The sequence below is a fragment of the Rhodobacter sp. P1_C2 genome, from assembly GCF_056406375.1.
The window spans coordinates 55,644-97,841 of sequence record NZ_JBFUAG010000018.1; the positions used below are offsets into that span (position 1 = coordinate 55,644).

Annotated in this window: 42 protein-coding genes, 1 tRNA gene and 1 pseudogene (1 of these 44 cut by a window edge); 20 read left to right on the forward strand and 24 right to left on the reverse strand. The window is 66.6% G+C overall.

Annotated elements, in window-relative coordinates; all coding sequences use genetic code 11:
• The 3 genes from AC1DZT_RS22990 to AC1DZT_RS23000 all read right to left on the reverse strand — a co-directional run.
• Positions 1–687, reverse strand: the 5' portion of a protein-coding gene (locus AC1DZT_RS22990; protein WP_478008984.1) for a PAS domain-containing protein. The gene continues 600 nt to the left of window position 1, outside the view; the window shows 687 of its 1,287 coding nt (coding positions 1–687); the start codon lies at positions 685–687; its stop codon lies beyond the left edge, outside the window.
• 108 nt (positions 688–795) lie between these two features.
• A complete protein-coding gene (locus AC1DZT_RS22995) occupies positions 796–1,494 on the reverse strand; it encodes a response regulator (protein ID WP_478008985.1) in 699 nt (232 codons plus the stop codon).
• Positions 1,487–3,151 carry a DUF4118 domain-containing protein gene (locus tag AC1DZT_RS23000; RefSeq protein ID WP_478008986.1) on the reverse strand — a complete coding sequence of 555 codons (1,665 nt, stop codon included), beginning with the start codon at positions 3,149–3,151 and terminating at the stop codon, positions 1,487–1,489. Before AC1DZT_RS23000 ends, AC1DZT_RS22995 begins: the two co-directional genes overlap by 8 nt.
• A 192-nt stretch (positions 3,152–3,343) precedes the next feature.
• Here AC1DZT_RS23000 and AC1DZT_RS23005 point away from each other — a divergent pair, with 192 nt between their 5' ends.
• On the forward strand, positions 3,344–5,302 hold the full coding sequence (locus AC1DZT_RS23005) for a potassium transporter Kup (RefSeq protein ID WP_478008987.1): 1,959 nt from the start codon (positions 3,344–3,346) through the stop codon (positions 5,300–5,302).
• Positions 5,303–5,369: 67 nt separating this feature from the next.
• Here AC1DZT_RS23005 and AC1DZT_RS23010 read toward each other — a convergent pair whose 3' ends face one another.
• Complete coding sequence (locus AC1DZT_RS23010; RefSeq protein ID WP_478009026.1) at positions 5,370–5,831, reverse strand: hypothetical protein; 462 nt, start codon at positions 5,829–5,831, stop codon at positions 5,370–5,372.
• Between the two features lie 378 nt (positions 5,832–6,209).
• A tRNA-Gln gene (locus AC1DZT_RS23015) sits at positions 6,210–6,284 on the reverse strand.
• 112 nt (positions 6,285–6,396) lie between these two features.
• Here AC1DZT_RS23015 and AC1DZT_RS23020 point away from each other — a divergent pair.
• Positions 6,397–7,581 (forward strand): BaiN/RdsA family NAD(P)/FAD-dependent oxidoreductase, encoded by a 1,185-nt coding sequence (locus AC1DZT_RS23020; RefSeq protein ID WP_478008988.1) that lies wholly within the window; start codon positions 6,397–6,399, stop codon positions 7,579–7,581.
• Positions 7,582–7,823: 242 nt separating this feature from the next.
• Here AC1DZT_RS23020 and kdsA read toward each other — a convergent pair whose 3' ends face one another.
• From kdsA to AC1DZT_RS23040, 4 genes are all read right to left on the reverse strand, one after another.
• Positions 7,824–8,654 carry a 3-deoxy-8-phosphooctulonate synthase gene (kdsA, locus tag AC1DZT_RS23025; protein ID WP_478008989.1) on the reverse strand — a complete coding sequence of 277 codons (831 nt, stop codon included), beginning with the start codon at positions 8,652–8,654 and terminating at the stop codon, positions 7,824–7,826.
• Positions 8,655–8,689: 35 nt separating this feature from the next.
• Positions 8,690–10,390, reverse strand: a complete 1,701-nt coding sequence (locus tag AC1DZT_RS23030) for a KpsE/RkpR family capsule polysaccharide export protein (protein WP_478008990.1) — start codon at positions 10,388–10,390, stop codon at positions 8,690–8,692.
• Positions 10,368–11,027, reverse strand: coding sequence for an ABC transporter ATP-binding protein (locus AC1DZT_RS23035; protein ID WP_478009027.1), 660 nt, complete (start codon positions 11,025–11,027; stop codon positions 10,368–10,370). The genes AC1DZT_RS23030 and AC1DZT_RS23035 overlap by 23 nt, the downstream gene beginning before the upstream one ends.
• Positions 11,028–11,262: 235 nt before the next feature.
• A complete protein-coding gene (locus AC1DZT_RS23040; protein WP_478008991.1) occupies positions 11,263–12,543 on the reverse strand; it encodes a Na+/H+ antiporter NhaA in 1,281 nt (426 codons plus the stop codon).
• A gap of 288 nt (positions 12,544–12,831) precedes the next feature.
• Here AC1DZT_RS23040 and AC1DZT_RS23045 point away from each other — a divergent pair, with 288 nt between their 5' ends.
• The 3 genes from AC1DZT_RS23045 (at position 12,832) to rpsI (ending at position 14,716) form a co-directional block, all read left to right on the forward strand.
• Positions 12,832–13,602 (forward strand): SseB family protein, encoded by a 771-nt coding sequence (locus AC1DZT_RS23045; RefSeq protein ID WP_478008992.1) that lies wholly within the window; start codon positions 12,832–12,834, stop codon positions 13,600–13,602.
• A gap of 161 nt (positions 13,603–13,763) precedes the next feature.
• Positions 13,764–14,228 carry a 50S ribosomal protein L13 gene (gene rplM, locus AC1DZT_RS23050; RefSeq protein WP_478009028.1) on the forward strand — a complete coding sequence of 155 codons (465 nt, stop codon included), beginning with the start codon at positions 13,764–13,766 and terminating at the stop codon, positions 14,226–14,228.
• 2 nt (positions 14,229–14,230) lie between these two features.
• Entirely contained in the window at positions 14,231–14,716 is a 486-nt protein-coding gene (gene rpsI, locus AC1DZT_RS23055; protein ID WP_478008993.1) for a 30S ribosomal protein S9, read from the forward strand.
• 148 nt (positions 14,717–14,864) lie between these two features.
• Here rpsI and AC1DZT_RS23060 read toward each other — a convergent pair whose 3' ends face one another.
• Positions 14,865–15,074 (reverse strand): DUF1127 domain-containing protein, encoded by a 210-nt coding sequence (locus AC1DZT_RS23060; RefSeq protein WP_478008994.1) that lies wholly within the window; start codon positions 15,072–15,074, stop codon positions 14,865–14,867.
• Positions 15,075–15,163: 89 nt separating this feature from the next.
• Between AC1DZT_RS23060 and AC1DZT_RS23065 the strand changes: the two genes are divergently transcribed.
• The 5 genes and pseudogenes from AC1DZT_RS23065 to AC1DZT_RS23085 all read left to right on the forward strand — a co-directional run bounded on the left by AC1DZT_RS23065 (position 15,164) and on the right by AC1DZT_RS23085 (position 20,194).
• Positions 15,164–16,561, forward strand: a complete 1,398-nt coding sequence (locus tag AC1DZT_RS23065; protein WP_478008995.1) for an aminotransferase-like domain-containing protein — start codon at positions 15,164–15,166, stop codon at positions 16,559–16,561.
• A 158-nt stretch (positions 16,562–16,719) separates the two neighbouring features.
• Complete coding sequence (locus AC1DZT_RS23070; RefSeq protein ID WP_478008996.1) at positions 16,720–16,974, forward strand: hypothetical protein; 255 nt, start codon at positions 16,720–16,722, stop codon at positions 16,972–16,974.
• A 171-nt stretch (positions 16,975–17,145) separates the two neighbouring features.
• A pseudogene (locus AC1DZT_RS23075) lies at positions 17,146–18,060 on the forward strand (ABC transporter permease); the annotation flags it as partial.
• Between the two features lie 230 nt (positions 18,061–18,290).
• Complete coding sequence (locus AC1DZT_RS23080; RefSeq protein ID WP_478008997.1) at positions 18,291–19,097, forward strand: ABC transporter permease; 807 nt, start codon at positions 18,291–18,293, stop codon at positions 19,095–19,097.
• Positions 19,098–19,114: 17 nt separating this feature from the next.
• Complete coding sequence (locus AC1DZT_RS23085) at positions 19,115–20,194, forward strand: ABC transporter ATP-binding protein (protein WP_478009029.1); 1,080 nt, start codon at positions 19,115–19,117, stop codon at positions 20,192–20,194.
• 77 nt (positions 20,195–20,271) lie between these two features.
• Here the strand turns inward: AC1DZT_RS23085 and AC1DZT_RS23090 are convergent, their stop codons facing one another.
• From AC1DZT_RS23090 to AC1DZT_RS23125, 8 genes are all read right to left on the reverse strand, one after another.
• Positions 20,272–20,886 (reverse strand): TetR/AcrR family transcriptional regulator, encoded by a 615-nt coding sequence (locus AC1DZT_RS23090; RefSeq protein WP_478008998.1) that lies wholly within the window; start codon positions 20,884–20,886, stop codon positions 20,272–20,274.
• A gap of 91 nt (positions 20,887–20,977) precedes the next feature.
• Positions 20,978–21,847 carry a polyphosphate kinase 2 gene (gene ppk2, locus AC1DZT_RS23095; protein ID WP_478008999.1) on the reverse strand — a complete coding sequence of 290 codons (870 nt, stop codon included), beginning with the start codon at positions 21,845–21,847 and terminating at the stop codon, positions 20,978–20,980.
• 42 nt (positions 21,848–21,889) lie between these two features.
• Entirely contained in the window at positions 21,890–22,858 is a 969-nt protein-coding gene (locus AC1DZT_RS23100; RefSeq protein ID WP_478009000.1) for an alpha/beta fold hydrolase, read from the reverse strand.
• A complete protein-coding gene (locus tag AC1DZT_RS23105) occupies positions 22,848–23,768 on the reverse strand; it encodes a homoserine O-succinyltransferase (RefSeq protein WP_478009001.1) in 921 nt (306 codons plus the stop codon). Before AC1DZT_RS23105 ends, AC1DZT_RS23100 begins: the two co-directional genes overlap by 11 nt.
• 99 nt (positions 23,769–23,867) lie before the next feature.
• A complete protein-coding gene (locus AC1DZT_RS23110) occupies positions 23,868–24,752 on the reverse strand; it encodes a DEAD/DEAH box helicase family protein (RefSeq protein ID WP_478009002.1) in 885 nt (294 codons plus the stop codon).
• Between the two features lie 60 nt (positions 24,753–24,812).
• Positions 24,813–25,736 (reverse strand): DMT family transporter, encoded by a 924-nt coding sequence (locus AC1DZT_RS23115; protein ID WP_478009003.1) that lies wholly within the window; start codon positions 25,734–25,736, stop codon positions 24,813–24,815.
• A 57-nt stretch (positions 25,737–25,793) separates the two neighbouring features.
• On the reverse strand, positions 25,794–26,684 hold the full coding sequence (locus AC1DZT_RS23120; RefSeq protein WP_478009004.1) for a DMT family transporter: 891 nt from the start codon (positions 26,682–26,684) through the stop codon (positions 25,794–25,796).
• The gene (locus AC1DZT_RS23125) at positions 26,677–27,927 is read right to left on the reverse strand and encodes an MFS transporter (RefSeq protein WP_478009005.1); all 1,251 of its coding nucleotides are present in this window, start codon (positions 27,925–27,927) and stop codon (positions 26,677–26,679) included. Before AC1DZT_RS23125 ends, AC1DZT_RS23120 begins: the two co-directional genes overlap by 8 nt.
• Before the next feature lie 238 nt (positions 27,928–28,165).
• On the opposite strand from AC1DZT_RS23125, the gene AC1DZT_RS23130 reads away from it, so the two are divergent.
• The gene (locus AC1DZT_RS23130; RefSeq protein ID WP_478009006.1) at positions 28,166–28,756 is read left to right on the forward strand and encodes a nitroreductase family protein; all 591 of its coding nucleotides are present in this window, start codon (positions 28,166–28,168) and stop codon (positions 28,754–28,756) included.
• 85 nt (positions 28,757–28,841) lie between these two features.
• Here AC1DZT_RS23130 and AC1DZT_RS23135 read toward each other — a convergent pair whose 3' ends face one another.
• Positions 28,842–29,120 (reverse strand): putative quinol monooxygenase, encoded by a 279-nt coding sequence (locus tag AC1DZT_RS23135; RefSeq protein ID WP_478009007.1) that lies wholly within the window; start codon positions 29,118–29,120, stop codon positions 28,842–28,844.
• A 175-nt stretch (positions 29,121–29,295) separates the two neighbouring features.
• Here AC1DZT_RS23135 and AC1DZT_RS23140 point away from each other — a divergent pair, with 175 nt between their 5' ends.
• On the forward strand, positions 29,296–29,772 hold the full coding sequence (locus AC1DZT_RS23140) for a VOC family protein (RefSeq protein WP_478009008.1): 477 nt from the start codon (positions 29,296–29,298) through the stop codon (positions 29,770–29,772).
• 151 nt (positions 29,773–29,923) lie between these two features.
• On the opposite strand, the gene AC1DZT_RS23145 is transcribed toward AC1DZT_RS23140, so the two are convergent.
• Entirely contained in the window at positions 29,924–30,688 is a 765-nt protein-coding gene (locus tag AC1DZT_RS23145) for an SDR family oxidoreductase (RefSeq protein WP_478009009.1), read from the reverse strand.
• Positions 30,689–30,810: 122 nt separating this feature from the next.
• On the opposite strand from AC1DZT_RS23145, the gene AC1DZT_RS23150 reads away from it, so the two are divergent.
• From AC1DZT_RS23150 to AC1DZT_RS23165, 4 genes are all read left to right on the forward strand, one after another.
• Positions 30,811–31,716, forward strand: coding sequence for a LysR family transcriptional regulator (locus AC1DZT_RS23150; RefSeq protein WP_478009010.1), 906 nt, complete (start codon positions 30,811–30,813; stop codon positions 31,714–31,716).
• A gap of 105 nt (positions 31,717–31,821) precedes the next feature.
• Complete coding sequence (locus tag AC1DZT_RS23155) at positions 31,822–32,442, forward strand: hydrolase (RefSeq protein WP_478009011.1); 621 nt, start codon at positions 31,822–31,824, stop codon at positions 32,440–32,442.
• Entirely contained in the window at positions 32,439–33,050 is a 612-nt protein-coding gene (locus tag AC1DZT_RS23160; RefSeq protein WP_478009012.1) for a M17 family peptidase N-terminal domain-containing protein, read from the forward strand. Before AC1DZT_RS23155 ends, AC1DZT_RS23160 begins: the two co-directional genes overlap by 4 nt.
• Positions 33,051–33,072: 22 nt before the next feature.
• The gene (locus AC1DZT_RS23165; protein WP_478009013.1) at positions 33,073–33,393 is read left to right on the forward strand and encodes a hypothetical protein; all 321 of its coding nucleotides are present in this window, start codon (positions 33,073–33,075) and stop codon (positions 33,391–33,393) included.
• Between the two features lie 27 nt (positions 33,394–33,420).
• Here the strand turns inward: AC1DZT_RS23165 and AC1DZT_RS23170 are convergent, their stop codons facing one another.
• Positions 33,421–34,011, reverse strand: a complete 591-nt coding sequence (locus AC1DZT_RS23170) for a TetR/AcrR family transcriptional regulator (protein ID WP_478009014.1) — start codon at positions 34,009–34,011, stop codon at positions 33,421–33,423.
• A gap of 80 nt (positions 34,012–34,091) precedes the next feature.
• Between AC1DZT_RS23170 and AC1DZT_RS23175 the strand changes: the two genes are divergently transcribed.
• On the forward strand, positions 34,092–34,973 hold the full coding sequence (locus AC1DZT_RS23175; protein WP_478009015.1) for an NmrA family NAD(P)-binding protein: 882 nt from the start codon (positions 34,092–34,094) through the stop codon (positions 34,971–34,973).
• 34 nt (positions 34,974–35,007) lie between these two features.
• Here AC1DZT_RS23175 and guaA read toward each other — a convergent pair whose 3' ends face one another.
• Positions 35,008–36,588 carry a glutamine-hydrolyzing GMP synthase gene (gene guaA, locus AC1DZT_RS23180; RefSeq protein ID WP_478009016.1) on the reverse strand — a complete coding sequence of 527 codons (1,581 nt, stop codon included), beginning with the start codon at positions 36,586–36,588 and terminating at the stop codon, positions 35,008–35,010.
• Positions 36,589–36,600: 12 nt separating this feature from the next.
• Entirely contained in the window at positions 36,601–37,437 is an 837-nt protein-coding gene (locus tag AC1DZT_RS23185) for an arylamine N-acetyltransferase family protein (protein ID WP_478009017.1), read from the reverse strand.
• 156 nt (positions 37,438–37,593) lie between these two features.
• Between AC1DZT_RS23185 and AC1DZT_RS23190 the strand changes: the two genes are divergently transcribed.
• Positions 37,594–39,138 carry a trimethylamine methyltransferase family protein gene (locus tag AC1DZT_RS23190; protein ID WP_478009018.1) on the forward strand — a complete coding sequence of 515 codons (1,545 nt, stop codon included), beginning with the start codon at positions 37,594–37,596 and terminating at the stop codon, positions 39,136–39,138.
• A 172-nt stretch (positions 39,139–39,310) separates the two neighbouring features.
• Positions 39,311–40,276, forward strand: coding sequence for an arginase family protein (locus tag AC1DZT_RS23195; protein WP_478009019.1), 966 nt, complete (start codon positions 39,311–39,313; stop codon positions 40,274–40,276).
• Between the two features lie 32 nt (positions 40,277–40,308).
• Here the strand turns inward: AC1DZT_RS23195 and AC1DZT_RS23200 are convergent, their stop codons facing one another.
• Entirely contained in the window at positions 40,309–40,599 is a 291-nt protein-coding gene (locus AC1DZT_RS23200; protein WP_478009020.1) for a DUF6477 family protein, read from the reverse strand.
• 228 nt (positions 40,600–40,827) lie between these two features.
• On the opposite strand from AC1DZT_RS23200, the gene AC1DZT_RS23205 reads away from it, so the two are divergent.
• Complete coding sequence (locus AC1DZT_RS23205) at positions 40,828–41,943, forward strand: DUF6456 domain-containing protein (protein WP_478009021.1); 1,116 nt, start codon at positions 40,828–40,830, stop codon at positions 41,941–41,943.
• The last annotated feature ends 255 nt before the right edge of the window (positions 41,944–42,198 follow it).

A 42,198-nucleotide genomic window follows, 5' to 3' on the forward strand; every position in this document is an offset into this window, starting at 1 on the left:
CGAGGCGAGGATGCGCATGTTGGTGGGCAGGATGCGCAAGCCGTCGAATTCCTTCACCAGAACTTCCTGGGCGGCGATGATGGTGGCGATGTTCTTGCGCAGCTGGCCGACCTCCGCCATCGCGGTGCGCTGGTGCATCCGGGCGGCGCGGGCGGCATATTCCTCGGCCAGGGCCTGGCGCATGAAGGCGGTGTAGCTGGCAAAGCCCATCTGGGCGAGGGCCGCCGTCAGCCGCGCCAGCGACGCCTCGACCGTCAGCCCGGCGCGTTCGGCGGCGCTGAGTTCGGCATAAAGCGCCTGGACGCGGGCGAAGAGGGCTGAGCTTGGCTTGATGCGGACCGACAGATAGCCGGTGCCGAAGGGCAGGACGGTGGCCAGCACCCAATAGGGCTGACCCGCACGCGTCTTGTTGCAGACATAGGCCACGACGGGTTCGCCCTTCTGGACCCGCGACCAGAGCAGCGCGAAGACGGCGCGCGGTGTTATGGGATGGCGGACGATCCTGTGCGGCGCGCCGATCAACTCGCTCCAGTCAAAGCCCGCAACCCGTTGAAACACCGCATTTCCCGCCAGAATGACCCCGCGCGCATCGGTGCGGGAATAGAACATCTCCGCAATGTCATAGGCGGCTTCGGGCCCGAGGATCAGCGGGGCTGCGGCTTCGGCGGTGGCGGAGGAAGGACACATGCGGGAAGGGCCTTATGCAGGGCTTTCGCCTTGGTTCTAGGCCACAGTCGCTAAGAAAGTGTCACTGGCCTAAGCCTCGGCGCCGATTTTGTGCCGGCCCTGACGGGATCAGGCCACGCTGTCGGGGTCGGCGGCGCGGTAGCCGATGCCGGGCTCGGTCAGGATCAGGCTGGGCTGGGCGGGGTCGGCCTCGATCTTCTGGCGCAGCTGGCCGATGAAGACGCGCAGATAGGGCACATCCTCGACATGGGCGGGGCCCCAGATCCGGCCCAGAAGCTGGCGGTGGGTCAGCACCCGGCCCGGGGTTTCGACCAGCGCCACCAGAAGGTCGAACTCCTTCGGCGTCAGGCGCAGGGGCTGGTCGGCGCGGAAGGCCTGATGCGCGTCAAGGTCGATGTCGAGCGGCCCGAGCCGCAGCCGCGTGCTGGGCGCGCTGCGCGCCGGGCGCAGGCAGACGCGCAGCCGGGCCAGAAGCTCGCCGATGGCAAAGGGTTTGCCGACGAAATCATCGGCGCCAAGGTCCAGCGCCATGATCTTCTCCATCTCCTGGTCGCGCGCCGACAGCACGATGATCGGCAGGGCGGATTTCGCGCGCACCGCCTCGATCACCTCCTTGCCGTCGCGGTCGGGCAGGCCGAGGTCGAGGATCATCAGGTCGGGCTTGCGCGCGGCCAGTTGGGTCAGCGCCTCGGCGGCGGAGCCTGCGAGGCAGATGTCATAGCCGCTCGCCCCCAGGGCATGGGCAAGGAAGCGTTGGATCTGCGGTTCGTCATCGACGATCAGGATCAGGGCGCGCGTTTCAGGCATCGGAGGCTTTCGGCAGGGAACGGGGCACTTGGGTGTCGGGCGGGATCGGCAGGGCAAGACGGGCGGTGCTGGGGCTTTCGGTCATGGTCAGATCGCCGCCCAGCACCCGGGCGATGCCCTTGGCTACCGCCAGCCCCAGACCGTTCATCCCCAAGGGAGGGCGCGGATCGGAACTCGCCAGCCAGTCGCGCACCGGTGCCGGGGCGCCCGCGCCCTGATCGGCCACCGTCAGGATCAGCGCCTGCCCGTCCTGCGCTGCGTGGAGGGTGATCGGCGCCTTGCCGTGGCGCAGGGCATTCTCGATCAGGTTGAAGACGGCCTGTTCCAGAAGTCCGGCCTCGGCGCGCAGCATCGGCAGGTCCTGCAGGGCGGCGGGCTCGATCACCGCCTGTGGCCAGGCGCGGCGGGCGCGGGCGGCGGCGGCGCGGGCCACGTCGCCGGCATCGACCCAGGCCAGCGCCGGGCGCAGGCCGGCCTGCAGGCGAGTCATCTGCAGAAGGTTCGTCACATGGCGGTTGAGGCGCGCCGCTTCCTCTTCGATGGCGGTCAGAAGATCGGCCTGGGCCGCCGCCGAAAGGTCGGGGCCAAGATCCTTCAGCGCGGTCGCAGCCCCGAGGATCGTCGCCAGCGGCGTGCGCAGATCATGGCTCAGCGAGGCGAGGAGCGCCGAACGCGTCGCCTCCGCCTCGGCGCGCTGGCGTTCGCTTTGCGCGCGGGCGGCAAAGTCGAGCCGTTGCAGCGCGGCGCGGGTCTGGCGGCAGAGCACGTCGATGGCGGCGGTGCGCAAGCCCGCCTCGGGGCCGAAGAGCGGCACATGGCCGAGGGCCAGCGCGCCGGGGCTGGCCTCGGTCTGGCCGGGGTCGCCAGCAGAGACATCGAGCGGCAGGATGGTCAGATGCGCCCCGGGGCCGCCATCGGCGGGGGCGGGCTGACTGCGGCTTTGGCGCAGCGCGCGTTCGACGGCTTGCAGATCGGCATCGCTGGGCCGCGTGCCGGGGCTGGTGGTGACCACCACCGGACCGGTGGCATCGGCACGAAAGGCCGCGGCCCCGCCCCCGGAAAGCGCGGCAAGATGGCCCGTGGCGCTGGCCAGCACGCTCTCGGCATCCGCCGCGCTGCCGAGATCGGCGGAAAGGGCGGACAGGACGCCCAGCACCTCGGCCCGGCTCGATGCCGCGGCCGCCTGGTCATGCAGGCGCCCGGTCAGAAGCCCCGCCAGTCCCGCCACGAAGAGAAAGACCAGAAGCGTGATCAGATCCTGCGCATGCGAGATGTGGAGCGTGAACAAAGGCTCGGTGAAGAGGAAGTTCAGCACGAAGAAGGCCAGCGCCGCCGCAACCAGCCCCGACCAGAAGCCATAGGCGACCGAGGCCACCAGCACCGAGGTCAGGAAGATCAGCGGCATCACCGGGCCGGGCAGGGCGTCGCCCCCAAGCGTCGCAAGCCCGGCCGCGATGCCGACGAGGGCCAGGGTCGCGGCGAGTGCGGCCAGATCGGGCGGCTCGGGCAGGGCGGGCAGGTCGGGCAGCGCCGGGGCCGGGCGGGGGGCGGCGCCTTCGGCCGCGCCTGCGAGGGGAATCGGCACCGCCGCCGCCGCGGGGCGGCTGTCCGGTTCGGCCATTCGGGCGCTGTCAAAGGGGCTTTCGGGCGGGCTCATGGCCTTTCATCGCGCCCTTCGGCCCCCGCTGTCCACGCCCTTTCGCGGGTCTTTATGCAATCCTTATGCCGGCCCCCGCCTTTCCCATCGTTTCCTTACGCCGAAGGGCAGAGAAGGACCCCGCCGCCCCTAGGCGGTGCCACGTCCGGAGCTTTTATGTCCTCGCCTTCCGCGAACCCGCCGTCTCTACTCATGTCCACGGCCCTTCCCCCCGCAGCAAACCTTTCCTCCACCCCCGTCCCGGCAGCCTGCACCCCCGCCGCCGATCCGGCGCTGGACCATGGCGGCCATGGCAAACAGGGGCTTCTGACCTTGTCGCTGGCGGCGATCGGCGTGGTTTACGGCGATATCGGCACCTCGCCGCTTTACGCCTTCCGCGAGGCGATGCGGGCTGCCGGTGCCAGCCATGGCGGGGTGCAGGAATCGGATGTGCTGGGGGTTCTGTCGCTGATCACCTGGTCGCTGATGCTGATCGTGACCTTCAAATATGTGCTGATCCTGATGCGCGCAGACAACCAAGGCGAGGGTGGCACGCTGTCGCTCTTGGCGCTGGCGCAGCGCTCGCTCGGTGGCAAGCTGCCCTGGGTCCTGGCGCTGGGGCTGATCGGGGCCGCGCTCTTTTACGGGGATGCGGCGATCACGCCGGCGATCTCGGTCCTGTCGGCCGTCGAGGGCTTGAGCCTCGTCACCACCGCCTTTGACCCCTATATCCTGCCGATCTCGATCGTGGTCATCGTCGTCCTCTTCGCGGTGCAATACCGCGGCACGGCGACGATGGCGCGCTTCTTCGGTCCGATCACGCTGGTCTGGTTCGTGGCGCTGGCGGTTGGCGGCCTTATGCACATCAGCCAGCGGCCCGAGGTGCTGATGGCGCTGAGCCCGAGCTTTGCGGTCAGTTTCCTTGCCGAAAACGGCATGCTGGGGCTGGTGGTTCTGGGCGCGGTCTTTCTGGCCGTCACCGGGGCCGAGGCGCTTTACGCCGACATGGGCCATTTCGGGAGGTTGCCGATCCAGCTGGCCTGGCTGATCGTGGCCCTGCCGGCGCTCTTGCTCAACTACTTCGGGCAGGGGGCGCTGATCCTTGGCGATGCCACGGCGATGGAGAATCCCTTCTTCCGGCTTTACCCCGATGCGGCGCTGTTGCCGATCGTGGCACTGGCCACGGCGGCCACGATCATCGCGAGCCAAGCCGTGATCTCGGGCGCCTATTCGCTGACCCGGCAGGCGATCCAGCTGAAGCTTTTGCCCCGGATGCGGATTCGCCACACCTCGGACGCGCAGGAAGGTCAGATCTACATGTCGGCTGTCAATGGCGTGCTGCTGGTCGCGGTCCTCGTGCTGGTTCTGGTGTTCCGCGGCTCTTCGGCGTTGGCCTCGGCTTACGGCATCGCGGTCACCGGCACGATGGTGGTGACGGCGACGCTGGCGATGATCGTGGCGCACAAGCATTGGGGCCTGCCGAAATGGCTGGCCGTGGGCATGATGCTGCCCTTCCTTGCGCTGGATCTGACCTTCTTCGGCGCGAACCTGTTGAAACTCTTCGAGGGCGGCTGGCTGCCTCTGGGGCTGGCCACGCTGATGGTGATCCTGATGTCCAGCTGGATGCGGGGCACGGCGGTGGTTCTGGCCAAGGAAGCCAATGGCGACCTTGCCCTGGCCACGCTGCTGCGCCAGATCAATGCCAAGCATATCGCCAATGTGCCGGGGACGGCGGTCTTTCTGACCTCGGCGCCGGATTTCGCCCCGGCGGCGCTGCTGCACAGCCTCAAGCACTTCAAGGTGCTGCACGAGAACAACGTGATCCTGACCATCGTCACCGCCGCCGTGCCGCGGGTCGCCCCCGAGCAGCGGGTGGTCATGTCGGACCTTGCGCCGCATTTCCGCAAGGTGACGCTGACCTGGGGCTATGCCGAAGAGCCGGACGTGCCCGAGGGGCTGGCCTTGTGCCGCAAGCTCGGGTGGAAGTTCGACATCATGTCGACCTCCTTCATCCTGTCGCGGCGCAGCCTGCGCCTGTCGTCGCGGCGGCAGATGCCGGGCTGGATGGCGCGGCTCTTCATCCTGATGGCGCGCAACTCGGCCCCGGCCTCGGACTATTTCCACATCCCGGCGGGGCGCGTGGTGGAACTGGGCACCCAGGTCAACGTCTGACCCTGCCCGCAAGGAAACAGCCGCCCCGGAGGACCCGGGGCGGCTCTTTCATGGCGTGGCTGCGGTATCAGAACAGCAGCTTGTAGGTGTTGCCCAAGGTGTCGGTCACCCGACCGGTGCCGCTTTCGGTGCCCGAGCCGCTGATGAAATGGCCCTGAACCCGGGTGCCGTCGTTGCAGATCGCATAGACCTCGCCCGAGTTGATGCCGGCCACGTCCTTGGAGGAATTGGTATAGCTGCCGCCGGTGTCGCGCAGGCCAAGCTTCAGCCCGCGCTCGTGGCTGGCCACCTTGGGCGCGACCGAGGTCCAGGTGCCCTTGCAATAGACCTTGCTCGGCGGCGGCATCCTGAAGCCGATGTCGCCGGAAGTCTCGGTCCGGTAGGTCGTGGCAATCGAGATGACCTGCGACGGATGGGCGAGGGCGATCGGCCCCTCGATCGGATAAAGCCGCATGTCGACCGATTTGTCGCCACAACCGGCCAGACCGGCCAGCGCGGCCAGAAAACAGATCTTGCTCAGAACACGCATCGTCACGGATGTACCACCCAGGCCCCTGGGGGCGCATGACACGGCCCCCTTGTTTCGCCCCGGTTTATGTCATCGCAGGCCAGAAGGCCAGAGTCGCCGCCGCAGATGACGCCCCCCTGCCGCAGCCGTGATCGGCAGGAATTTGCCACGCGGCAGGATTTGGGGCCGCAAACGATTCCCCTGCTGTCCTGGAGGCGCATCGGCAAGGCCAAGCGCCTCTGACGCCCGTCAGACTCACCGGACGACAGGTTCCGGGAGGCAGAGAAACAGGCGGGTTCCGGGCAAACTTTGCTGACCGAACAACCCCTGAGGCCCGGCAGAAAAGACGCGACGACGCCCGGGTGAACCGGTGTCGTCTCGCGCGCTTTCAGGGGTAGTTGGCTGGGGCGCTAGGATTCGAACCTAGGTATGGCGGTACCAAAAACCGCTGCCTTACCGCTTGGCGACGCCCCAACTGCGGCGGTATTTAGCGGGGTCTTTCGGGGGCTGCAAGAGGGTTTGGCCGGAAAATGATGCAAAAAAATCCGGACGTTGAAAGCGGCCCTTTCGCAGTCTAACAGAGGCTATGGAACAGGTTGATGTCGTAATCCTCGGGGCTGGCGCTGCCGGCATGATGGCTGCCATCGAAGCCGGGCGGCGCGGGCGGCGGGTGCTGGTGATCGATCACGCGGCTGCGGCGGGCGAAAAGATCAGGATTTCCGGGGGCGGGCGCTGCAACTTCACCAACCTCGGCACCGGGGTCGGACAGTTCCTGTCGCGCAATCCGCGCTTTGCCCTGTCGGCGCTCAAACGCTTCACCGCGCAGGATTTCGTGGCGCGGGTCGATGCGGCGGGGATCGCCTGGCATGAGAAGACCCTCGGGCAATTGTTCTGCGACGGCTCGGCCAAGGAGATCGTCGCGATGCTTCTGGCCGATATGGGGCGGGCGCGGGTGGCCTTGTGGCTGAAGTGTTCGCTGGGAGAGGTGCGCCGCGCGGGGGCGGGATTCGTGGTGGAGACCGAGCGCGGGCCGGTGCAGGCGGGCAAGGTCGTGGTGGCGACCGGGGGCAAGTCGATTCCGAAGATGGGGGCCACGGGCTATGGCTATCGGGTGGCCGAGGCTTTCGGCCTGCCCCTGACCGAGACGCGGCCGGCGCTGGTGCCGCTGACCTTTGCCGAGCAGGAGCTGGCCTGGATGGCGCCCCTGGCCGGGGTTGCCCTGCCCGTGACGGCGCGGGCGGCGCAGGGGCCGGGGTTCGACGAGGCGGCGCTTTTCACCCATCGGGGGCTGTCGGGGCCGGCGATCCTGCAGATCTCGAGCTTTTGGCGCGAGGGGCAGGGGGTGCGGCTGGCGCTGTGCCCCGGGGTCGATGTGGCGGCGGCCCTGCGGGCGGCCAAGGCGGCCAATGGGCGGCAGGTCTTGCGGACGGCTTTGGCGGCTTTGCTGCCGGAGCGGCTGGCGCGGGTGGTGGCGGGGCAGCTCGGGCTTGGCGAGGCGATGCTGGCCACCCTCTCCGGCGCCGAGCTGGAGCGGATCGCGAAGGTCTTGCAGGACTGGAGCCTGATGCCGGTCGGGTCGGAGGGCTACCGGACGGCGGAGGTCACGCTGGGCGGGGTGGATACGGCGGCGCTGGATGGGCGGACGATGGAGGCGAAGGCGGTGCCGGGGCTCTATTTCGTGGGCGAGGTCGTCGATGTGACGGGATGGCTTGGTGGGTATAATTTCCAATGGGCCTGGTCCTCGGGCTGGGCGGCGGGGCAGGCGGTGTGAAAGGGGCGGGATTGCACGCGTGCAATCCTTGGCAAGGCCTTGTTATGGATGGGTTTTGCGAATTTTCTTAAGGTTTCGTTAGGATATGGCCGGGAGCCAGAGGCGCGCCTGCGGCGCAAGGTCTTGTCTCGCCTCTGGCCTTCGGCCAACCGGCTCGGGCGAAGGGCCTCCGGCGGGAGTATTTTGGCAAGGAGCAAGGAGGGGGAGGTCTGGCCGGGTTCTGGCCCCGGCCTTCTCTTGGCTTAAAGCCGCAGGGGGGCGGCCTTGGCGAGGCGGTCGAAGTCCATCAGGCTTTCGATCAGGCCTTTCATGTCTTTCAGGTAAACCATGTTCGGGCCGTCGGAGGGGGAATTGTCGGGGTCCTGGTGGGTTTCGAGGAAGACGCCGGCGATGCCGAGCGAGACGGCGGCGCGGGCCATGACCGGGGCGAAGCGGCGGTCGCCGCCCGACGAGCTGCCCTGGCCGCCGGGTTGCTGCACCGAATGGGTGGCATCCATGATCACCGGATAGCCGGTCTGCGCCATCACCGTCAGGCCGCGCATGTCGGTCACCAGGGTGTTGTAGCCGAAGGAGACGCCGCGCTCGGTCAGGAGGATCTTCTCGTTGCCGGTCGAGGCGACCTTGGCCGCGACATTGGCCATGTCCCAGGGGGCGAGGAACTGGCCCTTCTTGATGTTGATCACGGCCCCGGTTTCCCCGGCGGCCAGGAGAAGGTCGGTCTGGCGGCAGAGGAAGGCCGGGATCTGGATCACATCGACCACCGCGGCGGCGCGGCGCGCCTGTTCGGCGTCGTGGATGTCGGTCAGGACCGGCATGCCCATGGCGCGCACGGCGGCCAGCACCTTCAGACCCTCGTCGATGCCAAGGCCGCGGCGGCCCTTCAGGCTGGTGCGGTTGGCCTTGTCGTAGCTCGCCTTGAAGACATATTGCGCACCGGCCGCGGCGCAGACCTCGGCCATGTGGCCGGCGATCATCTGGGCATGGTCGAGGCTTTCCAGCTGGCAGGGGCCGGCGATCACCAGAAGCGGGCGGTCGTTGGAGGCCGTGAGGCCACCGATCTTGACGTCTTTCATCACAGTGTTCCTAAAGGGGCCACAAAGTTCGGGCCTTAGCCCGAAACCTGCTCGCGCAGGATGGCGATGGTCATCGAGATCATCAGGTAGATGCCGCCAAAGATCAACATGACGACCAGCGTATTCTCGAAAGCGCGCGGATAGCTGGGCGTGTCGGGCGGCAGGGGTTCGACGGCGAGTTCCAGGTAACGGGTCTGGCGCTGCGCCTCGATCCGTGAGGTTTCCATCGCATTGGTGGCCTGGGCCAGCATCATCTGCCGGGTTGCCACATCGGCGGTGGCCATGACCATCTGGCTTTGCACCGAGGCCAGCGAGGGGCCGGTGCTGTTGTCTTGCGTGAGGCCGGCGCGCAGCTGCTTGATCTGATCCTCCAGCGTGTTGATCCGGGTGATCACCGGGTCCATCCTCGCCTGGTTCGGGTTGGGATTGGACTGCATCTGCGCCAGCGAGAGCTTTTCGGTCATCACCTGGGCGTTCAAGGCGCCGATCTGGCTGGTGACCAGCCCGGCCTCGACATCGGCGCTGAGGGTCTTGTACTTTTCCTGCAGCTCGACCAGGTGGGTCTGGGCGGATTGCAGCTTGACCTGGGCATCGTCGAAATTGGCCTTGGCACTGTTTTCCTGGTCGCCGCGCAGGCGGGCGGTCATCTGGTCGACCTGGCCTTCGGCATAGCCGACGAGGGCCTTGGAAAACTCCACCGCCTTGGCCGGGGTCGCAGCCGAGACCTCCATGTTGATCAGCCCCTCGGTCGGGTCATAGCTGACCTTCACATAGCGCTGATAAAGGTTGTAGGTCTGGGCGATGCTGGCCTTTTCCGGCAGGCGCTGGATCGGGTCGATCTTCGGGTCGGAGAAATGGGCGCGAAAGCCGTTGTCGTCGTCGAGCCGTTCCATCGCGGCGATGGATTGGAGGTAGTTCTGCACCGTCACCGAATCCTGCGAGGTGGCAAAGGCCGTCCCGGTGAAGAGCGAGGAGAATTGCGAGGCGGCGGTGGCCTGCTGGATCACGAATTTCGTGGTCACCGAATACATCGGCGTGGCGACCATGAAGTAATACCAGCCCGCCATCAGCGTCGGCAGGAAGACGAAGACGGCGAGTTTCGACCACATCAGCGCCAGTTTGCGGCGTCGGCGCGAGAGGATGTCGCTTTGAATCCGCCGCACCTCGGCGATATGGGCCTCTTCGACGCGCACCTCGGTTGAGGGCAGCGGCACCGGCTTGACGGTCTGCGGCAGGCGGTCCTGGCCGCCCTTGGAGACGGTCAGCGCGCGCGAGGGTTCGAGGTCTTCTTCCGGCAATCCGTCGCTGTCGCCCTGCACCAGTTCGAGAACGGCCGAGCGGCCGAAAGGGTCGATGCCGGACCGGCGCAGCAGGCGGACGGCGTCGAAATCGGAGGTGGCGGGCAGGCCGTGTTTCTGCGCCAGCCGCCGCGCGACGCGAAGCTGGCGGCCGGTCAGACCCTCGCGCCGGATGGCGTCGATATCCTCGGGGGCCGAGGCACTGTCGCCAGCGGTCAGGGTGGCGGTCCCGGCGGAAGGTTCGGGGCGCAGAAAGCTTTGATTGCCAAAGCCGTCATCGGTTTCGGCGGGCATGAAGGCGTCATCGCCGAAGCGCTGCGGCGCCAGTGCGGTGTTGCCCTGCACGGAAGGGGTGACCGGGGACGCCATGACAGGGGCCACGGCGGCGGGGTCGGGCTTGCGGGTGCGAAAACGGCTAATTGTGAGCTTCGTAGTCATACAGCTGTTTCGCTTCTTGCAAAGTTTCGAACATGTAAAGCTGGCCGTTCTTCAGCACCGCGGCCGAGCGGCAGAATTTCTCCAGCGTCTTGGGCTGGTGGCTGACGATGATCACCGTGGCATTCTGCAGCCGCTGGCGCAGGATCGAGCCGGCCTTGCGGTTGAACTCCACATCCGTGGTCGAGGGCATGCCTTCGTCGATGAGGTAGATGTCGAACTCCAGCGCCAGCATCAGCGCGAAGTTGAAGCGCGAGCGCATGCCCGAGGAATAGGTGCCGACCGGGCGGTCGAAATATTCGTCGATGGCGCAGAGCCAGCGGCAGAAGCTTTCGACGTAATCGGGGTCGAGGCTGTAGAGCCGGGCGATGTAGCGGGCATTCTCGGTCGCGGAATGTTTCGAGACGAGGCCGCCCATGAAGCCCAAGGGAAAGGAGATGCGCGAGGTGCGGCGGATCACCCCTTCGTCGGGTTTTTCGAGGCCCGCCATCATGTTGATGATCGTGGTCTTGCCGGTGCCGTTCTTGGCCAGAATGCCGAGCGAATGGCCCAGCGTGACCTTGAACGAGGCCCGGTCGAGAATCACCTTGCGGCTTTTCCCGGTCCAGAAACTTTTGCTGACATTCTCGAATTCGATCATGTCGTTCTGCGTTCCGCTCCCATCCTGGGACATGGCCCAACCGGTGCCAGGGGCGACCGATGCGGCCGGCCTGCCCACCGGCCTAAGGGATTATCATTAACAGCAGGTGCATACCTGCCGGGTCGCTGCAATTTAAGACTGCGGTCTGGGGGAAACAATAGCGTGTAATCGGGCAGCAATATGTTCGCCCTGCGGAGAAGCTGGGGTGAAGGGCCCTGCGTTGGCGCTTGCCCGCTCAGGAGCTTTCCTTGGCCCGCGGCCGGGCGCGCAGGCCCTGGCGCAGCCGGGCCAGACCCAGGGCCAGCGGTCCGAAGCAGAGGCTGAGTGCCACGCCGGCCCGGGCCTGATCCTCGGGCACGCCGCCGGGCAGGGTGTAGTCCAGACCGAGGAGGGGCACGGTCAGGCCGATCCCCGACAGCACCGCGATCAACAAAAGGTCCGAGATGCGCAGCCCGGCGGGCAGCGCGCCGCGCCCCATCGCCACCACGGCCCCGGCGCCGATCAAGAGACCCAGGGGCTTGCCGAGCCAGAGGGTCGCCAGAACCCGCAAAGTCATCGGGCCGATGGCGGAAAGCTCGACCCCGCCGCGCGTCAGGCCGAAGAGGAACAGCACCAGCGGCAGCGGCCAGACGAGGTAATGCGCCAGACGGTTCAGGGGGTCGTGCAGCAACTCCTCCGCCTCGGCGAAGAGGCCGAAGCTGCGCCCGGCATGGGGCACCAGCGGAACCAGCGGCAAGAGACCCAGCGCGCCGGGCAGACCGGCCAGCACCATCCCGGCCCAGGACAGAACCCCGGCCAGAAGCCAGGGCCAGAGGGCGGCGGCGCGGCGGTGCTGCACCTCGCTCGCCTGCGGGCGGGAATAGCGCGCGCTCAGCGGCCAGACCGCGGCCAGCGCCAGGACCGGCACCAGCAGCCAGACCGGCCGCAGCGCGCCGAAGGGAAAGGCCAGGCCAAGCGCCAGCAAGCCGAGGATGTCGAAGGCAATCGCGATCAGCAGCAGAAGGTGCAGCGCCGGATGGTCGCGCCCGAAGACCCGCGCGCCGAAGACATAGCACAGCACCACATCCGAGCCGACCGGCAAGGGCCAACCGGTGCTGACGCTCAGGCCCGCATCGGCCACCGACCCGTCGCCCAGCTGGCTCGACAGGCCGACATCCAGCCCCGCGGTCGCAAGCCAGAGCACCACCGCCCCGATCACCCCGCCCAGCACTGCGCCCAGCGGCATGGCCCGGCGGCCCGGCCCCGAAAGGCTGCCATGTTCCAGCACCAGCGCCTCCCACAGCTCCTTGGCGATGAAGAAGATGAAGAGCGCCATCAGCCCTTCCGAGGTGATCAGCTGCAGGGTCAGCACCGGGTCGGGCACCGCCGTCCAGGCCGGCATCGCGGGCGACCAGAGCCGGTATTCCATCACGTCGAAATAGGTGTCGGGCGCCAGATTCACCCACAGGGTCGCGGCAAGGGCCCCGAAAAGGAGCGCCAGGGCAAAACGGGGCAGGTGCGAGGAGACGCGGTACATCGGGCGAATCGAGCCTTTCGAAAGCTTGGTCGCGGGGTCTTTTTCCCGGCATAGGCCCGGCGGCCTGCGCTGGCAACGGCGGGGTGCGGCCCATCGCCTCGGCAGGCTGCGAGTGATGCTGCAACGCACACATGACCCGGCGCCTGCCGCCGCAAAGGGCAGCTGCGGCCCGCGCCGTCGCCGGGATTTGAACGGGCGTGCCGCGCCCGGCCCCGCTTTTTCCTTGAAGAGCCACGCCGGGCGCAGTAGCGGCTGGCGCAAAGCCACCACAGGGATGGAAGAGCCATCATGACCCCCCTCGATCAGGCCCATGCGGCGATGGATGCAGGCGCCGAGGCCGAGGCGCTGGCCTTCTGGCGCTGCCTTGCCGATGCCGCGCTGTTCCTCGTGCTGGAGGAAGAGGCCGCGGGCGATGTGATGACGCCGCGGGTCTATGACCTGGCCGAGGGGCCGCTGCTTCTGGCCTTCGACAGCGAGGAGCGGCTCGCCACGATCAGCGACGATCCGATGCCCTATGCCGTGCTGCCGGGCCGGGTTCTGGCGGCGCAGCTGGCGGGGCAGGGGCTGGGCCTGGGGCTGAACCTCGGCACCGCCGCGGCAAGCGAGACGATCCTGCCCGCGGAAGCCATCGACTGGCTGGCCGAGATGCTGGCCCAGACCGATCCGGAGGAGGCCGAGGCCCGCATCGCGGCGCTGGCCGCCCCGCATCTGCCGCAGGGGCTTCTGACGGCGCTTGGCGCGCTGTTGCCGCCGGGCGCTTCGGCGGCGCTGGCGCAGGTGACCTATCAGGGCGGCGGACAGGGCCATATGCTGGCGCTGTCGGGCATCGCCCCCGAGGCCGAGGCGCGGATGGCCCGCGCCGTGGCCGAGGCGCTGGTCTTTTCCGGGCTGGAGGCCGCGGCGCTGGACCTTGCCTTTGCCGAGGCCGGAACCGCACTTTTCACAAGGATCAGTGCGGCAGGCCTGACCGTCAGCGCGGCAGAGCCCGTGCCGCCGCCCGCGGCCCCGGCCCCCAAGGCCCCCGGTTCAGACCCCGACAAACCGCCGCGTCTGCGCTAGGGCGCGGTGCCGATATGGGGTAGTATAATACCTCATATCATAACTCATTGATTTTGCACGTTTTAAACTTTGCAACGCCTCTTGACCCGCTGCAAGCCATCAGCGATAAGCCGCCATCCAAGATCACGGCGGCCTCTCCGCCCTCCAACTTAGGTTCCGATATGAAAACCTTTACCGCAACGCCCGCGGATATCGAGAAGAAGTGGGTCCTGATTGATGCCGAAGGCGTCGTTCTGGGCCGTCTCGCTACCCTCGCGGCTTCGATCCTGCGCGGCAAGACCAAGCCGACCTTCACGCCCCACATGGACATGGGGGATAATGTCATCATCATCAATGCTGACAAGATCCAGATGACCGGGACCAAGCGCAAGGACAAGAAATACTACTGGCACACCGGCCACCCGGGCGGCATCAAGATGCGCACCGCCGAACAGATCCTCGATGGCGCTCACCCCGAGCGGATCGTGGAAAAGGCTGTCGAGCGCATGATCTCGCGCAACCGTCTTGGCCGCGTGCAGATGACCAACCTGCGTGTCTACGCCGGTGCGGCCCATCCGCATGAAGCCCAGCAACCCACGGTCATCGACATCAAGGCGATGAACCCGAAGAACACCCGGAGCGCATGATCATGACCGATATCAAATCTCTCGACGATCTGAAGTCGGCAGTTGGTGCGGCGGCTCCGGCGGCTGCCTCGGCCCCGGCCCGTGTCGCGGTGCGCGACAAGCTCGGCCGCGCCTATGCCACCGGCAAGCGCAAGAACGCGGTCGCCCGCGTCTGGATCAAGCCGGGCTCCGGCAAGGTCGTCGTCAACGGCAAGGCCATGGCGGAATACTTCGCCCGCCCGGTGCTGCAGATGATCCTGGCCCAGCCCTTCACCGTGGCCAATGTCGAAGGCCAGTTCGACGTGATGGCGACCGTCGCTGGCGGCGGTCTCTCCGGTCAGGCCGGTGCGGTCAAGCACGGTGTCTCCAAGGCGCTGCAGCTTTATGAACCCGCGCTGCGCGGCGCCCTGAAGGCCGCCGGCTTCCTGACCCGCGACAGCCGCGTGGTGGAACGCAAGAAGTACGGCAAGCGCAAAGCCCGCCGCTCCTTCCAGTTCTCCAAGCGCTGATCCGCGTTACAGTTTTGGAAAGGCCCGTGCCCCTGGCGCGGGCCTTTTGCTTTGCGGTGGCCTTGTCTGGGGTTCGGGCATAAAAAAAGGGCCGCAACTGCGGCCCTAGTCGGGGAAAAATCGGGGGGAGGGCGATGCCTCGGGGCCTTCAGGCCTTCCAGAAGGGTTTCGCAGCCTCATGCGCCGCCGACATCGGGTCGAGGCCGATATCCTGCAGCATGTAATCGGTCAGGCCGCGAAGGTCCTTGCGGGTCCGGCGTCGCAAGTCCCATTGCACGACGACCAATGTGGCACGCAGCAGGGCGCGCGACAGGGGCGGCAGGGGCAGGCGGAGGACGTTCACGTCAAGGGCGGTCATTTTCCATCTCGATTGTGTTGATACAAGTTTGCATTTATCGTGAGTAATAGATACAATGTAGCAGCGCGAATCGCCAGAGGACAATTGTCATGGATACAATTTGGCAGCCAGAACTTGCCGAAGACGGCCCGAAGTATCTGGCGCTGGCACAGGCCCTGCGCGGGGCGATCCGCTCTGGTGCCTTGGCCGAGGGTGTCCGCCTGCCGCCGGTGCGCGATCTGGCCTGGCAGATCAAGGTCACCCCGGGCACCGTCGCGCGCGCCTATCAGATCGTCACCCAGGACGGGCTTTTGCAGGCCACCGTCGGGCGCGGCACTTTCGTTGCGGCGCAACGCCAGCCCCTCGGCCCGCCGGTCCCCACCCCGGCGGAGCGTGACACAAGGCCGGTCGACGGGCGGCTCGATCTGCGCTCGCCCAACCTGCCCGAGGTCGGCCAGCTTGCCGCCATCTCCGAGGCGCTGCGCCGGATCGCGGGGAAGATGGATGCCAACTGGCTGGACTATACCAGCCAAGCCGCTGAATATCCTTTGCGTTCTGCCGTCTGCGACTGGCTCGCCGCCCGCGACATGGGGCCGGTCAGCCCGCAGGATGTGGTCCTCAATCATGGCGGGCAGAACGGCGTCTCGCTGGTGCTCAATTGCTGCCTGCGCGGCGAAAAGCCGGTCGTGCTGGTCGAGGATCTTTGCTACCCCGGCTTCCGCTATGCCGCCCGGCTCGCGCGGGCCGAGGTCTACGGCGTCGAACTGGACGACGAGGGGATGCGCCCCGATGCGCTGGAGGCGGCCTGCCGGCGCTATGGGCCGCAGGTCCTGTGCCTGACGCCGGTGGCGCAGAACCCGACCGCCGCCCGGATGTCGGAGGCGCGGCGGGCCGAGATTGTATCGGTCGCCCGTAAGTACAATCTGCAGATCATCGAGGATGAATGCTATTCCGCCCGCCTCTCCGGCCTGCCCACCCTGCGGGCCCTGGCGCCGGAACGGGTCTGGTACATTGGCAGCCTGTCGAAATCGGTCTCGGCGGCGCTGCGCTTCGGCTTCGTGATCTGCCCGACCGGCATGGGCGACGCCGGGCGGCTGGCGGCGCAGCAAAGCTATTTCGCGCTGTCGCAGGCGGTCTCCTCGCTTTGCCTCGATCTGTTCCAGTCCGGCGCCGCCGACGAGATCCGCACCAAGGTCATGGCCGAGTTTGCCGCCCGCAGCCGGATGGCCTCCAACATCCTCGGCGGGTTCGACATCCGCTGGCAGCCGGGCCTGCCCTTCGTCTGGCTGAACCTGCCGCAGGGCTGGCGCGCCTCGACCTTCGCGCGGCGGGCCGAGGAGGCGGGCGTCCTCCTCCGCTCGGCCGATCAATATGCGATGGTGACCGGGCGGGCGCCCAATGCGGTGCGGATGGCGCTGGCCGGGGATTCCTCGCGCGCCAGGCTGGAACAGGGGCTGGAAAGCCTGTGCAGCCTGCTCGCCTGGCCGCCGAACGACATGGCGGTGTGACCTCTTCCCGCCATCTTACCTTGTAAGGCACTGTGTCCCGCAGGACTCATGCTGCACCTGCGGTATCGGCAAGGGATTGACGCAAAGGTAAAGCTTTGGGCACAGTTCCCCATCGGGCATAAGCGAGCAGTCAAAAAAGCGCCCGGCGAAGAGGTAACATGGGACTTCAATCCACATTCCACGCGCCGCAGGGCGCGGATTTTCTGGGTTGGCGCGTCAGCCGTGCCGGCCGTACCGAGATCGTCTACGAGGACGGCGCCGCCCACCGCCAGATCTGGCGCCTGACCGAAGCCGGCCCCGACGAGGCCCTGGTCGAGGCGATGCAGCTGGCCGTCGCCAGCCCGCATGTCGTGCCGCGCCTGATGGAAGAGTTGAAGAAGCGGGCGATCGCCGTGGAATCCGGCACATTTTAGCCCGGTTTTCCAGCATCAGCCTTGTCAGCTTCAGGGGGCAGGCGCAATCTTGCCATCAAATCGCTTGCGCGGCGCGTCGCAAGCTGCTTAATTTGATCAAACGTTGAGAGCGGGGCGCCGATCCTGCCGCCGCATGCCAAGATACAAAGAACTGAGCCAACAGGGTGATTGATGTCTGAACCGCAACAGCGGAGCCGCTTCTGGGGATCGGAGGCTGCAAGTGGGCTTGCCTTGATCAGCCCTCCGGCGCTCTACGCAATACTGCTCCTGGCCGCGCCTCTGGCCACGACGCTGCTTTATTCCTTCTTTACCGATGGTTACCTGACGATCGTCCCGCACTTCCAATGGTGCAACTATGTGGGCGAATGTCATTCCCATATGCCGGATGGCACGGTTTCGACCGAGACCTACCTGGGCGCCTGGACCGATCCGGTGGTGCAGACCCTGCTGATGCGCTCGATGGTCGTGTCGATCATGGTGACGGCGACCACGGTGCTTCTGGCCTATCCGGTGGCCTATTTCCTCAGCTTTTCGGTCTCGCCGGCGAAGAAGTCGCTCTGGCTGTTCCTGATCACCATCCCGTTCTGGACCTCTTACGTCATCCGCGTCTTCATGTGGAACGTGATGATCGGGCGGACCGGGGTGATCAACTCGGCCCTGATGCAGCTTGGGCTGATCTCCGAGCCTTTGCAGATGGCCTATACGATCCAGGCCATGGTGGTGACGCTGGCGCATTCCTATGCGCCCTTCGCGATCCTGCCGATCTATGTGGCGCTGGAGAAGATCGACCGCTCGCTGCTGGAGGCGGGGCAGGATCTGGGCGAGACGCGGTTCACCACCTTCCTGCGCGTGACCTTGCCCCTGTCGATGACCGGCGTGGTGGCGGCGGTGCTGATCGTCTTCATCCCGACCATCGGCGACTATGTGACGCCGAACCTGATTGGCGGCGGCAAGATCCCGATGATCGCCAACATGATCGAAAAGCAGATGCTGAAGGCGGACAACCGGCCGCTCGGCTCGGCGGCGGCGGTGTCCTCGATGGTGGCGGTGGTCCTGGTCCTGTTCTACGCCTTCGTACAAAGTAAGCTTTGCGCGATCCTGATGAAATATGTGTCCGAACGGGTGACGATCCGTGGCGCGGGCGTGCCGTGGGTCCTTGGCGCTGCGGCCTGCATCGCGGCGGTCGGGGCGCAGTTCCTGGTGTTCAGCGCGCTGGGAGAGGCCCTGGGCAGCCCGGTGATGGCGATCCTTCTCGCGGTGATCTGGCACGCGGCGCTTTATCTGGTGCTGGTCGGCGGCAAGCTGAGGAGTGCAGCATGAAATTCCCGACCCTGCGGATCTATACGATCCTCTACCTTGCCTTCCTTTACACGCCGATCGTGATCCTGCCGATCTTTGCCTTCAACGATGCGACGGCGGTGGCTTTCCCGCTGCACGGCTTCACGACGCAATGGTTCCAGAACGTATTTCACGACGCGCAACTGGGCATCGCCTTGAAGAACAGCCTGATCGTTGCGGTCTGCACCTCGGTTCTGGCGACCACGCTGGGCATCTTCGCGGCACGGGCCAGCACGCGCTATTCCTTCAAGGGCGCGGGGCCGCTGATGGGGCTGATCCTGCTGCCGATGGTGCTGCCCGACATGATCATGGCCATGGCGATCCTCGTCGTGCTGCTGTCGCTTGGGGTGCAATTGTCGCTTTTCACCATCATCCTTGGCGATGTGCTGATCTGCACGCCCTTCGCGGTGGCGATCCTGACCTCGGCCTTCCAGAGCCTCGACAAATCGCTGGAGGAAGCGGCGCAGGATCTTGGCGAAGGGCCGATCTCGACCTTCTACCTGATCATCCTGCCGCTCGTCATGCCGGGGATCATCTCGGCCCTCTTGATCTGCTTCACCATCTCGATCGACGAGTTCATCCTGGCCAACTTCCTCGGCTCGGGCGAGCCGCTTTTGTCGACCTATATCTACGGGCAGCTGCGTTTTCCGAAAAACGTGCCCAATATCATGGCCTTGGGGACCATTCTCGTGGGGGTCTCGATCCTCCTTCTCGCCCTGGCCGAGTTTTTCCGCCGTCGTGGCCTTGCCAAGACCGGCGCCAAGGATACCGGAGGCTTCCTGTGACGTCTGACAAACCCACCATGATCGAATTCAAGGACGTCCATAAATATTATGGCGATTACCACGCGCTGCGCGGCATCAATGCCACGATCAAGGCGGGGGAGTTCTTCTCGCTTCTCGGGCCTTCGGGCTGTGGCAAGACCACGCTTCTGCGCACGATTGCCGGGTTCGAGGGCATCTCCTCGGGTGTCGTGCTGATCGATGGCAAGGACATGGCCAATGTGGCGGCCAACCAGCGCCCGACCAATATGGTGTTCCAGAGCTATGCGATCTTCCCGCATCTCTCGGTCGAACAGAACGTCGGCTTCGGGTTGCGCAAGGACCCGCGGTCGAAGGAAGACAAGGCCAAGGCGGTGGACGAGGCCCTGGCGATGGTCGGCCTCGCCGGCTATGGCAAGCGGGCGGCCAATGCCCTGTCGGGCGGCCAGCGCCAGCGCGTGGCCTTGGCCCGCGCCCTGATCCTGAAGCCGAAGGTGCTTCTGCTCGACGAACCCTTGTCGGCGCTGGACAAGAAACTGCGTGAGAACATGCAGGTCGAACTGATCAAGCTGCAACGCCAGGTCGGCATCACCTTCATCCTGGTGACCCATGACCAGGAAGAGGCGCTGGTCATGTCCGACCGGATCGCCGTGATGTTCGAAGGCCAGATCGCCCAGTTGGACGATCCTGAAACCCTCTACCGCCTGCCGAAAACCCGCGCCGTCGCCAATTTCATCGGCACGATGAACTTCCTGCCCGCCAAGCTGATCTCCGAATCCGGCGGCAAGGTCGAGGTCGAGGCCCAGGGTTTCGGCCGCATCACCCTCGACGCCGAAAAGCAGGTGACCGGCCAGCCTTCGCCCGGCGGTTGCACCGTCGGCTTCCGGCCTGAGACGGCGACCCTGCTCTTCGACGGCCAGGCCGCCACCGACCGCGAGACCATGGCGACGATCCAGGAGGTCGTCTATTACGGCGACATGACCTATTACGACGTGGTCCTGGATGGCACGAGCGAGCCGATGCGCCTGTCGATGCGCAATGTCTTCGGCCGCCCGGTGCTCGACATCGGCACCCGCACCCGCGTCGGCTGGAGCCCGGGCGCCCTCGTCATGTTCCGCTGACATCCGCTGCAAGTCCAAATCCTACGCCGTAAGTCCTCCGGGCTTACGGCGTAAGTTTTTCGCCCTGCAGTGTAAGGTCAGGAATCCGGCTTCAAAAGCCCCAAGCCGCGCAGATAGATGCCGATCCCGCTCTCCAAGAGATCCTCGGGCGAGAAGGGCGATTTCGCCCCGGGATTGCCGCGCATGTACAATTCGACCACGCCATGGCTCATCGCCAGGATATGCGCCGAAAACATCGAGGCCGGCGGTCGCCGCCCGGCAGGCATGTGCTGGCTCAAGCTCTCCGCCGCCTTCTCCAGCACCGAGCGCGCCTTCTGCGCCATCAGCGCGAGGTCGGGATGGGCGTTGAAGCTGAGGCCGCTTTCAAACATCGCCATGTAATGCCCGGGGTATTTGCGCGCAAAGGCCAGATAGGCCCGCCCGGTCGCCTCAAACGCCGCCAGGGCCGAGGGCTTGCCGTCGTTATAGGCAAATTCCATCAGGGCGGCGAAAATGTCATAGCCCTGCCGCGCCACCTCGGCGATCAGCTCGTCGCGCCCGGCGAAATGCCGGTAGACCGCCGCCGGCGTCACCGCCACCGCCTTGGCCGCTTCCGAAAGGGCAAAGCCGGTCGGCCCCTTTTCCGCAATCAGTTCCAGCGCCGCTTCCACCAAAGCCTGCCGCAGATTGCCATGATGATAGCCTTGCTTCACGTCGCGTCTTTCATCCAGACAAAAATATCCGCGGGGGGTCTGGGGGGCGGCAAGCCCCCCAGCCGGAGCCGCCGCGCGCCCCCCGGGCCGGTCACATGCCCGCCAGCGCCGGACCGCCGCAGACCTTGGGGTCGATCGTGCCGATCAGGCTCAGGTCCTTGCCGTCGTAATCCATCGCGTTCAGCACGGTCTGGATCGCCGCGATCCTCGCGCGCAGCTTGTCGTCCGACAGGATCACCGTCCAGGGCGCATAGCTGAAATTCGACCGTTGCATCGTATCGGAAATCGCCTCGGAATAATCCTTCCACTTCGCCAGCCCGTCGATGTCGATCTGGCTCAGCTTCCACTGTTTCAGCGGGTCCTTCTCGCGGTCGAGAAAGCGCTGCAGCTGTTCGGCGCGGTTGACCTCCAGCCAGAGCTTGACCAGCACGATCCCCTCGTCAGTGATCATCCGTTCATATTCCGGCAGCTGGCGGAAGAACTTCGCCCGCTGCTCCGGCGTGCAGAAGCCGAAGACCGGTTCGACGATGGCGCGGTTGTACCAGCTGCGGTCGTAAAGCGAGATCTCGCCCAGAGCCGGCAGCTGATCGACATAGCGTTGGAAATACCATTGCGCCGCCTCGCGCTCGGTCGGCTTGGCGAGGGCTATGACCCGCGCCACCCGCGGGTTGAGGTTCAGCCGCAAAGCCTCGATCGTGCCGCCCTTGCCCGCCGCATCGCGGCCCTCGAAGACCACGATCAGGCGCTTGCCCCTGGCTTTCAGGTCGTAATGCATCCGCACCAGCTGCAGCTGCAGAACCTCCATCCTTGCTTCGTAATCCTTCTTCTTCATCTCTTCGCGGTAGGGATAAGACTTGGACAGGATCTCGTCCTTGGAGGCGGTCTCGATCGCCTCGCGCACCTCTTTCGGGGCGTCTTTCCTGAAATAGCGGGTGATGGCACCGTCGAATGGCAGGTCCATGATCTTCCTCCGGTTTTCCCTTGTGTAGGGCAAAGCGGCGGGTCAAGTCCACCCGGCGCGGCGTGCCGCGCGCAGAACCGCCGCCGCCACCCGGGCGGTCTGGCTGTGATGCGGCATATGGCCCACGCCGGGCAGAAGCGTCAGCGCCGCCCCCGGGATCAGCCGGCTGACCGGTTCGGCATGGATCGCCGCCGGCACGATCGGGTCGGCATCGCCATGGATCACCTCGACAGGAAGGCTGAGGCTGGCATAGCGCGTCTGCATCGCCACGACATGGGCAAACAGCGCGTTCACCTGGCGGGCATTGTCGGCGAGGTGGCGCCAGGGCAGGGCCAGCGCCGCCCCGGTCCGCCGCGCATAATCCGGCGGGGCGGCTTCGGGGGTGAAAAGCCCCGGCATCATCGCCTCCAGCCGGCGGTCGCTGATCAGCGCCGTGGCCCAGGGCAGGATCAGCAGCCGGCCGAGCGCGGTTTCGGTCAGCCGGTAGGTCCAGTCAAGCTTGCCCGGCCAGGGCATCGCCGCGGCCGAGACGAGGACCAGTGCCGAGGCCGCCTGATCGCCCGCCACCTCCAGCCCCCAGGCCAGGGCCACCGCCCCGCCATAGCTTTGCCCCAGCACGATCGGCGCGCGGATGCCGAGATCCCCCGCCGCCACCGCCAGATGCCGCGCCTGATCGCCGGGGGCGACCCCGCCGGCGCCAAGGCTGTCGGAATGGCCAAGCCCCGGCCGGTCGAAGGCCGTGACGCGGAACGAGGGCGCCAGATGCTCCATCAAGGGCAGAAGATCGCGCACCTGGCCCGAGGCGCCGTGCAGCAGCACCAGATCCGGCCCCGCGCCCATGGTCAGGGCATGGACCCGCCGCCCGGCCACCGTGACCAGCTGCCCAAGCGGCGGATAGCGCCGCCGGATCTCTGCCGCCCTGGCCCGCACCCGCCAGACCAGCCCCGCGACGAGCACGGTGAGGGCAAGGGCGGTCAGGATCAGGGCGAACAGGGTCAGGTCAGCTGCCAATCTGGTTGAGGTCGAAATAGGTCGTCTGGTACAACTCATTGACCCAATTGCCATAAAGCAGATGGGCATGGCTGCGCCAGCGGTTGCGCGGGGCCTTGGAGGGGTCGTCCTCCGGATAGTAGTTCATCGGCACGTTGATCGGCGTGCCATTGGCCACGTCGCGATCATATTCCTGCTTCAGCGTGCCGCTGTCATATTCGAAATGGTTGAAGATATAGAGCGCGCGGCGGCTTGCATCCTCGACCAGACAGGGCCCGGTGTCGGGCGAGCCGAGCAGGGTGCGCAAGCCGGCGGCGTCGATCTCCTCCTGCTTTTCCTCGGTCCAGCGGCTGACCGGGATCACGCATTCATCGGAAAAGCCGCGCAGATAGGGCGAGGTCGGCGCGAGGTTCTGCTGCGGGAAGCAGCCGAAGGCCTTGGCCGGCAGGAGGTGTTTCTGCACGCCGTGGAAATGGTAAAGCATCGCCATCCCGCCCCAGCAGACGCCGAAGGTGGAATGGACATGGCTCTGGGTCCAGTCCATCACGCGTTTCAACTCCTCCCAATAGGTCACCTCCTCGAAAGGCAGGTGTTCGATGGGGGCGCCGGTGATGATCAGCCCGTCGAACTTCTCGCCCGAGGCCTCGACCTCGGCGAAGGGGCGGTAGAAGGTCGCCATATGTTCGGCGGCGGTGTTCTTGGTCTGATGCTCGGTCATCCGGATCAGCTGGAAGTCGATCTGCAGGGGTGTCGCGCCGATCAGCCGGGCGAACTGGTTCTCGGTCTGGATCTTCTTCGGCATCAGGTTCAGGAGGCCGATCCGCAGGGGCCGGATATCCTGCGAGGCGGCCCGGTCGGGCGACATGACCATCACGCCCTCGGACCGCAGGACGTCATAGGCGGGCAGGGTTTCGGGCAGGGTGATCGGCATGGTATCCTCGGGGTTCAGGCGAAAGCGGCGGCGTCGGGCGTCAGGCCCAGGGCGGGAAACGTAAGGCAGGGTGGTTAAGTAAGGGTTCCCTTGGGGCGATCAAGCCCCCGGGTCCTCGTCCCGCCGGTCGATGGCGCGGGCGATCAGGGCGTCGAAGGCTTCGGGCGTGCGGGCCTCTGCCGCCTCTTCGGCGGTGATCGTCACCCCCCAGCGCGCCATGGCCGCATAGCGCGGCTGGCGGCTTTCCAAAAGCCGTGCATAGCCAAAGCGCAGGAAGGCGTCGGGATCGACCTCCTCCGGGCCCTTGCCCTGTTCGGCCAGAAACTCGGCCCAGACCTGCATCAGGAATTCGGGCCGATAATACATCGGCTTCGGCGCGCGGTCAAAACGCCGGCAGAGTTCGGCGCTATGGGCGGCGGAGCCCTTGATCCAGACCAGAAGCAGATGCTGCGAAATCTCGCTCAGAACCGGGTCGGCGGGGTTGTCAGGCTCGACCACCTCGCAGACCGAACCGGAGGTGTCGCAGATGAAATGCGGATAGCCGTAGATGTCCTTGGCCCGCGCGATGAAACGCGTGGTGTCGAGCATCGCGGCCACTTCGGCGCTGGCATGCTGGGCCTGACGGCGCTGGTATTCCTCCAGCGGCAACCCGCCCAGATCGGCAGCGCCCGGCTTGCCGAGATAGGTCGACAGCGGCGCCAGATTGTCGAAGGTGATGTTCGAGGCGATGAAGACCGAATCCGACATCAGCAGCTCGCGCAGCAGCGGCACCTTCATCGCCTCGCGCTTGAAGTTGTCGGCGATGTATTCGCCCATGTAGCGGGTGCCGATCCGGTAATCGACCGAGTAATGGAACCAGCCGCCCGCGCCCTTGGTGTCGCGCAGCATGTTGGACAGCGTGGTCTTGCCCAGACCCGACATGCCGAACAGCAGCACCTGCTTGCGCGGGGCAGAGAGGTAGTCTTGCGCGGTCTGATAGATCATCGGCTCTGTTCCTGGCGGGCAAAGGGGTGAGCGGGGGTTTAGCCGCTCGGGCGCGGAGTTTCACGCGGAAAATCGTGCGGCGAGCCAGGCGAGCGGACGACCGTCGATCACCATGAGCCCGAGGGTCAGAAGCGCCAGCCCCGCGAAGGCTGCGGGCGGCAGCGCCTCGCCAAAGGCCAGCGCGCCGAACAGCACGGCAACCGGCGCGATGAGGAGGGTGACAAGGCCGAGGTTGCCGGCGCCCGCCGCCTGCAGGATCGTGTAGAACAGCCGGTAAGCGAAGGCCGAGGCGATCAGCGCGAGGTAGAGCACCGCCAGCACGGTCCTGCCCTGCGGCAGGTCGGGGATGCCGTTGAGGCTCAGCGCCATGGGCACCATGATCACGGCGGCGGCGGTCAGCATTGCGGCGGCCCCCACCTCGGGCCGGATGCCTTTGAGCGCGCGCCTGCCGTAGGCCGCAGAACCGGCATAGGACAGACCCGCGCCCAGCATCGCCAGTTGGCCGAGCGAGGTGAGGTCCAGATGGGTCAGCGCCGCAGGCCCGATCACCACGACGACCCCCGCCAGCCCGAGCACCACGCCGACCAGCCGGCGCAGGCCCAAGCGCTCATCCGGAAAGACCATCGCCGCCACCAGCACCGAAAAGACGGCGGTCGAGGCGTTGAGGATCCCCGCCAGCCCCGAGGCGATCTGGGTCTGGCCCCAGACGATCAGGCTGAAGGGCACCACATTGTTGAAAAGCCCCAGCACCAGCGCATCGCGGGCAAAGCGCCAGCCGCGCGGTACCGGAAGGCCGGTTGCGGCGATATAGGCCCAAAGCGCCAGCGCCGCGATGCTTGTCCGCCCCGCCACCACCAGCGTTACCGGCAGTTCGGCCAGCGCCGCATGGTTGGCGGTGAAAGACCCGCCCCAGATCAGCGCGAGGAGGAGGAGCAGAAGCCAGCTTTTCAGGCTCAGACGGGTTTGGGTGACGGGCGTGGACATGACGCTCCCTTGCGGCAGATCCGGGCCGCGCGCGACCCGGACCCTGCGCTTTCGGCCTCAGTATTTGCGGAACTGGGCGCGGATGTTGAGGAGGATGCCGGCGAAGATCACCGCCCCCCCGATCAGGACGAAGGGGTCGAAAGGCTCGGCAAAGAACAGCGCGCCGATGACGGCGATGAAGGGCAGGCGCAGAAAGTCGATCGGCACGACAAAGCCCGCCGGGGCGAGGGCGAGGGCGGAGGTCAGGCTCAGATGCGCGGTGACGCCGCAGAGGCCGATGACGGCAAGCCACGGCAGGGTCTGCGCCGTGGGCCAGGTAATATGGCCGTCATAGCCCGCCGCGATCAGGCCGAAGAAGAACTGCATGAAGGTCAGCCAGAACAGGATGCCGATCACGCTGATGCCGCGGGTCAGCCGCTTGGTCATGATCGAGACGGCGGCGAAACAGACTGCCGCCCCGGCGCCGGCCAGAACCCCGATGTTCATGGCGCCAAGCCCGGGCCGCGTGACGATCAGGATGCCGAGGAAGCCCAGGGCCGCCGCAAGCAGACGCTGCGCGGTCAGCTTCTCGGCCAGAAAGACCGGCGAGAGCAGGATCACCCAGATCGGCGAGGTGAACTCCAGCGCGAAGACCTGGGCGAGGGGGATCAGCGTCAGCGCGAGGAACCACAGGTTCTGCCCCGCGAAATGCACGATATTGCGCAGGAAATGCCCGGGCAGGCGCTGCAGCGTCACCTCATGCAGGCGACCGGTCAGCAGCCCCACCAGCACGACCAGCACGAAGCCGAAGGCCGAGCGGACCATCAGCACCTCGAACGTGTCATGGACATGGACGACATTGCGCCCCGCCACCGCCATCAGCGAGAAGGAGACGACCGAGCCCATCATCCAGACGGCGGCTTTCCAGGGCTGATAGGTCTCTGAAGGCAGGCTTACGGTGTCAGTCACGGCTGGTTCCATCCAATGTATCGGCCTTGCGCAGGGCAGGGAACAGCGTGGCCCAGACCCCGGTGACGATCAGCGTGCCGATGCCGCCGAAGGCCGCGGCCATCACCGGCCCCATGAAGCGCGAGAGAACCCCGCTTTCGAACTCCCCGAGCTCGTTCGAGCCGGAAATGAACAGGCCCGACACCGCCGAAACCCGGCCCCGCATGTGATCGGGGGTGACGATCTGGATCAGGGTCTGCCGGACATTGACCGAGATCATGTCACCTGCGCCCAGCACCGCCAGCGCCAGGACCGACAGCCACATCGAGCGGGAAAAGGCAAAGACCAGCGTGGCCAGGCCAAAGGCCGCGACGCCAAGGAACATCTTGACCCCCGCCGCCCGCCGGATCGGGAAGAAGGTCAGCCAGGCCGAGATCGCCAGCCCGCCCACCGCCGGCCCCATCCGCAGCAGCGCATTGCCCAGGGGGCCGACCTGCAGGATATCGGTGGCGAAGGCCGGCAGCAGCGCGGTGACGCCGCCCAGCAGCACGGCGAAGAGGTCCAGCGAGATCGCCCCGAAGACCACCTTGTTCTGCCAGACATAGACCAGCCCCTCGCGCAGCTGGGTCAGGGGATGGCCCTCCTGCCGCTCGGGCGTGGTGGGGGTGCGGATCACGGCGAGGCAGGCGATGCCCAGACCATAGGCCAGCGCCGTCACGCCATAGGCCGCCGCCATGCTCAGCGTGATCAGCAAGCCGCCGATGAAGGGGCCGACGATCACCGCCGTCATCCAGACCGTGGTCGAGATCGAGATCGCCTTGGGCATGTCGGTCCGCGTCACCAGCATCGGCACCAGCGCCGAGGCGGCGGGCGACAGGAAGGCCCGCGCCGCGCCGAAGACGGCGGCAATCACGAAGATCGCCTGCAGCGAGGGCGCGGTCTGCAAGGCAAGGAAGGCCAGCGCCACGACGCCCGCCGCCTCGGCCACCAGCGCCCAGATCACGATGGCCTTGCGGCTGACCCTATCGGCGAGGGTGCCGGCAAACAGCGTCAGCACGAACATCGGCAGGAACTGGCAAAGGCCGACCATGCCGACCATGAAGGCGCTTTCCTCGATGCTCCTTGTGGCGCGGGCGATGTGGTAGACCTGCCAGGCGATGGTGATCGCCTCGATCTGCGCGCCGAACTGGATCGGCACCATGCCCATGAAATAGCGCAGGTAATCGGGATGACGCGTCAGGAAACGCAAGGGATTTTCGGCCATGATACACCAAAGGGAAAGCGCGCGGACATTGGTCCCGCCCCGGCGCAGGCGCAAGGGTGAAAGGTGCTTTTTCGGGCAGATCGCAAAAAGCCCTGGGATTTGATCGGGGGGCTGGCGAGGGGAAACCCCGATTCTGCGCCGGGTTCTGTTCATTTGTGCAGAGGTGCTCTGCGCCTACAGGCCTTTCCTGCGCAGGATTGCGCGCCTAGCTTAAGCGCAACACAACGAGGATTTCGCCATGAACGCTCCCGTCACCCCCGCCCGCATCGCCGACCATCCGGTCAACCCCGTCTTCCTGGAACGCTCTTCGCCGCGCGCCTTCACCGCCGAGACGATGAGCGAGGCCGAAATCAAGACCATCCTGGAAGCTGCCCGCTGGGCGCCTTCGGCCGCCAATTACCAGCCCGCCCGCTTCGTCTGGGCCCTGCGCGGCGAGCCCGGCTTTGCCGCCTTGGCCGAAAGCCTGGCCCCCGGCAACAAGGTCTGGGCCGAGAAGGCCGCAGCCCTCGTGGTGGTCGGCGCCCGGACCGTCATCGAGCGTGATGGCGTCAAGACCGCGCTCTCGACCCATGCTTTCGATGCCGGCGCCTCCTGGATGAGCCTGGCCCTGCAGGCCCATATGAACGGCTGGGTTGCCCATGCGATGGGCGGCTTCGACAAGGACAAGGCCGCCGAAGCGGTGCATCTGCCGGAAGATCACGAGCTTTATGCCGTCGTGGCCCTCGGCCGTCAGGGCACGCCGGACCTGCTGCCCGAAGCTTACCGCCCGCGCGAAGTGCCCAATGGCCGCCTCGCCCTGCACGAGATCGCCCGCCACGGCAGCTTCTGAGCCGATAGCTGATCGGGCCTTCGCGCCCCATGCCCAAGCCTGCTCCGCCCTGCGGGGCAGGCTTTTCGCTGCCCGCGGGGCCGCGCTAGTCGCCGATCTCTTCCATGCGGAAATCGCGCAGGATGCCCCGTGTGGCGGCGAACCAGGCGCTGTCCCGGGTGCGCGCCTGATGCGCGTCAAAGGAGGGGCGGTCGCGGAAGGCCTCCATCACCTCGTAGATCATCGGATCATCGGTCGGGGCCACGTCAAAGGTCAGACAGCCCGGCTCGGCCCGGGTCAGCGCCAGATGCGCGTCAAGATGCGCCTCGACGGCGGCGCGCTCCGCCTCGGTCATGCAGATCATCTGGCCACGCAAACGGATCATCTTCAGGCCTTTGCTTCAGGGGTCCAAGGGGGCGCCGCGCCCCGTGCTTGGCATCGAAGGCACCAGATCCGGCAGGATCCTGCCGAAACTCTACAGGCAAGCCCGCGCGCTTCACAAGTCATTGACCGAAGACCGGCCCTGCGCCCAAGCTGACCCGATCCAAAGGGAGGATGCGATGCCAAAGCCAACCCTGTGCCTGTGGTACGACGATGCCGCCGAAGAGGCCGCCACCTTCTATGCCGAAACCTTTCCCGACAGCCGGGTGGTGGCAGTCCACCGCGCGCCCGGCGATTTTCCCGGCGGCAAGAAGGGCCAGGTCCTGACCGTCCAATTCACTGTGCTCGGTCTGGCCTGCATCGGTCTGAACGGCGGGCCGATCTTCAAGCCGACCGAGGCCTTCTCGATCCAGGTTTCGACCGAGGACCAGGCCGAGACCGACCGCTACTGGAACGCGATCATCGGCAACGGCGGACAGGTTAGCGACTGCGGCTGGTGCAAGGACAAATGGGGCCTGTCCTGGCAGATCACGCCCCGCGTGCTGACCGAGGCGATGGCGGAAGGCGGGGCCAAGGCCGAACGCGCCTTTGCCGCCATGATGACGATGCAGAAAATAGACGTGGCCGCGATCGAGGCGGCGGTGCGCGGGGACTGATTTTTCGCAGAAAAATCGAAACCAGGCCCGATTTTTCTGCGAAAAATCGACCTGTAAGGGGAGTCTCGATTTTTCGGCGAAAAATCGGGCCCGGTTCGGCACCCTCCGCGATGCCAAACCGGGCCTGCGCAGTCATGCAGCGGCCTACGCCTCAGCTGCGGGTGATCGAGGCGCCGCCATCCACCAGCGAGGCCGTGCCGGACACGAAGCTCGCATCATCGGAGGCGAGATACAGCACCGACCGCGCCAGCTCTTCCGGGGAGGCCACCCGTTTCAGCGCGTGCAGGTTGGTGATGTAGCTTTGCTTTTCGGCGGTGTCGTTCATCTCGCGGTACATTTCGGTGTCGACGGCCCCGGGCAGGATCGCATTGACCCGCACCTTTGACGGGCCGAATTCGGCGGCCAGCGCCTGGGTCAGGCCGATCAGGCCGGATTTGCTGGCGGCATAGGCGGCGACGCCGGGAAAGGCAAAGCTGTAGCCGACGAAGGTCGAGGTGAAGATCACCGAGCCGCCGCCATTCTTCTCCATCTGGGCGATCTGGTGCTTGGCGGCAAGGAAGGAGGCGGTGAGGTTGACCGCGACGGTCTGGGCAAAGCCCCCTTCGGACACGCCGGTGCTGGGGCCGGCCTCGCCCAGGGTGCCGGCATTGTTGAAGGCCACGTCGAGGCGGCCATAGGTCTCGACCGCCGCGGCGACCAGCGCCGCATGGAAGGCTTCCGCGCGGACATCGCCGGCCACGGCGACGGCTTCGCCCCCGGCGGCGGTGATTTCGGCCACCAGCGTGTCAAGCTCGGCCTGGCGGCGGGCGCCGACCACGACCTTGGCACCCTCTGCGGCGAACAACAGGGCGGTGGCGCGGCCGATGCCGGAGCTGGCGCCGGTGACGATGGCGACTTTCTGGTTCATACGGGACATGATCTTTTCCTCTTTCCTGGCGCTGCGGCCTTTGCCGCGGCTTCGATGACAGGAAGATGGCCTCGCGCGCCCGTTCGGAATAGAATGCCAATGCGGGAACTCGAATTCGGAAAGACCGAACGATGATCAGGATCGAGGGGATTGCAGCCTTTGTGGCCATCGTCGAGGGCGGCTCGATCAGCGAGGCGGCGCGGCGGTTGCGCCTGTCGAAATCGGTGGTCAGCGAAAGGCTGGCAGAGCTGGAGCGGGCGCTTGGTGGCACGCTGTTAAGGCGCACGACGCGCAAGCTGACCCTGACCGAGGATGGCAGCGATTTCCTTGACCATGCCCGCCGCATCCTGGCCGAGATCTCCGATGCCACGGTGGCGATGGCCGAGCGGCGCGGCACCCTCTCCGGCCCCTTGCGGATCGCAGCACCGGTCACCTTCGGGCGGATGCACCTTGGTCCCGCGCTGTATCCCTTTCTCGCCGCCCATCCGGGGATCGAACTGACGCTGGATATGGATGACCGCAGGGTCGATATCTCGGCCGGGGGCTATGACGCGGTGATCCGCAACGGGCCGATCGCCGACTCCCGCCTGATCGCCTGGAAACTGGCGCCGAGCCGCAGGCTGCTGACCGCCTCGCAGGCCTATCTCGACCGGTACGGCACGCCGGCCAGCCTCGCCGATCTGCAGGCGCATCGCGGGCTGTTTTACACCAACCGCGGCGTGGCGGACTGGCGGTTTCAGACCGATGACGGGCCGGTCACGGTGCGGGCCAGGCTGGCGATGGGGGTGAACAACGGCGACATGCTGCGCGATGCGGCGCTTGCGGGGCTTGGTATCGCCCTGCTGCCCGCCTTCATCGCCGCGCCGGAGGTGAAATCCGGCGCCCTGATCGAGATCGACCTTGGGGTCAGGCCCGAGCCCGAGTTCATCCACATGGCCCATCCCGAGGGCCGCAACCCCTCGGCCAAGCTGCGCGCCCTGGCGGAACATCTGAAGGCGGCCTTCGGCGCGCCGCCCTATTGGGACCGTCCGGACTGAGAGGGGCGGGAGATCGGCTAACACCTTGGTATGATGGCTCGGCCCCCACGCCGATCCTACTGATGGGGCATCGCCACGCCGCCATGCGCCCGAGGGACCCGCAACATGACCCAGACCCTGCTTGACCCCACCTCCTGCGCCCTTCTTCTCGTCGATCCCCAGGCCGGGCTGGCCTTTGGCGTCGGCTCGCAGGACCGCCAGGCGCTCCGCGACAATCTCGTGGCGCTGGCCGCCACGGCCCGGGTCTTCGGCCTGCCGGTGGTCGCCTCGACCTCGGCAAGCCGGGTCTACAGCGGCCCGATGATGCCGGTGGTCCAGGCCGCCATCCCCGATGTCGTGGCCATCGAGCGCCGCAACATGAACGCCTGGGAGGATGAGACCGTCCGCCGCGCGATCGAATCCACCGGCCGCAGGCGCCTGATCCTTGCGGGCCTCTTGACCGAGGCCTGCGTCAGCTTTCCGGCGCTTTCCGCCCTGGCCGAGGGGTATGAGGTCTATGTCGTGGGCGATGCCTGCGGCGGGTTGACGGCCACGAGCCACGACCTCGCCCTGCGCCGGATGGAGACGGCGGGCGCGCGGATGACCAGCTGGATTCAGGTCCTGCTGGAGCTGCAGCGCGACTGGACCCGGCACGACACCTATGACGGCGCCCGCGCCATCGTCGAGGCGCATGGCGGCGGTTATGGCATCGGCCTCGCCTATGCCCGCGACATGATCAAGCCGTGACCGCGGCAGCCGAGCCGATCGGGACGCGCCATGGCGTCACACTTCTGGTGGCCGTCCGCGATGCGGTGACGGCCGAGGTCGATCTGTCCTGCGCCGGCGTCTTCGCGCATGAGCTTGGCGCCGCGGCGCCGGTCGGCGGGCTGGCCCATCTGGATGCGGCGCTGGACCATGCGGTGACGCGTCTGCGCGCCGAGGGGCATTTCACGGCGGGCGAGGGCGAGACCCTGCTGATCAGCCGCCCGCCGCCCGGCATCGCGGCCAGGCGCGTGCTGCTGGTGGGGCTTGGTGCGCCCGAGCACTGGTCGCCTGCGGTGATGGGCCGGGCGGTGGCGCTGGCGGCGCGCACGGCCTTACAGCTGAAGACTGGCGCGGCGGCCTTCGCGCCGGGGATGCTCGACGGCGGGTTGGACCCCGCCGCCACCGCCGGCGCGGCCGAGGCGATGGTGGCCGGTCTGCTGCGCGCGCTTGACGCGCAGGCAAGGTTGGAGGGTCTTGGCCTATCCGAACCCTCTGCCCTGACGCGCTGGATCTTCGATGTCGGCGGTCCGCGTTTTGCTTCGGCCACCGCAGGCTTTCGTGCCGCGCTGGCCGCTTCTCCCGCGCCTTAGGCGCCCTTGTCAGAGGTTTTTCATGCCTGACCCCGACATCCTTTCCAGCCAGGAATTGCGGATCACCGATGCCGCGGGTGTGACGCGGATGGTCCTGTCGGCCCGGGAGGGTCTGCCCGCGATCACGCTGTTCAATCCCGACCCCGCCGGGCCAAGCGCCAGGTTCGAGCTGGACGCCAAGGGCGCGCATCTGAAGTTTGACCGGCCGGGCGGCGCCTCGGCCTATCTCTTCCTCAACGCCGAGGGTGCTTCGGGCGTGGTGCTGATCGGCGCCGATGGGGTGACGCGCGGCAGCGTGGTGATGGCGGCGGATGGCAGTCTGACGCTGCGCCAGCCCTCTTGAAACCTTACAGTGTAGGGCAGGCGTCTTTCACGCCGTGTCGGCAAGGGGCCAGGCCCGCAGGCCCAGATCCACCAGCTTGCGCAGATCCTCTTGCCCCGCGCCGGCCTGCGGCAGGGTCATGATCGCCTGCAAGACGCCGAGGAAATGCCAGGACAAGGCGGTCAGGTCGGCGTCGGGCGCAAGTTCGCCCGCCTGCACCGCCGCCTCCAGGATCGCGGAGAAAATGCCGCGCTGCTGTGCCAGCCCCTGCAGCGCAAGGGCCTTTCCCGCCTCGGGCAGATCGGCCATCTCGGCGCAGGAGCGGACCAGCATGCAACCCGGGGGCCGGGGGAAGGTGGCGGGTTTCGGCAGGAAATCCATCAGCAAAGCCTCCATCTGCTGGCGTCGGGTCCGCCCCTCCACCGCCGCCATCCGGCTGAGGACACGGGCGGCATAGGCGGAGAGGACCTCCTGAAACAGGCCCTCCTTGTCGGTGAACCGCTTGTAAAGGCTCGACCGGGACAGGCCCATCGCCGTGGTCAACTGGTCGATCGAGGCCGCCGCATAGCCGTGCCGCCAGAACACCTGCATCGCGGCGCTGATCACCGCGGCCTCGTCGAATTGGGGTTTGCCGCTCATCTGGAACTCGCTTGACATCATGGACTGATCGTTCCATGTATGATGGACCGATTGTTCCAAGATAGGAAGGAAAGCCCGAAATGTCGAGTGTCTCAGCGCGGGACCTACGGCCGAAGATTGCGGTGGCGGGGGCGACGGGCCGGGTCGGGGCGGCTCTGGTGGCGCAGCTGGCGCAGGACCCGGTGGATCTGCTGGCGCTGACCCGGGATGCGGGCACGACGCGGCTGCCTGCGGGCGTGGCGCGGGCGGCGGTGGATTTCGACGATCCGGCCAGCCTGACCAAGGCCTTGCAGGGGGTGGAGCGGCTCTTTCTGGCGCATGGCACCTCGGACCGGCAGGTCGCCAACGAGATCGCGCTGATCGACGCCGCGGTCAGCGCGGGGGTGGCGCATATCGTGAAACTGTCGGTGATGGGGCCGCCGACCCGCCTGCATCCTTTCGACTGGCACATGCAGATCGAGGCGCATCTGGCGCGGCAGGATCTGGGCTATACCGTGCTCAGGGCCAGCACCTTCGTCGATATCCTGATCGCGCGGGCCGGAAAGGCCGTGGCGGGCGACTGGTGGGGCGGGGTTGCGGGCGAGGGGCGCGTCAACCTGATCGACACCCGCGACATCGCCGACGTGGCCCGCGTGGTGCTGCTGGACGGCGCCAATCTTGCGGCGCAGCGCGCCTTCCACCTGACCGGGCCGGAAGCGCTCAGCATGCCCGACATTGCGCGGAGCCTGTCGCAGCTGCTGGGCCGGACGGTGACCTACCACCACCGCAGCGCCGAGGCGCATCGCAAGGTGCTGATCGAGTCTGGCGTCACCCCGATGGTCGCCGACCTGCAACTGGGTCTGGACAAGATCTTCCACGACGAGGTGCTGGCCGAGACGACCGGCACGGTCGAGGCTTTGACCGGCAACGCGCCGCGCTCGGCTGCGGGCTGGCTGCAGGACAATCTCGCCGCGTTCCGCTGAAAGGGCAGGGGGCGAGACGCCCCCTTAGCCCGGCTTATTCCAGCTCGATCGTGCCCGGCGGCTTGGAGGTGCAGTCGTAGAAGACCCGGTTGATGCCCTTGACTTCATTGATGATCCGCGTCGCGGTCTCGCCGAGGAAATCATGGGTGAAGGGGTAGTAATCCGCCGTCATCCCATCGACCGAGGTCACCGCCCGCAAGGCCAGCGCATAGTCATAGGTCCGCCCGTCGCCCATCACACCCACGGTTTTCATCGGCAGGATGGCGGCAAAGGCCTGCCAGATCTCGTCATAGAGCCCGTGCTTGCGGATCTGGTCGATATAGACCGCATCGGCGCGGCGCAAGATTTCGAGCTTTTCCGTCGTGATCTCACCCGGGCAGCGGATCGCCAGACCCGGGCCGGGGAAGGGGTGGCGGCCGATGAAGCTGGCCGGCAGGCCAAGCTCGCGGCCAAGCGCGCGGACCTCGTCCTTGAACAATTCGCGCAGCGGTTCGACCAGCTTCAGGCCCATCTTTTCGGGCAGACCGCCGACATTGTGGTGCGACTTGATGGTGACCGAGGGCCCGCCCGAGAAGCTGACGCTTTCGATGACATCGGGATAAAGCGTGCCCTGGGCGAGGAACTTCGCCCCGCCAACCTCATGCGCGTGTTTCTGGAACACGTCGATGAAGAGCTTGCCAATGGTCTTGCGCTTGACCTCGGGGTCAGAGACGCCTTCCAGCGCGCCAAGGAAAAGCGCGCTTTCATCGGCATGGATCAGCGGGATGTTATAGGTGTCGCGGAACATCGAGACGACCTGCTCCGCCTCGCCCAGCCGCAACAGCCCGTGATCGACGAAGACGCAGGTCAGCTGATCGCCGATCGCCTCATGGATCAAGACCGCCGCGACCGAGGAATCCACCCCGCCCGACAGGCCGCAGATCACCTTGGCATCGCCGACCTGCTCGCGGATCTTGCGGATCGCCTCCTCGCGGTAGGCGCCCATGGTCCAGTCGCCCTTGAAGCCCGCGAGCTTCACGAAATTCGCGTAAAGCTCGGCACCTTTCGGCGTATGGTGGACCTCGGGGTGGAATTGTACGGCGTAGAACTGGCGCTTCACATCGGCGGTGATGGCAAAGGGCGCATTGGGCGAGGTGCCGTAAACCTCGAACCCCGGCGCGATCTTCGAGACATGGTCGCCATGGCTCATCCAGACCTGTTCATCGCCCGCCTCGAACCAGCCTTGCAGCAAGGGCAGGTCGGTGGCGGCGGGAGTGACATAGGCCTTGCCGAATTCGGCGGTGCCATGGCCGCCTTCGACATGGCCGCCCAGCACATGCATCATCACCTGCTGGCCATAGCAGATGCCGAGGATCGGCACGCCCATGTCGAACACGCCCTTGGGCGGCATCGGCGCGCCCTCCCAATAGACCGAGGCCGGGCCGCCGGAGAAGATCACGGCTTTCGGCGCGAAGGCTTCGAGGAAAGCCTCGTCGATCTTGTTATAGGGGTGGATCTCGCAATAGACGTTCAACTCCCGCAGGCGGCGCGCGATCAGTTGCGTCACCTGAGAACCGAAGTCGATAATCAGCAAGCGTTCGTGGTGCGGGGCGGGGTGCGATGCAGCTTGGGTCATGCGCCCGATTATCTAGGGCGCGGCAGAATCGCAAGACCCCTGCGGCTCTGCCCCGAAAAGCACCTGATGCCGGGCCGCAATCCGTGGCCAGAGGCGGGAAATCTCGACGCCCGTGATGCCGAAATGGCCGCAGAGCAGCGATTCCAGCGCCTCGGGCGTGTCGATCAGCTGTTTTTCGACGCCCTCCGGCGTGGTGCGGCGCAGCACCCGGCCCAGAAGGGTGAGGGAATTTTCCGGCTCCATCAGAATCACCTCGGCATTCTGCACGAAATGCGAGGATGGGTCGCTTTGCAGAAAGGCGTTCTGGCGCAGGAACAGCGCCTCGTCGGCGGGGGATTCGCTGAAATCGAAGGTCTCTGGCGCGCCGAAGGCGTGGTTGTGAAAGCGCCAGTAGCCGTCCGCCAGACGTTCCAGCCGAAACTCCAGCCTGCCGTCGCGGTGCGGCCCCTCTGCCAGGGGGATCGGCCCGCGCAAGCCGTCGCCAAGGCCGAGGTCGCAGAGCCAGGGCCGATCCAGCGTCGCAATCAGCGTCAGATGATTTCCAAGCGCGGCATCGCCCCGCTCGCGCCGATAGACGCCCGCCACGCAGCGCCGGACCTCGAAGCCGATCTCGCCAAGCGCCCAGGCCAGAAGCCCGTTCGTCTCGTAACACCAGCCGCCGCGGCGCCGCACCACCAGCTTGTCGAAGATCCGCTCCGGGTCGAGGTCGAGCGGCACGCCCGCCTGGATATCCAGCCCCTCGTAGGGAATGGCGAAGGCCTGCGCCCGGTGCACCGCCGTCAAGGTGGCCAGCGTCGGGGGCAGGGGGCCGGACAGGCCGATCCGTTCGAGATAGGCGTTCAGACGCATCAGAAGCTCCTTTTCCCCAGCCTAAAGCCGCGCGCCCGCGCCGACGCGTCGTTTCCGTCAAAGTTCGATGTCGGTTTTAGGCCGCAAACGGCGCTTTCGGGGGCCCGCGCGGGCGTGACCTCGGCCATAACAGGCAAAACTTTCGGGAGAAGAACCATGAGCGATACGGGTGCAGCGCGTCGGGTGCGTGGCGGCGGCGGGGCAACGCGCCGGGCTGAACGGACGGCTGTCAGCTTCGAGACCGCGAAGTTCATCGAGCGCCAGATCCCGAATTTCGAGATCCTGAACGACGAAGCCCTGCAGATCATCGAATGGAACGCGGAAACCGTTCTGGAAGAGATCGGGGTGAATTTCGTCGAGAACCCCGCGGCCCTGCAACGCTGGCGCGATGCGGGCGCGGATGTGAAGGGCGAACGCGTCCATATCCCGCGCGGCCTTGCCCGCAAGCTTTGCGCCACCGCGCCGAAAAGCTTCACCCAATATGCCCGCAACCCGGCCCGCAATGTCGAGATCGGCGGCAAGAACCTCGTCCTCGCCCCGGTCTATGGCCCGCCCTTCGTGCGCGATGCCGAAGGCGGCCGCCGCTATGCGACGCTGGAGGATTTCCGCAATTTCGTGAAGCTCGGCTATATGTCGAAATGGCTGCACCATTCCGGCGGTACGGTCTGCGAGCCGACCGATATTCCGGTCAACAAGCGCCACCTCGACATGCTGCTTGCCCACATGACCCTGTCGGACAAGCCTTACATGGGCTCGGTGACCGAACCCTCGCGGGCGGCCGATTCGGTGGCGATGTCGAAGATCCTGTTTGGTGCGGATTTCGTCGACCAGAACACGGTGATGACCTCGCTCATCAACATCAACTCGCCGATGACCTTCGACGGCATCATGATGGGTGCGCTGGAGGTCTATGCGCAGAACAATCAGGCGGCGATCGTCTCGCCCTTCATCGTCGGCGGGGCGATGGCGCCGGTGACGGTGGCGGGCACGCTGACGCAAGTGCTGGCCGAGGTTCTGGCCGGCGTGGCCTATAGCCAGCTGGTGCGGGCCGGGGCGCCGGTGATTGCCGGGGCCTTCGTGACCTCGATCGACATGAACTCGGGCGCGCCGACGTTTGGCACGCCGGAAGCCGCCCACATCACCTATGGCGTGGGTCAGCTGGTCCGGCGTCTGGGCCTGCCTTACCGTTCGGCGGGGGCCTTCTGCGGCTCGAAACTGCCCGATGCGCAGGCGGCTTACGAATCGGCCAACTCGCTCAACATGGGGCTTTTGTCGGGCGTGAACTTCATGCTGCACGCCTGCGGCTGGCTGGAGGGCGGTCTGGTTTCCTCCTACGAGAAGTTCGTGATGGATGCCGACCAGCTGGGCACGCTGCACCACCTGGCGCAGGGCGTGCATATGGACATCAACGGCCAGGCGATGGATGCGATCCGCGAGGTCGGTCCGGGCGGCCACTACCTCGGCTGCGAACACACCCAGGCCAATTTCAAGACCGCCTTCTGGCGCAGCGACCTCTTCGACTACAAGCCCTTCGAGACCTGGGCCGACGAAGGCTCGCGCGATACCCAGGCTTTGGCCTCGGAGCGGGTCAAGAAGATGCTGGGCGATTACGTTCAGCCCGCGCTGGATGAAGGCAAGCAGGAAGAGCTGGAGGCTTTCGTGGCCAGTCGCAAAGCCTCGATGCCGGATGCCTTCATCTAGGGCCGCGGCCCTACCGGTTTCGCCTTTGGAAACAATGACGCCCGCGCCGATCGCCTCGGTGCGGGCGTCATTGTTTCTGATCCGGCGTCAATGGCGCCGCGTGCGGGGAAATTGACAGGGGGCGGCCCGCGCGGCTAGCCTTGGTCCACCCGTTTCGGACGTCCGGGAGATGATGGCCGATCCGAAAGGCCTTTCCATGTCCTACCTCTTCCACCCCGCCAAGCGGCGCTTCATCGATTGCCCGGCCTGCGAGCTGCCCTTGCGCCCGCGCGACCATGTGATCTTCGGCGCCGCGCATGGCACGCCTTATCCGGCAACCTCGGACATGGGCTACGATGTGGCGACCGGCAGCAGCGATGCGCCGCAGGCGATCCGCGATGCGGCGACGCAGAACTCCTCGCTGTTGAGCAATTACGACTTCGACCTCGGCGGGCCCCTGCTGGACGAGGGGCAGCATGGGTTGTTCGATGCCGGGGATCTGGCGCTCGACCCCGCGGAGGGGGCCACCAACCGCGCCGCCATCGCTGCCGCAACGCGCGACATCGTGGCGGCGGGGGCGGTTCCGGTGATGATCGGCGGTGACGATTCGGTGCCGGTGCCCTTCCTTCAGGGCTTTTCCGGCACCCCGGTGCATATCCTGCAGATCGACGCCCATATCGACTGGCGCGACACGGTGGGCGGCGAAAAGTTCGGGTATTCCAGCACGATGCGCCGGGCCTCGGAACAGGGCCATGTCCGCTCGATCACCCAGGTGGGGATGCGCGGCGTCGGCAGCGCCGGGCCGGCCGAGGTGCGGGCGGCGCTGGATTGGGGCGCGCGGCTGGTGACGGTGGAGGAGGCGCGCAGCCTTGGCGCCAAGGCCGTGGCCAGCATGATCCCGGGCGGGGCGCCGCTGATCATCCAGATCGACCTGGATGCCTTCGACCCTTCGGTCTGTGCGGCGGTCAATGCGCCCTCGCCCGGGGGTTTCAGCTTTGCCGAACTGGCCGCCATCGTGAAGGCGGCCATTCAGGCGCATGGGCTGGCCGGATTGTCGGTGGTGGAGCTGGTGCCATCCCGCGACACCGACCTGCGGTCGGCCAATGCCGCGGCGCGGGTGATCTGCAACGCGGTGGGCTGGTCGGTCCGCCACGTCTGATCCGCCGCGCCTGAATTGGCCGCGCCGCGGGGTCAGAGCTTCGCCATGACCCGCGGCAGCAGCCGGACTTCGGCCATCAGGGCGATCAGCACCTCGATATGGCGGGTCAGCGAATAGGCGGCGTCGCCGGATTTGCGGATCTCTTCCAGCCGCTCCTCCTCGTTCAGCAGTCGCGGCACGGCGCGGTCGGGCGCCGGCTGCTGACCGTCGAGCAGGCGCTTGAGGTCGCGGTCGCGCCGGTAATCGCACAGGCCGAAGCGGGCCGCGCGGATCAAAAGCTGCGGGCGGCGCAGGTCGGACAGCAGGGCGCGAAAGTCGGTCATGGCAGGGGCTCCGATGCGGATTGTTTCGATTTCCGCATCATGCCGCAGCACAACCATGCGTTGCACAAGCCCGGTTTCCACCGTGCGATGGTTAATGGTTTGTTTAACAAATCGAAACAATTATACGGAACAGCTCAGAAATTAACGATTGGGTAATCAATGCTGCTCAGTGTCGTAAAACTGCCAGTTGTCTCTTTGCAGCCTGATGCGCCGCAGCCGGAACCCGATATGCAAGCCAACCTGAGCCGCCATCTGACCCTGCCTGCCTGGATACCGGACGCGGTGCGCCTTTACCTTGACCACACCGAAACCGGCCTGTCGCTGCGTGCCATTGCCCGGCGCGACGGCCGTCATGCCTCCACCGTCCTGCGTCAGGTCCGCCGCTATGAAGGCCGCCGCGACGATCCTTTGCTGGACGAAGCGTTGCAGGCCCTCGCCCGGCAGCAGGGGAACCCCCCTTCAGACCCCGCCAGAAAGGAAGCCGCCATGTCAGCGCCCCTGCGTCACCCGAACCTCGTTCTCGATGAGGCCGCCCTCCACCGCGAGGGCCGCCGGATCCTGCGCCGCCTGGCCGAGCCGGGCGCGGTGCTGGCGGTCGCCCCCGACATGGAAAAGGCCGTGGTGATGCGCGAGTTTCCCGATGGCCGCAGCGCGCGGACCGGGGTGGTGGACCGCGCCTTTGCCCAAGCCTTCGCGCTGAAGGACTGGATCGCGATCCGCAAGGCGGGCCGGGTGACGAGCTATGAGCTGTCGGCGACCGGGCGGCTGGCGCTGAAGCGGATGGTGGAGGAGGAGGAAAGCGCCCGCATGGGTCTGGCCGAGGCGCCCTCGGCCTTTGCCGGCCAGCACCGCGACTGGGCGGAGCGCGAGATCAGCGGCGAGGAGGGCCCGCGCCGGCTGCGCTACAACCTCGCCGAAAGCCCGGTGGCGGTGCTGGGGCGGCGGCGCGACAAGGACGGCAAGGTCTTTCTTCCGCCGGAGCTGATCGACGCGGCCGAACGGCTGCGCGAGGATTTCGAACTGGCGCAGATGGGGCCGCGGGTGGCGCAGAACTGGGAGCGCTTCCTGACCACCGGCGACCGCGGCGGCTTTCGCGCCGACAGCGGCCTGGCCGAAGGCCCGCGCGCCGCACGCGAAAGGGTGGCCGCGGCGCTGCGCGACCTTGGCCCCGGCCTCGGCGATGTGGCCCTGCGGGTCTGCTGCTTTCTGGAAGGCATCGAGGCGGCCGAGCGCCGGATGGGCTGGGCCGCCCGCTCGGGCAAGATCGTGCTGCGCATCGCCTTGCAACGCCTGCGCCGGCATTATGACGAGACCTATGGAAGGTCCGGCCCGCTGATCGGCTGACCCTTCCGGTCAGATGGGCAGATTGCCCATCCTTGTCTCTTCGCGATCTGCGATAATGGAGGTTGCAGACGAGACCCCGTTCCATCCTTGGGTGCGTGAGCCCGTTCGGTAGCTTGGGGCTCGTCTGCTTTTACGCGTTCAAACCTGAACAGTTGCCTGGGGCGCTGCGCCAACAGACGACCCCGCAGATCAAGGACAGGCCTCCATGACTTTGCCACAGGATTTCATCGGTGTCGACGTTTCGAAGGATTGGCT

What these genes read in the sequence shown, in the direction of transcription:
- AC1DZT_RS22995 (WP_478008985.1), bottom strand. Translation starts at nt 1,494, where the DNA reads ATGCCTGAAACGCGCGCCCTGATCCTGATCGTCGATGACGAACCGCAG.
- AC1DZT_RS23000 (WP_478008986.1), bottom strand. Translation starts at nt 3,151, where the DNA reads ATGAGCCCGCCCGAAAGCCCCTTTGACAGCGCCCGAATGGCCGAACCG.
- AC1DZT_RS23005 (WP_478008987.1), top strand. Translation starts at nt 3,344, where the DNA reads ATGTCCACGGCCCTTCCCCCCGCAGCAAACCTTTCCTCCACCCCCGTC.
- AC1DZT_RS23010 (WP_478009026.1), bottom strand. Translation starts at nt 5,831, where the DNA reads ATGCGTGTTCTGAGCAAGATCTGTTTTCTGGCCGCGCTGGCCGGTCTG.
- AC1DZT_RS23020 (WP_478008988.1), top strand. Translation starts at nt 6,397, where the DNA reads ATGGAACAGGTTGATGTCGTAATCCTCGGGGCTGGCGCTGCCGGCATG.
- kdsA (WP_478008989.1), bottom strand. Translation starts at nt 8,654, where the DNA reads ATGAAAGACGTCAAGATCGGTGGCCTCACGGCCTCCAACGACCGCCCG.
- AC1DZT_RS23030 (WP_478008990.1), bottom strand. Translation starts at nt 10,390, where the DNA reads ATGACTACGAAGCTCACAATTAGCCGTTTTCGCACCCGCAAGCCCGAC.
- AC1DZT_RS23035 (WP_478009027.1), bottom strand. Translation starts at nt 11,027, where the DNA reads ATGATCGAATTCGAGAATGTCAGCAAAAGTTTCTGGACCGGGAAAAGC.
- AC1DZT_RS23040 (WP_478008991.1), bottom strand. Translation starts at nt 12,543, where the DNA reads ATGTACCGCGTCTCCTCGCACCTGCCCCGTTTTGCCCTGGCGCTCCTT.
- AC1DZT_RS23045 (WP_478008992.1), top strand. Translation starts at nt 12,832, where the DNA reads ATGACCCCCCTCGATCAGGCCCATGCGGCGATGGATGCAGGCGCCGAG.
- rplM (WP_478009028.1), top strand. Translation starts at nt 13,764, where the DNA reads ATGAAAACCTTTACCGCAACGCCCGCGGATATCGAGAAGAAGTGGGTC.
- rpsI (WP_478008993.1), top strand. Translation starts at nt 14,231, where the DNA reads ATGACCGATATCAAATCTCTCGACGATCTGAAGTCGGCAGTTGGTGCG.
- AC1DZT_RS23060 (WP_478008994.1), bottom strand. Translation starts at nt 15,074, where the DNA reads ATGACCGCCCTTGACGTGAACGTCCTCCGCCTGCCCCTGCCGCCCCTG.
- AC1DZT_RS23065 (WP_478008995.1), top strand. Translation starts at nt 15,164, where the DNA reads ATGGATACAATTTGGCAGCCAGAACTTGCCGAAGACGGCCCGAAGTAT.
- AC1DZT_RS23070 (WP_478008996.1), top strand. Translation starts at nt 16,720, where the DNA reads ATGGGACTTCAATCCACATTCCACGCGCCGCAGGGCGCGGATTTTCTG.
- AC1DZT_RS23080 (WP_478008997.1), top strand. Translation starts at nt 18,291, where the DNA reads ATGAAATTCCCGACCCTGCGGATCTATACGATCCTCTACCTTGCCTTC.
- AC1DZT_RS23085 (WP_478009029.1), top strand. Translation starts at nt 19,115, where the DNA reads ATGATCGAATTCAAGGACGTCCATAAATATTATGGCGATTACCACGCG.
- ppk2 (WP_478008999.1), bottom strand. Translation starts at nt 21,847, where the DNA reads ATGGACCTGCCATTCGACGGTGCCATCACCCGCTATTTCAGGAAAGAC.
- AC1DZT_RS23105 (WP_478009001.1), bottom strand. Translation starts at nt 23,768, where the DNA reads ATGCCGATCACCCTGCCCGAAACCCTGCCCGCCTATGACGTCCTGCGG.
- AC1DZT_RS23110 (WP_478009002.1), bottom strand. Translation starts at nt 24,752, where the DNA reads ATGATCTATCAGACCGCGCAAGACTACCTCTCTGCCCCGCGCAAGCAG.
- AC1DZT_RS23115 (WP_478009003.1), bottom strand. Translation starts at nt 25,736, where the DNA reads ATGTCCACGCCCGTCACCCAAACCCGTCTGAGCCTGAAAAGCTGGCTT.
- AC1DZT_RS23125 (WP_478009005.1), bottom strand. Translation starts at nt 27,927, where the DNA reads ATGGCCGAAAATCCCTTGCGTTTCCTGACGCGTCATCCCGATTACCTG.
- AC1DZT_RS23130 (WP_478009006.1), top strand. Translation starts at nt 28,166, where the DNA reads ATGAACGCTCCCGTCACCCCCGCCCGCATCGCCGACCATCCGGTCAAC.
- AC1DZT_RS23135 (WP_478009007.1), bottom strand. Translation starts at nt 29,120, where the DNA reads ATGATCCGTTTGCGTGGCCAGATGATCTGCATGACCGAGGCGGAGCGC.
- AC1DZT_RS23140 (WP_478009008.1), top strand. Translation starts at nt 29,296, where the DNA reads ATGCCAAAGCCAACCCTGTGCCTGTGGTACGACGATGCCGCCGAAGAG.
- AC1DZT_RS23145 (WP_478009009.1), bottom strand. Translation starts at nt 30,688, where the DNA reads ATGTCCCGTATGAACCAGAAAGTCGCCATCGTCACCGGCGCCAGCTCC.
- AC1DZT_RS23150 (WP_478009010.1), top strand. Translation starts at nt 30,811, where the DNA reads ATGATCAGGATCGAGGGGATTGCAGCCTTTGTGGCCATCGTCGAGGGC.
- AC1DZT_RS23155 (WP_478009011.1), top strand. Translation starts at nt 31,822, where the DNA reads ATGACCCAGACCCTGCTTGACCCCACCTCCTGCGCCCTTCTTCTCGTC.
- AC1DZT_RS23165 (WP_478009013.1), top strand. Translation starts at nt 33,073, where the DNA reads ATGCCTGACCCCGACATCCTTTCCAGCCAGGAATTGCGGATCACCGAT.
- AC1DZT_RS23170 (WP_478009014.1), bottom strand. Translation starts at nt 34,011, where the DNA reads ATGAGCGGCAAACCCCAATTCGACGAGGCCGCGGTGATCAGCGCCGCG.
- AC1DZT_RS23175 (WP_478009015.1), top strand. Translation starts at nt 34,092, where the DNA reads ATGTCGAGTGTCTCAGCGCGGGACCTACGGCCGAAGATTGCGGTGGCG.
- guaA (WP_478009016.1), bottom strand. Translation starts at nt 36,588, where the DNA reads ATGACCCAAGCTGCATCGCACCCCGCCCCGCACCACGAACGCTTGCTG.
- AC1DZT_RS23185 (WP_478009017.1), bottom strand. Translation starts at nt 37,437, where the DNA reads ATGCGTCTGAACGCCTATCTCGAACGGATCGGCCTGTCCGGCCCCCTG.
- AC1DZT_RS23190 (WP_478009018.1), top strand. Translation starts at nt 37,594, where the DNA reads ATGAGCGATACGGGTGCAGCGCGTCGGGTGCGTGGCGGCGGCGGGGCA.
- AC1DZT_RS23195 (WP_478009019.1), top strand. Translation starts at nt 39,311, where the DNA reads ATGGCCGATCCGAAAGGCCTTTCCATGTCCTACCTCTTCCACCCCGCC.
- AC1DZT_RS23200 (WP_478009020.1), bottom strand. Translation starts at nt 40,599, where the DNA reads ATGACCGACTTTCGCGCCCTGCTGTCCGACCTGCGCCGCCCGCAGCTT.
- AC1DZT_RS23205 (WP_478009021.1), top strand. Translation starts at nt 40,828, where the DNA reads ATGCAAGCCAACCTGAGCCGCCATCTGACCCTGCCTGCCTGGATACCG.